Annotated in this window: 50 protein-coding genes (1 of these 50 only partly in view); 21 read left to right on the forward strand and 29 right to left on the reverse strand. The window is 70.8% G+C overall.

Translation table 11 applies throughout. The annotated features are described in order from the left end of the window. Positions 1 to 523: 523 nt before the first annotated feature. The 4 genes from rpmG to topA form a co-directional block, all read right to left on the reverse strand. On the reverse strand, positions 524 to 691 hold the full coding sequence (rpmG, locus tag ACFQUV_RS07420) for a 50S ribosomal protein L33 (RefSeq protein WP_111385023.1): 168 nt from the start codon (positions 689 to 691) through the stop codon (positions 524 to 526). A gap of 159 nt (positions 692 to 850) precedes the next feature. Further along, the gene (locus tag ACFQUV_RS07425; protein ID WP_129607625.1) at positions 851 to 1768 is read right to left on the reverse strand and encodes an NUDIX hydrolase; all 918 of its coding nucleotides are present in this window, start codon (positions 1766 to 1768) and stop codon (positions 851 to 853) included. Next, positions 1765 to 4074, reverse strand: coding sequence for a ribonuclease R (rnr, locus tag ACFQUV_RS07430; RefSeq protein WP_129607623.1), 2310 nt, complete (start codon positions 4072 to 4074; stop codon positions 1765 to 1767). The genes ACFQUV_RS07425 and rnr overlap by 4 nt, the downstream gene beginning before the upstream one ends. Positions 4075 to 4270: 196 nt before the next feature. Continuing rightward, a complete protein-coding gene (gene topA / locus ACFQUV_RS07435; RefSeq protein WP_129607226.1) occupies positions 4271 to 7018 on the reverse strand; it encodes a type I DNA topoisomerase in 2748 nt (915 codons plus the stop codon). Between the two features lie 260 nt (positions 7019 to 7278). Here topA and ACFQUV_RS07440 point away from each other — a divergent pair, with 260 nt between their 5' ends. Further along, positions 7279 to 7491 carry a hypothetical protein gene (locus ACFQUV_RS07440; RefSeq protein WP_111385020.1) on the forward strand — a complete coding sequence of 71 codons (213 nt, stop codon included), beginning with the start codon at positions 7279 to 7281 and terminating at the stop codon, positions 7489 to 7491. A 13-nt stretch (positions 7492 to 7504) separates the two neighbouring features. Here ACFQUV_RS07440 and dprA read toward each other — a convergent pair whose 3' ends face one another. The 4 genes from dprA to plsY all read right to left on the reverse strand — a co-directional run bounded on the left by dprA (position 7505) and on the right by plsY (position 11355). Then, positions 7505 to 8632, reverse strand: a complete 1128-nt coding sequence (dprA, locus tag ACFQUV_RS07445; RefSeq protein ID WP_129607227.1) for a DNA-processing protein DprA — start codon at positions 8630 to 8632, stop codon at positions 7505 to 7507. A 145-nt stretch (positions 8633 to 8777) separates the two neighbouring features. Beyond that, positions 8778 to 9575 (reverse strand): glycosyltransferase family 92 protein, encoded by a 798-nt coding sequence (locus tag ACFQUV_RS07450; RefSeq protein WP_244601413.1) that lies wholly within the window; start codon positions 9573 to 9575, stop codon positions 8778 to 8780. Positions 9576 to 9768: 193 nt separating this feature from the next. Continuing rightward, a complete protein-coding gene (locus ACFQUV_RS07455; protein WP_207211329.1) occupies positions 9769 to 10422 on the reverse strand; it encodes a class I SAM-dependent methyltransferase in 654 nt (217 codons plus the stop codon). A gap of 273 nt (positions 10423 to 10695) precedes the next feature. Next, positions 10696 to 11355, reverse strand: a complete 660-nt coding sequence (gene plsY / locus ACFQUV_RS07460) for a glycerol-3-phosphate 1-O-acyltransferase PlsY (protein WP_129607229.1) — start codon at positions 11353 to 11355, stop codon at positions 10696 to 10698. A gap of 387 nt (positions 11356 to 11742) precedes the next feature. Between plsY and ACFQUV_RS07465 the strand changes: the two genes are divergently transcribed. After that, complete coding sequence (locus tag ACFQUV_RS07465) at positions 11743 to 12909, forward strand: DUF2336 domain-containing protein (RefSeq protein ID WP_129607230.1); 1167 nt, start codon at positions 11743 to 11745, stop codon at positions 12907 to 12909. A 132-nt stretch (positions 12910 to 13041) separates the two neighbouring features. On the opposite strand, the gene ACFQUV_RS07470 is transcribed toward ACFQUV_RS07465, so the two are convergent. The 4 genes from ACFQUV_RS07470 to ACFQUV_RS07485 all read right to left on the reverse strand — a co-directional run bounded on the left by ACFQUV_RS07470 (position 13042) and on the right by ACFQUV_RS07485 (position 16748). Next, the gene (locus ACFQUV_RS07470) at positions 13042 to 13218 is read right to left on the reverse strand and encodes a CsbD family protein (protein WP_129607231.1); all 177 of its coding nucleotides are present in this window, start codon (positions 13216 to 13218) and stop codon (positions 13042 to 13044) included. A gap of 268 nt (positions 13219 to 13486) precedes the next feature. Beyond that, complete coding sequence (locus tag ACFQUV_RS07475) at positions 13487 to 14134, reverse strand: cytochrome b/b6 domain-containing protein (RefSeq protein WP_129607232.1); 648 nt, start codon at positions 14132 to 14134, stop codon at positions 13487 to 13489. After that, positions 14131 to 15669 (reverse strand): tetrathionate reductase family octaheme c-type cytochrome, encoded by a 1539-nt coding sequence (locus ACFQUV_RS07480; RefSeq protein ID WP_378394485.1) that lies wholly within the window; start codon positions 15667 to 15669, stop codon positions 14131 to 14133. The genes ACFQUV_RS07475 and ACFQUV_RS07480 overlap by 4 nt, the downstream gene beginning before the upstream one ends. A 326-nt stretch (positions 15670 to 15995) precedes the next feature. Continuing rightward, complete coding sequence (locus tag ACFQUV_RS07485) at positions 15996 to 16748, reverse strand: DUF1236 domain-containing protein (protein WP_378394487.1); 753 nt, start codon at positions 16746 to 16748, stop codon at positions 15996 to 15998. A gap of 290 nt (positions 16749 to 17038) precedes the next feature. Between ACFQUV_RS07485 and ACFQUV_RS07490 the strand changes: the two genes are divergently transcribed. Then, on the forward strand, positions 17039 to 17293 hold the full coding sequence (locus tag ACFQUV_RS07490) for a hypothetical protein (protein WP_111388466.1): 255 nt from the start codon (positions 17039 to 17041) through the stop codon (positions 17291 to 17293). Positions 17294 to 17413: 120 nt separating this feature from the next. On the opposite strand, the gene ACFQUV_RS07495 is transcribed toward ACFQUV_RS07490, so the two are convergent. Further along, positions 17414 to 18394: an NADPH:quinone reductase gene (locus ACFQUV_RS07495; RefSeq protein ID WP_129607234.1), complete on the reverse strand. Its 981-nt coding sequence runs from the start codon at positions 18392 to 18394 to the stop codon at positions 17414 to 17416. Between the two features lie 102 nt (positions 18395 to 18496). Between ACFQUV_RS07495 and ACFQUV_RS07500 the strand changes: the two genes are divergently transcribed. Further along, complete coding sequence (locus tag ACFQUV_RS07500) at positions 18497 to 18733, forward strand: DUF2171 domain-containing protein (RefSeq protein ID WP_111388465.1); 237 nt, start codon at positions 18497 to 18499, stop codon at positions 18731 to 18733. 119 nt (positions 18734 to 18852) lie between these two features. Here the strand turns inward: ACFQUV_RS07500 and ACFQUV_RS07505 are convergent, their stop codons facing one another. Continuing rightward, complete coding sequence (locus tag ACFQUV_RS07505; protein ID WP_111388463.1) at positions 18853 to 19032, reverse strand: hypothetical protein; 180 nt, start codon at positions 19030 to 19032, stop codon at positions 18853 to 18855. Positions 19033 to 19292: 260 nt separating this feature from the next. Between ACFQUV_RS07505 and ndk the strand changes: the two genes are divergently transcribed. Further along, on the forward strand, positions 19293 to 19715 hold the full coding sequence (ndk, locus tag ACFQUV_RS07510) for a nucleoside-diphosphate kinase (protein ID WP_129610684.1): 423 nt from the start codon (positions 19293 to 19295) through the stop codon (positions 19713 to 19715). A gap of 103 nt (positions 19716 to 19818) precedes the next feature. After that, positions 19819 to 20592: a TerC family protein gene (locus tag ACFQUV_RS07515; RefSeq protein ID WP_129610683.1), complete on the forward strand. Its 774-nt coding sequence runs from the start codon at positions 19819 to 19821 to the stop codon at positions 20590 to 20592. A 223-nt stretch (positions 20593 to 20815) separates the two neighbouring features. Here the strand turns inward: ACFQUV_RS07515 and ACFQUV_RS07520 are convergent, their stop codons facing one another. Both ACFQUV_RS07520 and ACFQUV_RS07525 read right to left on the reverse strand, forming a co-directional pair. After that, complete coding sequence (locus ACFQUV_RS07520) at positions 20816 to 23755, reverse strand: cation-translocating P-type ATPase (RefSeq protein WP_129610682.1); 2940 nt, start codon at positions 23753 to 23755, stop codon at positions 20816 to 20818. A 152-nt stretch (positions 23756 to 23907) separates the two neighbouring features. Beyond that, a complete protein-coding gene (locus ACFQUV_RS07525; protein ID WP_129610681.1) occupies positions 23908 to 24246 on the reverse strand; it encodes a hypothetical protein in 339 nt (112 codons plus the stop codon). Between the two features lie 583 nt (positions 24247 to 24829). On the opposite strand from ACFQUV_RS07525, the gene ACFQUV_RS07530 reads away from it, so the two are divergent. Beyond that, positions 24830 to 25033 (forward strand): cold-shock protein, encoded by a 204-nt coding sequence (locus tag ACFQUV_RS07530; RefSeq protein ID WP_008385467.1) that lies wholly within the window; start codon positions 24830 to 24832, stop codon positions 25031 to 25033. Positions 25034 to 25131: 98 nt separating this feature from the next. Here ACFQUV_RS07530 and ACFQUV_RS07535 read toward each other — a convergent pair whose 3' ends face one another. From ACFQUV_RS07535 to purM, 3 genes are all read right to left on the reverse strand, one after another. Then, positions 25132 to 25854, reverse strand: a complete 723-nt coding sequence (locus tag ACFQUV_RS07535; RefSeq protein WP_129610680.1) for a glutathione S-transferase C-terminal domain-containing protein — start codon at positions 25852 to 25854, stop codon at positions 25132 to 25134. 109 nt (positions 25855 to 25963) lie between these two features. Continuing rightward, entirely contained in the window at positions 25964 to 26653 is a 690-nt protein-coding gene (gene purN, locus ACFQUV_RS07540; RefSeq protein ID WP_129610679.1) for a phosphoribosylglycinamide formyltransferase, read from the reverse strand. A 2-nt stretch (positions 26654 to 26655) separates the two neighbouring features. After that, positions 26656 to 27729, reverse strand: coding sequence for a phosphoribosylformylglycinamidine cyclo-ligase (gene purM / locus ACFQUV_RS07545; RefSeq protein WP_129610678.1), 1074 nt, complete (start codon positions 27727 to 27729; stop codon positions 26656 to 26658). A gap of 142 nt (positions 27730 to 27871) precedes the next feature. On the opposite strand from purM, the gene ACFQUV_RS07550 reads away from it, so the two are divergent. The 4 genes from ACFQUV_RS07550 (at position 27872) to ppx (ending at position 33100) form a co-directional block, all read left to right on the forward strand. Continuing rightward, positions 27872 to 28420, forward strand: coding sequence for a CDP-alcohol phosphatidyltransferase family protein (locus ACFQUV_RS07550; RefSeq protein WP_111387297.1), 549 nt, complete (start codon positions 27872 to 27874; stop codon positions 28418 to 28420). Further along, a complete protein-coding gene (locus ACFQUV_RS07555; protein WP_244601683.1) occupies positions 28420 to 29169 on the forward strand; it encodes a chromosomal replication initiator DnaA in 750 nt (249 codons plus the stop codon). The genes ACFQUV_RS07550 and ACFQUV_RS07555 overlap by 1 nt, the downstream gene beginning before the upstream one ends. Before the next feature lie 174 nt (positions 29170 to 29343). Next, positions 29344 to 31581, forward strand: coding sequence for an RNA degradosome polyphosphate kinase (locus ACFQUV_RS07560; protein ID WP_244601682.1), 2238 nt, complete (start codon positions 29344 to 29346; stop codon positions 31579 to 31581). A gap of 13 nt (positions 31582 to 31594) precedes the next feature. After that, entirely contained in the window at positions 31595 to 33100 is a 1506-nt protein-coding gene (gene ppx / locus ACFQUV_RS07565) for an exopolyphosphatase (protein WP_244601681.1), read from the forward strand. Between the two features lie 67 nt (positions 33101 to 33167). Here ppx and ACFQUV_RS07570 read toward each other — a convergent pair whose 3' ends face one another. The 4 genes from ACFQUV_RS07570 to ACFQUV_RS07585 all read right to left on the reverse strand — a co-directional run bounded on the left by ACFQUV_RS07570 (position 33168) and on the right by ACFQUV_RS07585 (position 39257). Continuing rightward, complete coding sequence (locus tag ACFQUV_RS07570; RefSeq protein WP_129610677.1) at positions 33168 to 34670, reverse strand: PAS domain-containing methyl-accepting chemotaxis protein; 1503 nt, start codon at positions 34668 to 34670, stop codon at positions 33168 to 33170. 285 nt (positions 34671 to 34955) lie between these two features. Next, the gene (gene rnd / locus ACFQUV_RS07575; RefSeq protein ID WP_280176764.1) at positions 34956 to 36155 is read right to left on the reverse strand and encodes a ribonuclease D; all 1200 of its coding nucleotides are present in this window, start codon (positions 36153 to 36155) and stop codon (positions 34956 to 34958) included. A gap of 234 nt (positions 36156 to 36389) precedes the next feature. Next, positions 36390 to 38678, reverse strand: coding sequence for a heavy metal translocating P-type ATPase (locus tag ACFQUV_RS07580; protein ID WP_129610675.1), 2289 nt, complete (start codon positions 38676 to 38678; stop codon positions 36390 to 36392). A gap of 129 nt (positions 38679 to 38807) precedes the next feature. Beyond that, on the reverse strand, positions 38808 to 39257 hold the full coding sequence (locus ACFQUV_RS07585) for a response regulator (RefSeq protein ID WP_129610674.1): 450 nt from the start codon (positions 39255 to 39257) through the stop codon (positions 38808 to 38810). A 146-nt stretch (positions 39258 to 39403) separates the two neighbouring features. Between ACFQUV_RS07585 and ACFQUV_RS07590 the strand changes: the two genes are divergently transcribed. Continuing rightward, positions 39404 to 42235 (forward strand): PAS domain S-box protein, encoded by a 2832-nt coding sequence (locus ACFQUV_RS07590; RefSeq protein WP_129610673.1) that lies wholly within the window; start codon positions 39404 to 39406, stop codon positions 42233 to 42235. A gap of 30 nt (positions 42236 to 42265) precedes the next feature. On the opposite strand, the gene ACFQUV_RS07595 is transcribed toward ACFQUV_RS07590, so the two are convergent. Next, positions 42266 to 43903 carry a thiamine pyrophosphate-dependent enzyme gene (locus tag ACFQUV_RS07595; RefSeq protein ID WP_129610672.1) on the reverse strand — a complete coding sequence of 546 codons (1638 nt, stop codon included), beginning with the start codon at positions 43901 to 43903 and terminating at the stop codon, positions 42266 to 42268. Positions 43904 to 44140: 237 nt separating this feature from the next. Here ACFQUV_RS07595 and aspS point away from each other — a divergent pair, with 237 nt between their 5' ends. The 4 genes from aspS to ACFQUV_RS07615 all read left to right on the forward strand — a co-directional run bounded on the left by aspS (position 44141) and on the right by ACFQUV_RS07615 (position 48033). Further along, entirely contained in the window at positions 44141 to 45940 is a 1800-nt protein-coding gene (gene aspS / locus ACFQUV_RS07600) for an aspartate--tRNA ligase (RefSeq protein WP_129610671.1), read from the forward strand. A gap of 214 nt (positions 45941 to 46154) precedes the next feature. Further along, positions 46155 to 46652, forward strand: a complete 498-nt coding sequence (speD, locus tag ACFQUV_RS07605) for an adenosylmethionine decarboxylase (protein ID WP_111384269.1) — start codon at positions 46155 to 46157, stop codon at positions 46650 to 46652. 110 nt (positions 46653 to 46762) lie between these two features. Next, positions 46763 to 47632 (forward strand): polyamine aminopropyltransferase, encoded by an 870-nt coding sequence (gene speE / locus ACFQUV_RS07610; protein ID WP_129610670.1) that lies wholly within the window; start codon positions 46763 to 46765, stop codon positions 47630 to 47632. 95 nt (positions 47633 to 47727) lie between these two features. Then, positions 47728 to 48033, forward strand: a complete 306-nt coding sequence (locus ACFQUV_RS07615) for a glycine zipper domain-containing protein (RefSeq protein ID WP_158859477.1) — start codon at positions 47728 to 47730, stop codon at positions 48031 to 48033. A gap of 51 nt (positions 48034 to 48084) precedes the next feature. Here ACFQUV_RS07615 and ACFQUV_RS07620 read toward each other — a convergent pair whose 3' ends face one another. Continuing rightward, positions 48085 to 48459, reverse strand: a complete 375-nt coding sequence (locus tag ACFQUV_RS07620) for a hypothetical protein (RefSeq protein ID WP_129610669.1) — start codon at positions 48457 to 48459, stop codon at positions 48085 to 48087. 136 nt (positions 48460 to 48595) lie between these two features. On the opposite strand from ACFQUV_RS07620, the gene ACFQUV_RS07625 reads away from it, so the two are divergent. Further along, the gene (locus ACFQUV_RS07625) at positions 48596 to 48781 is read left to right on the forward strand and encodes a hypothetical protein (protein WP_129610668.1); all 186 of its coding nucleotides are present in this window, start codon (positions 48596 to 48598) and stop codon (positions 48779 to 48781) included. On the opposite strand, the gene ACFQUV_RS07630 is transcribed toward ACFQUV_RS07625, so the two are convergent. Further along, complete coding sequence (locus ACFQUV_RS07630) at positions 48763 to 48924, reverse strand: Thivi_2564 family membrane protein (RefSeq protein ID WP_111384272.1); 162 nt, start codon at positions 48922 to 48924, stop codon at positions 48763 to 48765. The genes ACFQUV_RS07625 and ACFQUV_RS07630 overlap by 19 nt on opposite strands. A 419-nt stretch (positions 48925 to 49343) precedes the next feature. On the opposite strand from ACFQUV_RS07630, the gene gatC reads away from it, so the two are divergent. Continuing rightward, entirely contained in the window at positions 49344 to 49631 is a 288-nt protein-coding gene (gene gatC / locus ACFQUV_RS07635) for an Asp-tRNA(Asn)/Glu-tRNA(Gln) amidotransferase subunit GatC (RefSeq protein WP_129610667.1), read from the forward strand. Positions 49632 to 49662: 31 nt separating this feature from the next. Next, entirely contained in the window at positions 49663 to 51153 is a 1491-nt protein-coding gene (gene gatA / locus ACFQUV_RS07640) for an Asp-tRNA(Asn)/Glu-tRNA(Gln) amidotransferase subunit GatA (protein ID WP_129610666.1), read from the forward strand. Positions 51154 to 51276: 123 nt separating this feature from the next. Here gatA and ACFQUV_RS07645 read toward each other — a convergent pair whose 3' ends face one another. From ACFQUV_RS07645 to ACFQUV_RS07655, 3 genes are all read right to left on the reverse strand, one after another. After that, positions 51277 to 52437 (reverse strand): DUF2865 domain-containing protein, encoded by a 1161-nt coding sequence (locus ACFQUV_RS07645; RefSeq protein ID WP_129610665.1) that lies wholly within the window; start codon positions 52435 to 52437, stop codon positions 51277 to 51279. Positions 52438 to 52605: 168 nt separating this feature from the next. Beyond that, entirely contained in the window at positions 52606 to 53244 is a 639-nt protein-coding gene (maiA, locus tag ACFQUV_RS07650) for a maleylacetoacetate isomerase (RefSeq protein WP_111384276.1), read from the reverse strand. Between the two features lie 263 nt (positions 53245 to 53507). Next, positions 53508 to 53816: a hypothetical protein gene (locus ACFQUV_RS07655; RefSeq protein ID WP_129609157.1), complete on the reverse strand. Its 309-nt coding sequence runs from the start codon at positions 53814 to 53816 to the stop codon at positions 53508 to 53510. 458 nt (positions 53817 to 54274) lie between these two features. Here ACFQUV_RS07655 and cysS point away from each other — a divergent pair, with 458 nt between their 5' ends. Continuing rightward, positions 54275 to 55621: a cysteine--tRNA ligase gene (gene cysS, locus ACFQUV_RS07660; protein ID WP_129609158.1), complete on the forward strand. Its 1347-nt coding sequence runs from the start codon at positions 54275 to 54277 to the stop codon at positions 55619 to 55621. Further along, positions 55618 to 55843 carry the 5' portion of an endonuclease domain-containing protein gene (locus ACFQUV_RS07665; RefSeq protein WP_129609159.1) on the forward strand. 149 nt of this gene lie beyond the right edge of the window, so the window shows 226 of its 375 coding nt (coding positions 1–226); its start codon is at positions 55618 to 55620; its stop codon lies off the right edge, out of view. The genes cysS and ACFQUV_RS07665 overlap by 4 nt, the downstream gene beginning before the upstream one ends.

Consider the following 55843-nt stretch of genomic DNA (forward strand, 5'->3'; position numbering starts at 1 on the left):
CGCGGCGCGATAGTTCGCTTGCTTCCGAGCAACGTCCAACCCTACGGAGTGCTCAGGTCCGCCGCATCTCCTGGGTCCGTGGGGTTTGGCCGGCCGGTGAGCGGTGCGAGTGGCCTCCTCATAACACTGCTCCCGGCCGGCCTCTTTCTTTTCCGGCCCGTGCTTTAGCTGCGGGCGTGTGCCGCCCATCCATCCTTCACCAAAAAGCTCTCTCTTGCGGCCAGGTTCTCTCGCAAGGAGAAAGGGGTCGACATCAGGCCAGCCGCCGGCGAAGTCGGCCATGACCGAAACGTCGTGGTGTCTCGATCCGTGCACCCGTGCCCCGAAGCGAGGCTCGGGGAGCCGAGCGACGTGAGCACGCAATTCGGCTCGCCGCTCGTCCCCGCGCTCGGGGGAACTAGGAGCCGGAACGCAACCGCGACCTTCATGAACGCCGAAGTCCCGCTTGCGCGGGACCGAGCGGACGTCACACCGCTAGACGTTCATGGCGTCCGATCGAAACCGGACCGTTCGGAACGGCGATCTACTTGATCTTGGCTTCGCGGAACTCGACGTGCTTCTTGGCGACCGGATCGTACTTCTTCTTGACGAGCTTCTCGGTCTGCGTCCGCGAGTTCTTCTTGGCGACGTAGAAATAGCCGGTGTCGGCGCTCGACACGAGCTTCACTTTGATGGTGGTGGCCTTCGCCATGGGGCGTCCTTCGCGATCGTTCGAACGGTGCGGTGAGTTGGCGGCAACCTAGTGAGAAGGCCCGAAATGTCAAGAAACGGCGGCTCGCGCGGCGCCGCGGGCCGGCATGGGTCGTGGTTTGGCCGTGTGGTGGGCGCGCCAGGGCGGCCGGGCGGCCGCCTACAGCTCGCTTCGCTGCATCCGGCCGCGGCTCCAGCGATAGAACGGCACTGGAAGATCCGGCCGGAAGCCGTTGGCGATTCGGTGATCCAGCTCGGCCAGAATCGCCAGGGTGATGGGCGCGAGATCGAGCTGCTCGGCGTCGTCGAGGGCCAGCCACACCAGCTCCACCAGCTCCGAGTCGGGACCGACCACGTCCTCGACCCGGCCCGCCACCGCGGCGGCGTCGACGGCGAAGAAGCGGGTGTCGAAGCGTCGCGGCCAGCGCGGCGGCGTGATGGCGCGGGCGATGAACTGGAGGGCGGAGAGGTCGGGCAGCAGCCCGGCGCGCGCGAACGCCGCCCAGGCGTGGGCCGCATCCGGGCCGGCTGCCGCGGCGGCTGCCGCCGCGGGGCCGTCGGGCGAGGGGAGCGGGGCCACGGAGGTGGCCCCGGCGCCGGCGCGTCCGAGCAGCAGGCCGGTCTCCTCGAAGGTCTCGCGCACCGCCGCCATCGCGAAGGCCCGCGCCTTGGTCGGGCTCGGATGCCGGACCGCACGCATCAGCCGGGTGGCAGCGCCCGGGTCCAGCTCGGTCGCCGCCGGCGCGGCGCGGTCGCCCGGCTCGATGCCGCCGCCCGGGAAGACGAACTTGCCCGGCATGAACTTGTGGGCGGCGTGGCGGCGCCCGACCAGCACCTTGGGTTCCGGGCCGGTGCGGTCGATCAGGATCAGGGTGGCCGCATCTTTCGGCACCACCTGGGTGTAGGCCATCGGCAGGCCCTCCCGCATCAGACGCTCGGTGATGAGCCGGGCGAGCCGGTGCGGCGGGGCGCCGGCGAGGACCTCGGTCTCGCCGGCCGCCGGAGTCGAGCCGACGCCGGGGCGGTCGTCGGCCGTCGTTTCGGCGCTGGTCGCGTCGGCCCTGGTCGTCTCGGTCATCCCCGGCTCCGTCTGGTCGATCGCTTGGCGGCCGGTCGCGGCGTCTCGCGCCGCGGTCCCGTGCGCCGCTTGTCGGTCCCTTTGGGCTCCCGCCGCGGTCCGCGCGTCCGCCCGCGCGGCTCGATCCGGCCGTCGGAGACGATCTCGAAGCGCAGCGCTCCGGCGACCGGGGCGGCCTCGACGAGCTTGACGGTGACGGAATCGCCGAGCCGCCAGCTCTCGCCGGTGGCCTCGCCGACCATCGCATGGCGCTTCTCGTCGTAGCGGTAGTAGTCGCGCCCCAGCGTGGCGGCCGGCACGAAGCCGTCGGCGCCGGTCTCGTCGAGCTTGACGAACAGGCCGGCTCGCGTCGCCCCGGCGACGCGGCCCGAAAAGGTGGCGCCGATGCGGTCGGCGAGGTGGTGGGCGATCAGCCGGTCGACGGTCTCGCGCTCGGCCGCCATGGCGCGCCGCTCGGCTGCCGAGATCTTGGCGGCGATCTCGGCCAGTGCGGCGGTGTCGGTGCTCTCCGACAGGCCGTCGCGACCGAGCTTCCGGGCCCGGATCAGCGCCCGGTGGACGACGAGGTCGGCATAGCGCCGGATCGGCGAGGTGAAGTGGGCGTAGCGGCGCAGGTTGAGACCGAAATGACCGTAGTTCTCGGCCGCGTACTCGGCCTGCGCCTGGCTGCGCAGCACCACCTCGTTGACCAGCGCCTCGACGTCGCGGCCCTTCACCCGGGCGAGGATGCGGTTGAACTGGGCGGGCCGCAGCGCGCCGGATTTCGGCAGCGCGATATCGATGGTGGCCAGGAAGTCGCGCAGGGCCGACAGCTTGTCGAGGGTCGGCTCGTCGTGCACCCGGTAGATCAGCGGCGTCCGCGCCCGCTCCAGCGTCTCGGCCGCCGCCACATTGGCGAGGATCATGAACTCCTCGATCAGCCGGTGGGCGTCGAGGCGTTGCGGCACGATCACCCGCTCGACCGTATAGTCGGGCTTGAGCAGGATCTTGCGCTCGGGCAATTCGAGGTCGAGCGGGCTGCGCTCCTGGCGGGCGCGCTTGAGCGCCGCATAGGCAGCCCACAGCGGCTCCAGCACCAGCCCCATCAGGGGCGCCGTCACCGTGTCGGGATGCCCGTCGATCGCCGCCTGGGCCTGGCCGTAGTGCAGCCGCGCCACAGAGCGCATCAGCACCCGGTGGAACGTATGGCTGCGCTTCACCCCGTCGGCGTCGATCACCATGCGGGCGACCAGCGCCGGGCGGTCCTCCAGCGGACGCAGCGAGCACAGGTCGTTGGAGATGCGCTCGGGCAGCATCGGCACCACGCGGTCCGGGAAATAGACCGAATTGCCGCGTTCGAGCGCCGCGCGGTCGAGCGCCGAGCCCGGCCGGACATAGGCGGCGACGTCGGCGATGGCGACGTCGATGACGAAGCCGCCACGGTTGTCCGGGCTGGTGTCGGCACGGGCGAAGACGGCGTCGTCGTGGTCCTTGGCGTCGACCGGGTCGATGGTGACGAACGGCACCTCGCGCCAGTCTTCGCGGCCTTCGAGGGTGGCGGGGCGGGCCGTCTCGGCCTCCTCCAGCACCTCGCGCGGGAAGACGTGCGGGATGCCGTGGGCATGGATGGCGATCAGGCTGACGGCGCGCTCGCTCGCCAGCGAGCCGAGCCGCTCCTTCACCTTGGCGTTGGGCTGGCCGAAGCGGCCGAAGCGCTTCACCTCGACGGCGACGAGGTCGCCCTCGCGGGCCTCGCCGGTATCGTCGGCCCGGATGGTCAGCTCGCGGCCGAGGCTCTTCTTGTCCACCGGCACCAGCCGGCCGCCGCCGTCGGGAAGGGCGCGGAACACGCCGAGCACGCGGTGGCGGGCGCGATCGATCACCTTGATGGGCCGGCCGCGGTGGCGGAGGCCGTCCTCGGCCTCGATCTCCTCGGTGCGCAGCAGGGCGCGGTCGCCGACGCCGGGAATCTCGGCCGGCCGGGCGCGGCGAGGCACGTGGACGCGGATCTGCGGCGGCGGGCCGTGCTCCTCCTCGTCCCAGTCGGTCGGGGTGGCGATCAGCTCGCCGTCGGCGTCGCGGCCGGTGATGTCGGCCAGCACCACCTCGGGCAGCGCGCCGGTGCGCCGCATCTTCTTGCGGTACTTCTCGATGCGGCCTTCGTGCGCGAGCTCGCGCAACATCGTCTTGAGGGCCGCCCGGTCGGCATTCTTCAGGCCGTAGGCGCGGGCGATCTCGCGGGTGCCGGCATTGCCGCCGTGCTGCTCGACGAAGGCGACGAGCTCGTCCTTGGACGGCAGGGCGGGGCCGGGCTTCTTGGACGTCACCGGACGGTCCGCGGGCGGCTGGTCGGGGCGGGGAGCGGGCAGGGATGCGAGCAGGGGTTCGAGGTCATGGCCTCAAGTTAAGCGGCGCCGGCGGATTCCGCCAGCCGTCAGCGAGGGCCGTGCGCGAGGCGAGGCACACGGCTCGTGCCCTGGACGCGGCGCGTCGCGCCGCGCCCAGACACGAGGTCGATCGCGATCACTCCGCCTGGGCCGGCTCCTTCTTGGCCCTCGGCTTGGTGGCGGCCGGTTTCTTCGCGGTGCCTTTGGCGGCCGTCTTCTTGGCCGGGGTCTTCTTGGCCGGGGTCTTCTTCGCTGCGGCCTTCTTGGCCGGCTTCGCCGTGTCCTCGGCCTCGGCGTTCTTCGCCTTCGCCGCCTTGGGAGCCGCCGCCTTCTTGGCCGGCGCCTTGCGCTTGGGGGCGCCGCCGGTCTTCTCGGCGCGGGCCGCCAGCAGGTCGACCGCCTCGGCGAGCGTGATGGTCTCCGGCGTTTTGTCCTTCGGCAGCGTGGCGTTGACGCCGTCGTGGCTGACATAGGGGCCGTAGCGGCCCGCCTTCACGACGATCGTCCCACCGAGCGTCGGGTGGTCGCCGAGCGGCCGTCCCGGATCACCGCCGAACCGTTTTCCGCGCGGCCCCTTGGCCAGCTTCTCGGCCAGCAGCGTGACGGCGCGGTTGAGCCCGATGGTCAGCACCTCGTCGCCCGCCTCCAGGTTGGCGTAGGTCTTGCCGTGCTGCACATAGGCGCCGAAGCGGCCGATGCCGGCGAGAATCGGCTCGCCGTCCTCCGGGTGCTTGCCCACCTCGCGCGGCAGCGACAACAGCCCGAGCGCCATGTCGAGGTCGACGGCCGCCGGGTCGGTGCCGCGCGGCAGGCCGGCGCGCTTGGGCTTGTCGCCGCCGTTCGCCTCGCCGAGCTGGATGTAGGGACCGAAGCGGCCGACCCTCAGGGTGACGTCCAGCCCGGTCTCCGGGTCCTGGCCCAGGACCCGGTTCTCGGCCTCGGCGGCGCCGTCGGCGCCCGGCACCGAGAACGGCCTTGTGTAGCGGCATTCCGGATAGTTGGAGCAGCCCAGGAAGGCGCCGTAGCGGCCGAGCTTGAGCGACAGCCGGCCGGTGCCGCAGGTGGTGCACTGACGCGGATCGGTGCCGTCCGGCCGCGGCGGGAAGAGATGCGGGGCGAGCATCGCGTCGAGCGCGTCGATCACCTCGCTGATCTTGAGGTCCTTGATGCTGTCGACCGCGCCGGTGAAGTCGGTCCAGAATCGGCGCAGCAGCTCGTGCCACACGATCTCGTTGTTGGAGACGCGGTCGAGCTGCTCCTCCAGATCGGCGGTGAAGTCGTACTCCACGTAGCGCGAGAAGAAGCTCTCCAGGAACGCCACCACGATGCGGCCGCGGTCCTCGGGCACCAGCCGGCGCTTGTCGAGGCGCACATAGTTGCGGTCCTTGAGCACCTGGAGGATCGATGCATAGGTCGACGGCCGGCCGATGCCGAGCTCCTCCATGCGCTTGACCAGCGACGCCTCGGAGTAGCGTGGCGGCGGCTCGGTGAAGTGCTGGGTGGCGTCGAGCGCCAGCTTCTTCAGCGCCTCGCCGGCGCTCATCTGCGGCAGGCGGCGGCTCTCCTCGTCGTCCGGGTCCTCGTCGCGGCCCTCCTGATAGACGGCCAGGAAGCCGTCGAAGGTGACGACGCTGCCGGTGGCGCGCAGCTCCAGCGCCCGACCGCCGGCCTGCGCCGCGATGTCGACGGTGGTGCGCTCCAGCTCGGCCGATTCCATCTGGCTCGACAGGGCGCGCAGATAGATCAGCTCGTAGAGGCGCGCCTGGTCGGCATCGAGATAGCGCGCGATCTCGCGCGGGCGCCGCGTCATGTCGGTCGGGCGGATCGCCTCGTGGGCCTCCTGGGCGTTCTTGGCCTTGGTCTGGTACTGGCGCGGCGCCGACGGCAGATAACGGTCGCCGTAATCGGACTTCACCACGCTGCGGATCGACGCGATGCCCTCGGGGGCGATCTGCACACCGTCGGTTCGCATGTAGGTGATCAGGCCGACGGTGTCGCCGCCGATGTCGATGCCCTCGTAGAGGCGCTGCGCCACCCGCATGGTGTGGGCGGGCGCGAAGCCGAGCTTGCGGCTCGCCTCCTGCTGGAGCGTCGAGGTGGTGAAGGGCGGCTGCGGGTGGCGCTTGGTCGGCCGCGCATCGACGGTCGCGACCGTGTAGCGCGCCTGCTCCAGCGCCTGCTTGAACGCCTCCGCCTCGGCCCCCGAGCCGATGTCGAGCCGGGTGATGCGCTTGCCGTCGGCGCCGACCAGCCTGGCCTGGAAGCTGTCGCCGCGCGGGGTCGCCAGCGTCGCCACCAGCGACCAGTACTCCTGGGTGACGAACTTCTCGATCTCCAGCTCGCGGTCGCAGACGAGCCGCAGCGCCACCGACTGGACGCGGCCAGCCGAGCGGGCACCGGGCAGCTTGCGCCACAGCACCGGCGAGAGCGTGAAGCCGACGAGGTAGTCGAGGGCACGCCGCGCCAGATAGGCGTCGACCAGTGCCTGGTCGATGCGGCGCGGGTTCTTCATCGCCTCGGTGACGGCCTGCTTGGTGATGGCGTTGAACACCACCCGCTCGATCGGCTGGCCGTCGCTCAGCGCGCGCTTCTGCTTGAGCACCTCGAGGAGATGCCACGAGATGGCCTCGCCCTCGCGGTCCGGGTCGGTGGCGAGGATCAGCTTGTCGGCCCCCTTCACGGCGCGGGCGATGTCGGCGAGGCGCTTCTGCGCCTTGCCGTCGATCTCCCAAACCATCTGGAAGTCGGCGTTCGGATCGACGGAGCCGTCCTTGGGGGGCAGGTCACGGACATGCCCGAAGGAGGCCAGCACCTCGTAGCCGCGGCCCAGATACTTGTTCAGGGTCTTCGCCTTGGCCGGAGATTCGACGACAACGACGTTCATGAAAAGCCTTGCGCTGGGGCGAAATCCTGGTTCCGCGGTCCGGTGGGCCGGCCGCCGCGAGCCCGGGGAACATGGTAAAGCGGGGACCGGGTGTCAAATCGGGGCTGCGGCGCGGCCGCCGCACACCCGGTATACGCATTAAAAGTTGTGTTTATCTGCGAACGCCATTTGAGATAGTATTCCTCTTAGACACCGTACGTCGACTCGCATCTGCAGCCTCGCTCCGGTTCCGCCGGATCGGGCCTGCGGCAGGATGGTTCATGGCCGATTTTTCGTCCCACGACGAGACCCACACGCCGCAAATGACGGCGGGCTATATCGCCGACATGACGCGGGATCTCGCCCGCATGGCGCGGGCCAGCGGGCTCCAGACGCTCGGCTACATTCTCGACATGGCGCGGATCGAGGCGGAGGCGTCGCGCGGCGGGGAGACGCAGGGCTGCGGCCGGGCCAATGGGGCGCCGCCGCGCTGACGCTCGGGCCGGCTCACATCAGGGCGACGCGGGCGCCGCGCTGGCGATCGAGCCGGCCGGCCAGCTCCAGCTCTAGCAGGGTGGTCAGCACGGTGGCGGGGGGCGCTCCCGACCAGCGGATCAGGTCGTCGAGCGCCACCGGGGTCGGCCCCAGCAGGGCGGCGATGCGGTCGCGGACCGCGCCGTCTGGCTCGGGGTCGAGGTCGAAGGGCAGCGGCAGGGTCGCCGGCCGCGGCTCGTCCAGGGGTCGCTCGAAGCGGCGGCCCAGCATCGGCTCCAGCGCCGCCACCACGTCGGCCGCCGCGGTCACCAGGGTGGCGCCCTGCTTGAGCAGGTCGTTGGTGCCCTCGCTGCGCGGGTCGATCGGCGAGCCCGGCACCGCGAACACCTCGCGGCCGTGATCGAGCGCCCGCCGCGCGGTGATCAGCGAGCCGGAGCGGCGCGCCGCCTCGACCACCACCACGCCCAGCACCAGCCCCGAGATGATGCGGTTGCGGCGCGGGAAGTCGCGGCCGCGCGGCACCCAGCCCATGGGCATCTCGGAGACGGCGGCGCCGCGCGCCGCGACGGCCTCCAACAGCTCGACATGCTCGGGCGGGTAGGGCCGGTCCTGTCCGCCGGCCAGCACCGCCACGGTGCCGAGCGCCAGGCTGCCGCGATGGGCGGCGCCGTCGATGCCGCGGGCGAGGCCGGACACGATGGCGAAGCCGGCCTCGGCGAGCTCGCGGGCGATCCTCTCGGCGAAGGTCAGCCCGGCCGCCGAGGCGTTACGGGCGCCGACGATGCCGACCGCCGGCTGCTGGAGCAGATCGAGGCGGCCGCGCACGGCGAGCAGCGGCGGCGCGTCGTCGATGCCCTGGAGCGCAGGCGGATAGTCGGGCTCGCCGAGGGCGACGAAGCGGACGCCCCACCGCCGCGCCGCCACCAGCTCGCGCTCCGCGTCGGCGATGCTCGGGACATGGAGCGGGCGCAGCGCCCCGCCGCGGCGGGCCAGCTCGGGGAGCGCGGCGAGCGCCGCCCGGGCGCCGCCATAGCGGTTGAGGAGGGCCCGGAAGGTGCGCGGCCCGACATTCTCGCTGCGGATCAGCCGCAGCCAGTCGAGCCGCTGCTCGTCGGTCAGCCGCACCCCGGACGATGACACGCGGACGCTCCCCCTCGGGGGGCGGCGGCGGGTCGGCCGGCCGCCGCCGCTGCTCCCCGGCGGTATCGTGGCACGACGACGCGCGCGCTGCGAGTGGAAGATGCGGCCTGCGACCGGAGGGTCTGCGAACCCGCTAGCACCCGGTTCAGCGGCTCGCGGCCCGGCCGGACCCAACCTCCGGCACCGCGCCGAGAAGCCGCCGCCAAGCGTCGCGTCCGGACAGATCCTCCTCGGCGTTCAGCCCCGCCTCGAAGGAGAGATGCCAGTCGAGATTGCGCGGCGACCGGGTCGAGGCGTCGCCGCGCGCGACCTTGGCGTGCAGCTCGGCGAGCGAACGCGACCAGTAGTGGTTGAGGCGCAGCACGTCGAGCGGTGGCACCCGGTCCGGCCCGGCCAGCGGCCTTCGGTCGGTGCCGAGCGCGTCACCCTGCCAGTACTTGAAGGTGTGGACGTTGCGGATGGCGCGAACATGCCTCGGATTGGCGATGGTCTTGGCCGAGATCCGAGTCAGCGGAGCCCGCCGCGTATACGCCTCCGGCACCGCGGCCGCAGGGCGCTCGGCATGCCCGGACGAGCCGAAGAACGGCGAGGCGACGATCACCCCGGGCAGGTCCTCGTATGGCCGGAGCGCCTGCGGGAGGTCGGTACCCTGCGGCGAGAACAGGAACTCGTCGATGTCGATGAAGGCGATCCAGCGCGCCTCGTCGGCGAACGTCCGGATGCAGTGGCGATAGGCGGGAAGCTGCGGCGGCGGCGGGTGGGACCAATCGATGAGGCGGACGAGACCGCTGTCCACATGGGGCCGCAGCACCGCGTCAGGCTTATCGGTGCTGCCGTTGTCATAGAGATAGAAGCGGCCGACACCGGCGGCGTGGTGGAAGGCCACCCAGTCACCGAGATAGGGGGCCTCGTCCTTGAAGATCGCGCAGATAGCCAGCGGCACATGAGGCACCGTAGCGAGGCGGCGGTCCCGCGCTCGTGCACGCAGGACCCAGGGGCTTCGCAACACGGATTTGAGCCTGCTCATCAGCGATCCATAGGCACACGAAATGCGTGCCTATGTCATTGCATGCCTGCGCGGCGGACGGCAATGAAGTAGGGCCGATCGGGTGAGCCCGGCGGCGCGCCGACGGGCGTCAGCCGGCCCGCTTGGTGCCGCGGCAGACGTAGTAGGAGCCGAACAGGAACTCCTCCATCTCGAAGCCGTCGACCAGCGGCGCGAGATGCTCCCACGGGCGGATGTGAGGATTGCCGAGCACGGTGTGCTTCATCAGCCAGATGCTGAACGGCAGCACCAGCTTGCCGCCGATTCCGGGGGGCAGCTTGGCGTCCATGATGACCAGGCTGCCGCCGGGCCGCAGCATGTCGAGTGCCCGCGCCAGCACCGCGCGGTGATGCGGCATGGTATTGTAGGAGAGACCGAACATCACCGCATCGAGCGGCTCCGGGGCACGATAGTCGGCGGCGTCCGCCTGGGTCAGCTCGACATTGCTCCAGTCGTTCCGCCGAACCAGCTCGCCGGCACGCGCCAGCATGCCGGACGAGAAATCGACCCCGTAGACGCGCCCCGCGGCGCCGACCGCGTCGCGCAGGAACGGCAGGTTACGGCCGGTGCCGCAGCCGATCTCGAGCACCCGGTCACCCGGCCGCAGCCCGATGCGCGCCACCGCGGTACGGCGGAAGGCCGTCGGCATGAACAGCAGCCACTCGAACGGAACGATCAGGCCGGCGATCCGGTCGTACCGGCGCCGGATGTAATCGAGATCGTAATCGGCCCACTGAATTGCCACTTGACCCCCCGGACGTCGTGCGCCCCCCGGCGCCGTGTTCTGGTTCTGCCGGCCGCCGTCGCGTTCGGACGAACACGGCGGCCCGGCGCCGGGCGGCGCCGTCGCGGCAGTCTGCTCCCCGCCGGGCGATACGCCATTCGCGACCGAAGTGCAAAGACGGTGGCCGCGCCGCCGGCCCATGCGTGCGACAGTGTTGCGCCGGCACCACGCCGTCCCGCAGATTGATATAGCCCGCGTCCGGTTTAGCCCGCCGAGTCGAGCGGCAGCGGCCCGTCAGGCGGGGCCGTCGGCTCCGGGGGCGGCGGCCTTGTGGCCGATCTTCGACTCGGTGCCCGCCATCAGCCGCTTCAGGTTGGCGGCATGCTTGGTCCACAGGAGCAGGGCGAGCACCGCGAACAGCACCGCGTCGGGCGTCAGCCCGGCGGCCCACAGCAGCAGCGGCGTCGCCGCGCTGGCGCTGAGCCCGCCGACCGAGGAGTAGCGAGTCGTATAGGCGGCGGCGAGCCACACCAGCCCGAAGCCGACCGCCACCAGCGGCGACACCCCGATCAGCACGCCGATGAAGGTGGCGACGCCCTTGCCGCCGCGGAAGCGCAGCCACACCGGAAAGACGTGGCCCAGAAACGCCCCGAGACCGGCCAGGAGCGCGAGCAGGTGACCGCCCGGGCCGCCGCCGACGATCACGGGCGCGATCAGCACCGCGGCCGTGCCCTTGAACGCATCGAGCAGCAGGGTGGCGGCCGCCAGGCCCTTGCGGCCGGTGCGCAGCACGTTGGTGGCGCCGATATTGCCGGAGCCGATGGTCCGAATGTCGCCGGCGCCGGCCAGCCGGGTCAGCAGCAGCCCGAACGGGATGGAGCCGAGCAGATAACCGAGGACGAGCGCGGCCGCGGCGGCCGGCAGGGCGAGCGCCCAGGAGGCGGTGTCGAGCATGCCTTCAGACCCGGGGGGTGTTCCGTGGCCCGGCGTCGGCCGGGCGTCGCGGCGGACCCTAGAGCATTTGCCGGCGCACTGGAAAGCGGTTGCGGCGCCGCGCCGGCGTGCCCCACCGGGCGGACCGTGGCGGCGGCCGAGAGCGGTCCCGCCCGGGTCCGCGCATGTTAACGTTTCGGCAACGATCCCAAATATTTATGGTGAACCCTTTGTTAAGGGGCGCGACGCTAGTCTGGATCGCGAGGTGAAAGTGCCTGTCCGGGGCTCTGCGCCTCCGTCCGGCACGGCGCGGAAATCGGTCCGTGCCTTGCCGTCCGGCGCTGCCGCGGGCCTATCTCGGGTCCCGTCGGCGCCGCGAGATGTCCTCGGTCGCGTCGGGTGTTCAGCATGATCGTCCGTCAGTTCTTGCAGTGGGTTCGCACCGCGCCCGCCGGCGAGCGGGCGGAGGCGACCAGCGCGCTCGCCCGCGCCTATCTGTGGTCGAACCTCTCGGACGAGGAGCGCACCGCCATCGAGGGCGTGATGGTGATGCTGGCCGACGACGTCTCGCCGCTGGTGCGGGCCGCGCTCGCCGAGGCGCTGGCGCCGAGCCCGGAAGCGCCGGCCACCGTGGTCCACATCCTGGCCGACGACCGCCCCGACATCGCCGCCGTGGTGCTGGCCCGCTCGCCGCTGTTCATCGATGCCGAGCTGGTGGATCGCGTCGCGACCGGCGGCCCGATGATCGAGGCTGCGATCGCACGCCGCGTGCCGCTGCCGCGCGCCGTCGCGGCGGCGCTGGCCGAGGTGGCGTCCGCCGAAGCGTGCCTGGAGATGATCGAGAACCCGACCGCCGAGATCGCGCCGCTGTCGTTCGCCCGTCTGGCCGAGCGGTTCGGGGATCTCGCGGCGATGCGCGAGGCGCTGCTGGCGCGCCGCGATCTGCCGATCGAGTGTCGCCAGACGCTGATCGCGCGGCTGTCGGCGACGCTCGCCCGCTTCGTCGCCGATCGCGCCTGGATGAGCGGGGAGCACGCCCGCATGGTGACGCGCGAAGCCTGCGAGAAGGCCACCGTCGCGCTGGCGGTGCGGGCCGGCGACGCCGACGCCGAGCCCCTCGTGCGCCATCTGCGCCGCAGCGGGCAGCTCACCGCCGGCCTCATCCTGCGCGCGTTGCTGTCCGGCCACGCGACGCTGTTCGAGGAGGCGCTGGCCGAGCTGTCGGGCCTGCCGCTGCGGCGGGTGCGGCTCTTGATCTACGACAAGACCGGGGTGGGCTTCCGCGTCGTGTTCGCGCGCGCCGGCCTGCCGGTCTCGACCTTCCCGGCCTTCCGCTTCGCGCTCGAAGCCTGGCGCGAGGGACCCGATCTCGACGGAGCCGGGCGGCTGCACCGCCGCATGGTCGAGCGGGTGCTGACCGCCTGCGGCCAGGCCGACATCGGCGAGGTGGAGCCGCTGCTGGCGCTGCTGCGCCGCTTCGCCGCCGAGGCGGCGCGCGAAGAGGCGCTCACGGCGTGCGAGAAGCTGGAGCAGGAGGTGGTGGCGGAGCTGATGCGGGCGCGGCTGGCCGCCTGACCGAGATCACACGGAAGCGTCACCACCAGCGCGTCATCAGAAGAGTGTCACCGCAGATGCAGAGAGCCCGGCGGGGGCCGGGCTCTCCACTGGGTCGCCGCTGTGCATCGACGACCAGCCGTCGCGGCACGGCTACTTGTCGCCGCGCAGCGTGTCCTTCAGACCACCCACGGCGTTCTGGAGCTTGCCGGACGCCTTGTCGGCCTTGCCCTCGGCTTCGAGCTTCTTGTCGCCGGTGAGCTTGCCGGCGCCTTCCTTCACCTTGCCCTTGGCCTGCTCCATCGCGCCTTCGATCCGGTCCTTGTCCATTCGGTCCTCCTGTGTTGCAAGGAGAACGGTTCGCCGGCGGCGAGGTTCCCGATCGATCGAGACACCGTCGGGCGGCGGCATTGTTCGATACCGCCACCGACATCCGCGCGGGTGATACAAGATCCGGCTGATCCATTCGGCGGTCATTCCGGAAGCCGCGGAGCGGCTGTCCGGAATCCAGCCGAGAGCTCCGAGTTCGCCGCTGGTTCCGGGCTCGCCGCGGCGCGGCGCCCCGGAATGACGGCGCACCGATCACCCGGAAACAGTATCAGCCGAGGGCACCATCGCGCTTCAGGACCTCCGCCTCGGCCGGGTCGATCTCCATCCGGTCGTAACCTGTCACCATCGTCTCGATTTGCTCGCTAAAAGTCTCGCCGGTGGTGATCACGTAGACGTGCATGATCAGGAACGCGACCATCAGGAAGGCGGCTGCGGTGTGGGCGGTGGCGACGGCTTCGAGACCGCCGGCCGCCCACGGCTCCTTGCGCCACAGATCGTAGAGCAGGAGCGCGAGGCCGCTCGCCCAGATCAGCGGATTGAGCACCAGCTTGAGCATCAGATAGGTCAGGGCCTGGAGCGGATTGTGCTTGCGCCGCCAGGTCTTCCGGAACGGATGCGGATCGCCGCGGAAGATCCCGATGCTGTAGAAGCGGATGATCTGTCCGAGCCCCTCGGTGGTCGGCCGGTAGTGCCGCCACTGGCCGGTGGTGAGATGCCAGAAGATCGCGAAGATCCACAGGAGCATCAGGGCGAGCGCCGCGGCGACGTGGATGGTCAGCATGTCGCCGAACTTCAGCACGCGGTGGAACCCGTGCAGCCCCGCGCCGGTGAAGATCAGGGCGAGGATCAGCGCCGCCTGGCTCCAGTGCCAGAACCGCTCGAAGCGGGTGAACACCCGCACGCGCATCAGGGTCATGAGTGCGTCTCCTTGCGGCGGCCGAACAGCAGCCGCATCGTCGCGTGACCGACGGCGCCCGCCAGCGCGAGGCCGATCAGCGACAGGCCGATCAGGTCCACCCAGCGGGCGGAGTCGCGTCCCGGCATGTAGAAGCCGGCCAGGGTGGTGAGGCGGCCGTCGGTGCGGTGGCATTCGCCGCACTTCACCGCCTGCTCCTTGGGCGCCACCATGTGGGTCTGCGGCCAGAACATCTTGGTCTCGATGAAGTCGAACTTGCCGGACCACGGCAGGCCCATCGCGGCCATGCCGGCCGAGATCGACTTGTCCCAGTTGAAGCCGCGCCAGTAGGCGGCATCGGTCGGCCCGAACACATGCAGGTATACAAAGTGGTTCTGCACGCTGTCGTAGGGCTGCTTGCCGGTCATCACCTTGAAGGGCCAGATGCGCGCCTTCGGATCGTCCGGCGAGCCGGAGATCGGGTTGATCGGGATCGGCGCCTTGGCGGGATCGAACACCCGCTCGGCATTGGCGTAGATGATCTCGCCGTTGAACCAGTGATATTCGGGCATCACGTTCTCGGCGAGCAGGTAGTCGCCTTTGATCGACTCGTAGATCGGGCGGCCCTTGTCGTCTCGGATCTGGAACGGCTTGCCGTCGCGCAGACGGCCCGAGGTGGACCAATCCCAGCGCATCTTGGTCGGCACGCCGCCGCGCGCGAAGCTCGGGACGTGACAGGTCTGGCAGGCGATCTTGTCGATATGGGCGTTGAGCCGCAGGTCGGTCACCGACCAGCTCTTGTGCGGCTTGAGGCCGTGGCACGACTCGCAGGTGGCGACGTCGCGGCGCTGGCCGGGCTTGGGCTGTCCCTTGTCGTCGCGGGCGTGCACGTCGTAGCGGCTGCCGTCCCACTGGTGCTTCTGGGTGACGTGGCAGGCCGTGCAGGCGAAGTTGAGCCCCTTGGCGTCCATGTGGACGTCGAGTTGCTTGCCGGGCGCCAGCAGCGAGGAGTCGAGCGAGCCGTGCTTCACGCCGTCGCCGCCGCCACCGTAGAAGTGACAGGCGCCGCAGTTCTCGCGGCCCGGCAGACCGACCGACTGCGCCGCCTTGGCGAGATCGGGAGCCGGCGTCACCACCTGGCCGTCGCGCATGATCGGCGTGTACAGCGGATGGCCGGCGCCGGTCGGGTTCTTCCAGTAGGTGGCCGAGCGATCGTGACAGATCAGGCAGTCGACGTTCTCGGGCTTACCGAAGTCGAACGTCGCGTCCTTCCAGCCGTAGCCGGCATGACAGCTCGTGCAGCGCGGCTCGTTGGAGGTGACGCTGGCGCAGAAGTCGTTGATGACGTTCTTCTTGCCGAGCCGCTGGCCGGTGCGCTGGTTGGTGTAGTCCCAATTCCAGTGCAGCGTCTTCATCACCTGATGGGACGCCTCCGTGTGGCAGCCGAGGCACGCCTTGGTCACCTCGGGGCCGGACTTGAAGTCCTGCTTGAGCGCTTCGAACTTGCCGTGGTCGGCGGTGCCGCCGGGCGGCTTCGATCCGACCTGGCCGGGCACGTGGGGGCCTTTCGGCGGAACTTGAGCGACGGCCGGTACGACGGCCGGGATAAAGAGGAGCAGGACGGGGATGAGCAGACGTCGCAGGAGGATGACGGGCGACACGGTGGTCTCCCTCGGAGGGAGGGGGTGCGGTTACCACCGTGCCGTGGACTTCACATATCGTAATTGATGAATATCAAAAGGCGCTGCGGCATTTGGTGTGCGGGGAGGCTGGTCGCCGATGGGCCTCCCACAGGCCGGCGGTTCGCCCGACCCGCGTCGCCTCATATGAAAACGGGGCCGGCACACGGCCGGCCCCTTGGCGATCCGAACGACGTCTCGGATCAGGCCGCGATGACAGCGACGATGTGCATGTTGCCCGGATCGACGATGACGATCTGGTCGCCGACCACGAAGTACTCGTAGGACCGCCACGCCGGATAGATCTCGATCACGCTCGCCGGGACGCGGGCGAGGCGCACCGAGCGCGGCACGGTGGTGCCCACCGACAGCGAGAAGTCGACGCTGTTGACCCGCGGCACATTGCTTTCGCGGATGATGGTCTGGTGAATGCGGGTGCGCTGCTCGCTGCTCAGGTTCACCGACGTGTTGGTCGAGGAGCCGGAGCGCTGCTCGGTCGTCGTCGTGGTGCTGCCGCCGCGCTGCTGATCCTGCCCGGTGCGGGTGCGGTCCTGGGTGCGGTCCGTCTCGGTGGTCCGGCCGCGATCCTGGCCGCTCTGGCTCCGCTCGGTCTCGGAGGTCCGGCCACGCTGCTGATCGCCGGAGCCGGAGCGATCCTGCCCGGTGCGCTGCTGGTCGCGCTGCTCGCCGGCCCGGTCGGAGCCGGTGCGCTGCTGCTCGCCGGCACCCGAGCGTTGGCCCGCCGAGCCGCCGTCACGCGCACCCGGCGTCTGGGTGCCGGAGCCCGCACCCGAGCCGGCTCCCGAACCCTGCCCGCTGGTCTCGCGGCCACCCGACGCGCCCGTACCGCCCGACGCACCCGCGCCTCCACTGCCACCACTCTGCGCGACCGCGAGGGTCGTGCCCGCCACCAGGGCGGAGATCGCAGTCGCGATCAACAAGCGATTCTTCGTCATAGGCTGTCCTCCTGGTCGGTCTGTTCGACCCTTGATGCCGGGGTTTGCCGACGAGGATCGAACGTTCCGCCCGGAAGCAGGTTCCTGAGAACTTGCGGACCGCGCCACGTCACCACAGGAATGCCGCATTGGCCGGGTCCCTGGCGGGGCAGGGGGAGCTGCGCCGGATCGCAATCCGGCGATGCATTCCGATCCCAGACGCGCCAAGGTATCGGACCCGCGACGTGATTCGCGGGGGCTGCGACGTGGTTCAGACGGCCGTGACGGCGTCACGGTTCACAGGAGGTTCGATGGTCCGCTTGCTTGCCGTTCTGCTGATCGCCCCCGCGCTACTCGCCTCGTCGGCCGCGGTCGCACAGTCGGGATTTCCGCTGCCGCTGAACACCCGCGGCACCGACGAGGATCAGAAGGCGTGTCACAACGACGCCGTGAAGCTCTGCAAGAGCGTCCTCGGTGACGACATGGCGGTATTGAGCTGCTTTCAGAGCCAGCGGGCCCGCCTGAGCGTGCCGTGCCGGCGCGTGCTCGAGAAGTACGGGCAGTAGCCGGTCTGCACAGACGGGTTCGTCCCGAACCGATCCGCGGCGCCGGCTGGTCTGGCGCCGCTTTTTCTTTGGGCGTCTGATGGGCGCGCCTTTGGCCGAAGGCGGGAGCCGGATCTCGTATCAGCCGATCCGCAACACCACGTTCCCCACCACCCGGCCGCTCTCCACCATCTCGTGCGCCGCCGCGGCCGCCTCGAGCGGCAGCACCTCGGCGATGTTGTGGGCGAGGCGATTGGCCGCCAGCGCATCGCCGATGGTGGTGAGCGCCACGGCGCGCTCCTGGTCCGACAGCTCGTACACGAAGACGAAGCGCAGCGTGATCGCGTTGCTGAGACAGAAGTAGAGCGGCACCGGCCCCTCCATGGCGCCGGTACCGTAGATCACCGCGGTGCCCTTGGGCCGCAGCACGGTCGGCAGCAGGCCCGCATTGGCCGCGATGTCGAGCTCGATCACCGCGTCGACGCCGGCTCCGCCGGTCAGCTCGGCGACGGCGGCGCCGACATCCTCACGGCGGTAATTCACCACATGATCGGCGCCGGCCGCGCGCGCCATCTCGGCCTTGGCGGGCGACGACACCGTCGTGATGACGACGGCGCCGCGCGCCTTGGCGAACTGGATGGCATAGTGCGACACCGCGCCGGCGCCGCCGCTGATCAGCAATGTCGAGCCGGCCCACGTCTCGGCGGTGGCCACCACATGGGCCGCGGTCATTGCCGGAATGCCCAGGCAGGCGCCGGCCTCGAAGCTCACCGCGTCCGGCAGCGACACCGCGCAGGCGGCCGGCACCGTGACGAACTCGGCTGCGGTTCCGAAGGCGCGCTTCCATTGGGCGTTCCACACCCACACGCGCTCGCCGATTCGGCTGGCCGGCACGCCCTGGCCGACCGCGTCGACCACGCCGGCACCGTCGCTGTGGGGGATCACCCGCGGCCAGGCGATCTTGCGGGTGCGGCCGGCGCGCGCCTTCACGTCGGACGGATTGACCCCGGAGGTGGCGAGCCGGACCCGCACCTCGCCGGGCTGCGGCTCCGGCACCGGCATGTCGCCGAAGGTGAGCACGTCGCGTGCCTCGCCGTTCCTCTCGTACCAGACGGTCCGCATGATGGCGCCTCTCTCTTGCGTGCCGCGCCGGCCGGACGCCGAAAGGCCCGGAACCCCGATCGCGGCGACCGGCTTGATCCGGCACATCATAGGGAGGACCCCATGCCGCACAACGATATCCGGGAGCATATGGACGTCGTCGGAGCCGACGATCTGCCGATCGGCACCGTCGACCGGGTCGACGGCGACCACATCAAGCTCGCCCGCACCGACCCCGAGGCCGGTGGCGAGCATCACCTGATTCCGATCGCCTGGGTCGAGGAGGTCGACGCCGACACGGTCCGCCTCAGCCTGGTGGCCGAGGACGTCATGGAGCAGTGGGAGCCGACTGGGCTCTAGCAGGCTAATTCTGCTTTCGATGGTTCCGAGCCGTGCGAAGGCGCGGAGCGCGCAACCATGGCCCCCGAGTTCCGTGACGCCTCGGACCGGGGCACGGAACCCGGGCAGCCGCGTCGGCTTCAGCGACTGGTCAGGCGATTCCACTGCTCGCGCACCTGGCCGACGGTGCGGTCGACCGATTCCTTGACCACCTCCCAGTTCACGAACGGACGGTCGGCCGGCGCGGCGACGCTGTCGCGCAGGAAGGCGCCGCCCACCGTGACGGCGATCCCGAGCAAGAAGGCCAGAAAGACACGCATGCGATGGTCTCCATTGAGGCGATCGCACCCACGGTAGCGCCGCAATGCAACCGAACCGGGGCGGGGCGGGGGCAGACGTCTAGGGCGCGTGGCGGCGGCGGGCGCGGCCGATCTGCCCACAGGCTTTGCACGTGCGAGAGCAAAAATGTTTCGCCGCGGCAGCGCGGGCATTATAGCTGCTCTGCGTGGCACCTCGCTTGCTGCCGGTGCATACGATGAGTATAAGCCGCGGCACGCTGGGCCGATGTAGGGGAGTTGACATGGCCGTCGAGCGCACTTTTTCCATTATCAAGCCGGATGCCACCGCCCGCAATCTGACGGGCGCGATCAATGCCATGATCGAGCAGTCCGGTCTTCGGATCGTCGCCCAGAAGCGCGTCCGCATCACCCGCGAGCAGGCGGAAACCTTCTATGCGGTGCACCGCCAGCGGCCGTTTTTCGGCGAGCTGGTCGATTTCATGATCTCCGGTCCCGTGGTGGTCCAGGTGCTCGAGGGCGAGGGCGCGATTGCGCGCTATCGTGACCTGATGGGTGCCACCGATCCGGCCAAGGCGGCCGAGGGGACGATCCGCAAGGCCCACGCCAAATCGATTGGTGAGAATTCGGTGCACGGCTCCGATGCCCCCGAGACTGCGGCAGTCGAGATCGCACAGTTCTTCTCCGGCAACGAGATCGTCGGCTGACGCTCGGGCTGAGATCGGTCCGGGTCGCGCGCTGGTTGTGGTTCGTTCCCTGAGGTAGTGTGGAGCGCGGCCGGGCCCAGGCCCGCCGCGGACGAGGCGAATCATGATCGCGGCCGACTATCTGAATCCTGCCTATTGGAGCGCACTGCTGCACAGCGGCCTGGCCGACATGGCCCAGCCCACGTTCTGGGTCGCGGTGGGCAAGATCATCTGGATCAACATCCTGCTCTCCGGCGACAATGCCGTGGTGATCGCCATGGCGTGCCGCGGCCTGCCCTCGCGGCAACGCTTCTGGGGCATGATTCTCGGTGCCGGCGTGGCGGTCGGGCTGCGCATCGTCTTCACCGTCATCATCGCGTCGCTGATGACGATGCCGTATCTCAAGCTCGTCGGCGGCATCGCGCTGTTCTACATCGCCTGCAAGCTCCTGGTGCCCGACGAAGCGCACGGCGAGATGGAGGCGGCCGATCATCTCTGGCGCGCCGTCCGCCTGGTGGCCGTCGCCGACATCGTCATGAGCCTCGACAACGTCATCGCCATCGCGGCGGCGGCGGGCGGTAGCATGCTGCTGCTGGTCTTCGGTCTCGCCGTCAGCATCCCGCTGATCATCGCGGGGGCCGCACTGATCATGGGTCTGCTCGATCGCTTCCCGATCCTGATCTGGGCCGGTGCGGCGCTGCTCGGCTGGATCACCGGCGAGGTGATCGCCACCGATCCGGCGATCGAGCCGCTGGTGGTGGCGCGCCTGGGTCCGGAAGGCGCCCATCAGTTCGAGCTGGCGCTCGCGGCGGTGTTCGCCGTGCTGGTGCTGGTGGTGGGCGGCCTGTGGCGTCGCTCCAAGCAGCAGCGGGCCGCAGTCGCCAAGCACGAGGCGTGAGGCGACCGGCCCGGCCGGCCGGGCTCGGGACAGACAAACGCGGGACAGAGAAAAATAAAGGCGGCTCCGGAGACCGGCGCCGCCTTTTTTGTTGCCGATGGACCGCCGGGTGGCGTCCGGCCGCGCACCCGTCCGGAGCTTATCGGCCCGCGGGCGGAGCCGCCCAGCTTGAAACCGCCCTGCACCGGCCGGCGTGAACCGGCCGGCGCGACCGCGGTGGCCGTCAGTCCGCTTCGCCGCCACGCAGCCGCAGGGCGAGCTTGACGATCTCCATCACCACCAGCAGCGAGGCGCCCACCAGGGTCGCCACCATCCAGTCGCCGAAGCCGAGCGGCACGGTCTGGAAGGCGGCCTGCATGAACGGCGCGTAGATCACCAGGAACTGCGCCGCGAGCGACAGGGCGACGGCCCCCAAGAGCCACGGATTGTCGAAGAAGCCCGCGAATGCGCTGCGGTGGGTCGAGCGGCTGTTGAAGACGTTGAAGAGCTGGAACATCATCAGCGTGGTGAACGCCATGGTGCGGGCCATCGCCTCGTCGGCCGGATTGGGCGCGGTGCCCGTGGCGTAGAGGGTGATCAGCCCGCCCGGATAATAGGCGTCGAGCACCGCCAGCGTTCCCACCATCATGACCGAGCCGACCCCGGCGATGCGCACCCAGTCGGCGCCGCCGATGACACCGGCGCCGCGCCGGCGCGGCCGCCGGTGCATCACGTCGGCGTCCTTGGGATCGATGCCGAGCGCCAGCGCGGGCGGGCCGTCGGTGATCAGGTTGATCCACAGGAGCTGGGCGGCGAGCAGCGGCAGGAACAGCCCGTGATTGGTCGAGGCGAGGCCGAGCAGGCCGGCGAACATCACGCCCGCGAACATGGTGAGCAGCTCGCCGGCGTTCGACGACAGCAGGTAGACCAGATACTTGCGGATGTTGTCGAAGATCCCGCGGCCTTCCTCGATGGCCTTGACGATGCTGGCGAAGTTGTCGTCGGTGAGGACCATGTCGGCGGCCTCCTTGGAGACGTCGGTGCCGGTGATCCCCATGGCGACGCCGATATTGGCGGTCTTCAGCGCCGGCGCGTCGTTGATGCCGTCGCCCGTCATGGCGACGATGTGGCCGCGGCGCTGGAGCGCCTCGACGATGCGCAGCTTGTGGTCGGGGTCGACGCGGGCGAACACCCGCACGTCCTCCACGATGGCGTCGAGATCGGCCTCGTTCATGGTCCGCAGCTCGGCCCCGGTGACGACGCGGGTGCCGGGCTCGACGATCGCCAGCTCGCGGGCGATCGCCTCGGCGGTCGCCGGATGGTCGCCGGTGATCATCACGGTGCGGATGTGGGCGGTGCGGGCCGTCGCCACCGCGGTGGCTGCCTCGGTGCGCGGCGGGTCGATCATGCCGACGAGGCCGAGCAGCACCAGCTCGTCCTCGATGTCCTCGGGCAGCTCGATGTCCCCGGTACGGCCGGCGGCCGCGGCGGCCGGATCGATCCCGAGGGTCGCGGCCTGCACGGTGCGCGTCGCGACCGCGAGGGTGCGCAGCGCCTGGCTGGCGAGCCCGTCGTTCTGCGCCGTGACGGCGGCACGGCCGGCGTCGTCGAGCGGCACCAGTCGGCTGCCGTCGAACATCTGCCGGCAGCGCGGCAGCAGCACCTCGGGGGCGCCCTTGACGCACAGCGTGAGGGTGCCGGGCGCGTCGCGATCGGCGTGCAGGGTGGCGTGGCGCTTGCGCTCCGAGGTGAACGGGATCTCGGCGATGCGCGGCAGGCGGGCGAGCGCCGCCTCGTCGAGACCGGCCTTGCGGGCCGCCACCACCAGGGCGCCCTCGGTCGGATCGCCCTGCACCAGCCAGCGGCCATCGCGGCAGACCAGCGCCGCGTCGTTGACGAGGGCGGCGGCGCGCAGCGTCCGCTCCACCGCCTCGGTCAGATCCGGGCGGCCGGCGAGCGGCTGGCCGTCGACCGTGAAGTCGCCTTCCGGCACGTAGCCGCTGCCGCCGACATCGACCGCGGTGCCGCCGGCCAGCACGGTGCGCACCGTCATCTCGTTGCGGGTGAGGGTGCCGGTCTTGTCGCTACAGATCACCGTGGCGGCGCCGAGCGTCTCCACCGCCGGTAGCTTACGCACGATGGCGTTGCTGGCCGCCATGCGGCGGACGCCGAGGCTCAGCCCGACCGTGACGATGGCCGGCAGCGCCTCCGGGATCGCCGCCACCGCGAGCGCGACGGCGAACAGGAACAGGCTCAGGATGGCGTCGAGATCGGTCACCGGGTTCTTCATCAGGCCGGTGGCGAAGACGACGGCGCAGATCGCCAGCATGATGATGCTCAGCCGCTTGCCGGTGCGGTCGAGCTCCTTCTGGAGCGGCGTCGCCTCCTTCTTGGCGCCTTCGAGCAGCTCGGCGATCTTGCCGACCTCGGTGCCCATGGCGGTGGCGACCACCACGGCGCGGCCGCGGCCATAGGTGGCGGTGGTGCCGGCGAACAGCATGTTCTTGCGGTCGCCGAGGCCGACATCGGCGTCGATGGCGGCGGCGTCCTTGCCGACCGGCACGCTCTCGCCCGTGAGGGCCGCCTCGTCGGTGCGCAGATTGGCGTCCTCGATCACCCTTGCGTCGGCCGGGATGCGGTCGCCGGCCTCCACCAGCAGCACGTCGCCGGGCACGATCAGGTGCGCCGGAATGCGCTGGCGCTCGCCGTCGCGCACCACCGTCGATTCGGGCGCCGCCAATGCCATCAGGGCGCGCACCGACTTCTCGGCCCGTGCCTCCTGGATGAAGCCGAGCAGCGCGTTGAGCAGCACGATCGCCATGATGACGATCGCCTCGTAGGGCAGGGCGCTCTCGCGCGGCTCCTCCAGAATCCACTCGACCGCCGAGATCACCGTGGCGACCAGCAGGATGATCACCAGGAAGTCCTGGAACTGCTCCAGCAGCCGGCGCCACCACGGCGTCTCGGGCGCGCTCTTGAGCTGGTTGGGCCCGTACTCGGCCAGGCGGCGCTCCGCCTCGGCGGAGGTCAGGCCGCGGGCGGCGTCGGAGCCGAGACCGGCCACCACCACGTCGACCGGCAGACGGTGGGGTGGCGCCGCGGTCGCCGCCAGCTCGGGCGGAGGCGCACGGCCCGGCTCTTGTGCGTGAAGGGGAGCGACGGGCGCGGCGTAGGGCTGGTTCATCGTGCTGGACTTTCGCAGGCCCAGGGCCGGCGTCGGGCCGGAGCCGGACGCCGGAAGCGGTGGGCGACGGTGGTGAGGCGAGCTTTCACGGCGGTCTCGCTCGGCCGTGCGGGGGATCGGGTGCGGGCGACCGCCGGGGCGGCCGCCGGAGGTCAGGGCCCGAGCCAGCGGGCCGCGTGATCGAGGTCCGCGAAGATCGCGGCCGCGGCGCCGACCAGCGCGAAGGCGCCGGCGACATCGCGAAGCGTCGGGCTCGTGGGCCGGGAGACCGCGGACGCCGAGAGCAGCCGGGTCGTGACCGTGAGCGTCAGGGACAGCACGAAGGCCGACAGGGCGAAGGCGGGCAGCACCAGGGCCGGGGGCATCAGCCAGGCCGAGAGGGCCAGCGGCAGCGCCAAGGCGAGCGAGGCCAGGGCGAGCAGCCGCGCCGGTCGCGGCATCCGCAGGCTTGGCCTGTCGGGCCAGCGCGACGCCGTCTTCACAGGGGACATCGGAGTCTCCAGGGGCCCGGCCATCGGGTCTCGACCGTCCAGGTCGTTGCGAGGGCGCCCGGATACCCGGATCGGCAACTCAGGTATCGATAAGGACGCGAACGATAGCGACGCGAACACTATGGCGGGGCGAGTTGCAGTGGAACGAGCATTTCAACTCGGGCGCCCAATATTTTAGCGCCGGGCTGCGACATCCTGTAAGGGTGGGTTCCGGGGGGTATTTCTACAGGGGTGACGGCAACCCCATGGTTCGCTGTAAAGCATGCTTTACGCTCCGGTTTCCGTCGCGGCGCGTCGCAGTCGCAGAGCATGGTGCGGTGCGGTACAGTGGCGTTACTTTAGATCGTCAGATGGGACGCTGTTTCGCAAAAGAACATCCGGTCCAAAGTCGGCGCTTTCAACTTGCGTCCCTCGCGGTTCTGGCGTTTAGTGCGTCGGCAATCGGTTTTTGGCCGCTCCGGCCCGAAGTGCGTCCGCAGGCGCCGACGTATCGGAACTCCCCAAAAATCCGGGTTGTCACGCGATATGCAAGAGATTGCATGTCGTGATCATCGCGACGTCAGACTTGATCAGGAGACCGACGATGCAAAAAGGCACCGTCAAATGGTTCAACCCCACCAAGGGCTATGGGTTCATCCGGCCGTCGACCGGGGATAAGGATGTCTTCGTCCACATCTCCGCGGTCGAGCGCGCCGGCCTCAGCACCCTGAACGAGGGTCAGGTGGTCGAGTACGAACTCGTCACCAACCGCGGCAAGACCTCCGCGGAGAACCTCAAGGTCGCGTAAGCGACAGGGCCGGCTCGTCCGGCTTGCGGGTGTGTCCCGTAGCCCCCGGTTCGCCGGGGGTTTTTTTATGGCCCGGCGGCTGCTCCGGGCGCCGTGGATCAGGCGGCGGCGACGAGCTCGCCGTAGTCGGGAAAGTAGCGCTCCGCCATGCGCCCGACATAGCGGCGCAGAGGGCCGTGGCGCTCGGCCGCGGTGCGCAGCGGGGTGACGAATTGCGGGCACAGCGCATGGGCCGCGAAGGCGAACATCGTGGCGTCGACCGTGGTGGGCGCGTCGCCCATGAAATACGGCTTGTCGCCCAGATACTCGGCGATGGCGTCGATGGAGCGGGTGGCGAGGCGCAGCAGGTCCTCGGGGGCATGCCGGGCGAGCCCCTGACCGTGCAGATCGCGGCGCACGCCACGGCGAACCATGGCGATCACCACGGGCCGCAGCGGCGCCGGCAGCGAGGCGAAGAACTGCCGCGGGCCGCGATCGAAATTGGCGTCGTCGACCCAGCGGGCATGGACCAGCGCCCAGTACAGATGCTCCTCGGCCATGCGTTCGAACGCCCAGGCGACGGCGCGCTCCCGGTCGCTCAAGCCGCGGTCGAGGGCGAGGCCGTACTTCTTCTCCAGATGCCAGCGGATCAGAGTCGAATCGGCGATCACGGCCCCGTCGTCGTCGATATAAGGCAGCTTGCCCTTGGGCGCCTTGCGCAGGTTGCCGAGGGCAACCCGGTAAGGCACGCCGGCCATCTTCAGCAGCGTCTCCGCCTTCATCACGAAGGCGCTGGGATCGGGCAGGCCGAAGGCCGGGCCGAAGCCGTACAGCGTGATCATCGGGGTCCTCGGGACGGGGGGCGTCGAGGGGCGCGACTGTCGGGGCGCCGCGTGGCGACTTCGTGGCGGGTGCCGCCGGACGACAGCCGGCCGGTCCGGACGGCGATCATCAGCCGCCGGGGGCGACCAGCACCCGGTCGGGTGTCGGGACGCCGGCGATCCGGCAGCGGTCGGCCGTCACCGTGATGCGGCCCTCGGCCAGCCAGCGCAGCGCCAGCGGATAGATGCGGTGCTCCACCGCCAGCACCCGGGTCGCCAGGGTGTCGGGGGTGTCGTCGTCGCCGACCGCGACGGCGCCTTGAACGATGATCGGGCCGGAGTCCATCTCAGGGACCACGAGGTGCACGGTGGCGCCGTGCAGCCGCACCCCGGCGGCGAGGGCGCGGGCGTGGGTGTCGAGCCCCTTGAAGGCCGGCAGCAGGGCGGGGTGGACGTTGATCATCCGCCCCTCCCAGCGCCCGACGAACCACGGGGTGAGCAGCCGCATGAAGCCGGCGAGGCACACACAGGCGATGTCGTGGGCTTCGAGCGTCGCGTGAAGGACCTGCTCGAACGCCTCGCGATTCTTACCGAAATCCTTGTGATCGATCACCTTGGTGGCGATCCCGGCAGCGGCCGCGCGGGCAAGCCCCGCGGCATCCGGCCGGTTCGACAGCACCAGCGCGATCTCGGCCGGGAAGGCCGGATCGGCGGCTGCCTCGATCAGCGCCACCATGTTGGAGCCGCGGCCCGAGATCAGGATCGCCACCCGCATGCGGGCGCGCTGCGCGCTCTCGATATCCACCGCGCTGGCCGCCATGGTCACGCCTCCAGGGCGAGCCGGCCCGTGTAGGTCACCCGCTCGTCGCCCGTGGCCGCACCCACCGTGCCGATCCGCGTCACCCGCTCGCCGGCCCGGGTCAGCGCCGCCGCCACCGCGTCGGCATCCTCGGGGGCCGTCACGGCGATCATGCCGATGCCGCAGTTGAAGGTGCGCAGCATCTCGGCCGGCGCCACCTCACCGGCGGCGGCGAGCCAGCGGAACACCGGCGGCACCGGGATGGCGTCGAGATCGATGCGCACGCCCTGGCCCTTGCCCAGCACCCGCGGAATGTTATCGGGGAAGCCGCCGCCGGTGATGTGGGCGAACGCCTTGACGGCCCGGGTCTCGCGCAGCGCCGTCAGGCAGCCGGCCACATAGATGCGGGTCGGCGTCAGCAGCGCCTCGCCGAGCGAGCGGGCCGGATCGAACGGAGCCGGCGCCTCCCAGGCGAGGCCGGAGCGCGCCACGATGCGGCGCACCAGCGAGTAGCCGTTGGAGTGGACCCCGGAGGAGGCCAGCCCGAGCACCACGTCGCCGGCGGCGACCGGGCGCGGCAGCAGGCCGCCGCGCTCGGCGGCGCCGACCGCGAAGCCGGCGAGGTCGTAGTCGTCGCCCTGGTAGACCCCCGGCATCTCGGCGGTCTCGCCGCCGATCAGGGCGCAGCCGGCTTGCCGGCAACCCTCGGCGATGCCCGACACGATGCGGGCGGCGCGCTCCGGATCGAGCCGGCCGCAGGCGAAATAATCGAGGAAGAAGAGCGGTTCGGCGCCCTGCACCACGAGATCGTTGACCGACATGGCGACGAGGTCGATGCCGATGGTGTCGTGGTGGCCGGTGTCCACCGCGATCTTGACCTTGGTGCCGACCCCGTCGGTGGCGGCGACCAGCACCGGATCGGTGAAACCGGCCGGCTTGAGGTCGAAGACGGCGCCGAATCCGCCGATCTCGGCGTCGGCGCCCGGCCGGCGGGTGGCCCGCACCAGCGGCTTGATCAGGTCGACCAGCCGGTTGCCGGCATCGATGTCGACACCCGCGTCGGCGTAGGTCAGGCCCGGACGGCGGCTCTCACTCATGGACGATCTCACGCAGCCCGTGACGATTGGATGCGGGGTGGTACGTGGGAATCGGGCCTAGCGCAATGTTGCCGATCACAATATGAAGCCCGAGGGCTCGCGCCCGGGAGGGTTGCCGGAAGCTGCGAGCCGGGGTGTGATCGTGAATCTCCCGAATGTCGTAACTATTGCGCGTATCCTGCTGGTTCCCGTGCTGGTCTGGGCCATCGCGGCGAACGAGATGCGGCTCGCCTTTCTGCTGTTCCTGGCCGCTGGCCTGAGCGACGCCATCGACGGCTTCCTGGCCAAGCGGTTCGGCATGACCACCGAGTTCGGGGCGCATCTCGACCCCCTGGCCGACAAGGCGCTGATCATCGCCATCTTCGTCGGGCTCGGCATGGTCGGCGCCATCCCGCTGTGGCTGGTGATCCTGGTGGTCTCCCGCGATGTCCTGATCGTCGCGGCCGTCATGTTCACGCTGCTGCTCGGTCGGCCCATCAAGGTGCGGCCGCTGTGGGTGTCGAAGCTGAACACGGTGGTGCAGATCGTCTTCGCCTCGGTGGTGCTGGCGGCGCTGGGCTTCGGCTTCGACGCGCAGCCGGTGCAGGCCGTGCTGATGTACCTGGTGGCGGCGCTGACGCTGGTGTCGATCGGCTTCTACACCCGGGAGTGGGTGCACCACATGAACGCCACGGAAGGCGAGCCCGGCTGATGGCGGACCGCGGGGCCGAGCCGGAGCAGCTCGCCTTCGGCTTCGACCATCCGGAGAGCCTGGCCCGCGACGACTTCCTGCGCGGGCCGTCGAACGCCGCCGCCCTCGACGCCGTCGACCGCTGGCCCGACTGGCCGGCGCGCGCGCTGGTGCTGGCCGGGCCGGACGGTGCCGGCAAGACCCATCTGGCGGCGATCTGGGCGGCCCGGGCGGACGCCCGCATCGTTCCGGCCGCGGCGCTCGACGCGGCCGGGGTGCCGGCGGCGCTCGCCACCGGCGCCCTGGTGATCGAGGATGCCGGCCCCGGGCTCGACGAGGTGGCGCTGTTCCATCTGCTCAATCTGGCCCGCGAGGCCGGGGCCTTCCTGCTGCTGACGACACGGACGCCGCCGGCCGCCTGGCCGCTGCGCCTGCCCGATCTGCGGTCGCGGCTGCGCGCCCTGCCGGTGCTGTCGCTGGCCGCGCCCGACGACGCGCTCCTGCGGGCCGTGCTGGTGAAGCTGTTCGCCGATCGCCAGCTCGCCGTCGACGACGGCCTCCTGACCTATCTGGAGCGGCGGATCGAGCGCTCGTTCACGGCCGCCCGGGCCGTGGTGGCGCGCCTCGACGACGAGGGCCTGCGGCGGCAGCGGCCGGTGACCCGGGCGCTCGCCGTGGAGCTGCTGGGGAATGGCGAGCCGGACGAGGACGACGACCCGGAGCCGGAGGGCGGGGCGGCGGCGGATGCCGACCGGCGCCCGGGAGCGTAGCGGCCGCCGGCGGGCCGGCAGCCGCGACTAGCCGCCGCCGGATCGGCCGCCGCGGTCGGCGGGCGCGACTTCCCGTCCGCGTCATCCTTCGGTCCAGGACTGGCCTTAGGTCTCGTCCAACCCCATAGTCGGAGGTCTGGCGGTATGGCACGGCGACTCGCGGAGCGGCCGAGCATGGGCAGGACGAGCATGGTCGATCAGCAGAGTCTCGAACAGACGGCAGCGTGGCCCGGCGAGCAGGGCCTGGCGCCCGTCGCCCGCGACGCCGCGCGGCCCGGGACGACGCTCGACCCCGACCGCTTCATCAACCGGGAGCTGTCGTGGCTCCAGTTCAATCGGCGGGTCCTGGAGGAGTCGGCCAATCGGCACCATCCCCTGCTGGAGCGGGTCCGGTTCCTGTCGATCTCGGCCAACAATCTGGACGAGTTCTTCATGGTCCGGGTCGCCGGCCTCAAGGGGCAGGTGCGCGAAGGCATCGTGACCAAGAGCCCCGACGGACTCACCCCGGGCGAGCAGCTCGCGCGCATCAACGAGAGCGTCAAGGTGCTGGGCGAGGAGCAGCAGCGCCTGTGGCGCGAGCTGAAGGAGGAGCTGGCGGCCCAGCGGATCGACTTCGTCGAGGCGCCGGATCTCAAGAAGGCCGAGCGGGCCTGGCTCGAGGATTATTTTCTCCACCACATCTTTCCGGTGCTGACGCCGCTCGCCATCGACCCGGCGCACCCGTTCCCGTTCATCCCCAATTTCGGCTTTTCGCTCGCCCTCCAGCTCGCCCGCGGCCGCGACGGCCGGGCCATGAACGCGCTGATCCGCATGCCGTCCAAGATCGAGCGCTTCATCCGGCTCGCCGGCGGCGACGAGGCGTCCGGGCAGGTGCGCCTGATCACGCTGGAGCACACCATCGCGCTGTTCACGCCGCGGCTGTTCCCCGGCTACGTGCTCAAGGGGCAGGCCGGATTCCGGGTGCTGCGCGACTCCGAGGTGGAGATCGAGGAGGAGGCGGAGGACCTCGTTCTCCTCTACGAGACGGCGCTCAAGCGCCGCCGCCGCGGCTCGGTGATCCGGCTCGAGCTCGACGCCGCCATGCCGGCCGACCTGCAACGGTTCGTCCAGCGCGAGCTGGCGGTCGCCGACGACGAGGTGTTCCTGGTCGACGGGGTGCTGGCGCTCTCCGAGCTGTCGCAGCTCTCCGCTCTTGATCGCCCCGACCTCGAATTCGTCCCCTACAATCCGCGCTTTCCAGAGCGCATCCGCGACCATGCGGGCGATTGCTTTGCGGCGATCCGGCAGAAGGACCTGATCGTCCATCACCCCTACGAGTCGTTCGACGTCGTCGTCCAGTTTCTCCAGCAGGCGGCCCGCGACCCCGACGTGGTGGCGATCAAGCAGACGCTCTACCGCACCTCCAAGGACTCGCCGATCGTCAAGGCGCTGGCCGAGGCGGCCGAGGCCGGCAAGTCGGTCACTGCCGTGGTCGAGCTGAAGGCGCGCTTCGACGAGGAGGCCAACATTCGTTGGGCCAAGGACCTGGAGCGCGCCGGCGCTCAGGTGGTCTACGGCTTCATCGAGCTGAAGACCCACGCCAAGCTGTCGCTGGTGGTCCGCCGCGAGAGCGGCAAGCCGCTCTCCTATGTGCACACCGGCACCGGCAACTATCACCCGCAGACCGCGCGGGTCTACACGGACCTGTCGTTCTTCACGGCCGATCCGGCGATCGCCCGCGATGTCGCCCGCGTGTTCAACTTCATCACCGGCTATGCCGAGCCGGCCGGGCTGGAGCGGCTCGCGGTGTCGCCGCTCGACCTGCGCACCCGCATGCTCACCCACATCGCCGAGGAGACCGCCCATGCCCGGGCCGGACGGCCGGCCGCGATCTGGATGAAGATGAACTCGCTGGTCGACCCCGGCATCATCGATGCCCTCTACGAGGCGTCGCAGGCCGGCGTGCCGATCGATCTCGTGGTGCGCGGCATCTGCTGCCTGCGGCCGGGCGTGCCGGGGCTCTCCGACAACATCCGGGTCAAGTCGATCATCGGCCGTTTCCTGGAGCACGGCCGCATCTACTGCTTCGGCAACGGCCACGGCCTGCCGCACGCCAAGGCCCATGTCTACATCTCGTCGGCCGACATGATGCCCCGCAACCTGGACCGCCGGGTCGAGGTGCTGTGCCCGATCCTCAATCCGACCGTGCACGAGCAGGTGCTCGACCAGATCATGATGGCCAACTTCAAGGACAACGAGCAGAGCTGGACGCTCTTGCCGGACGGCGGCTCGACCCGTATGAAGGCGGCCTCGGGCGAGGAGCCCTTCAACGCGCACAAGTACTTCATGACCAACCCCAGCCTGTCCGGACGCGGCAAGTCGGTGAAGGACTCGTCGCCGCGCAGCTTCACCCGGCGGGGAGACCGTGCCTAGGCGCGCCCCCGCCGTGAAGGAACCGGCCCCGGGACGGCTCGACACCGGGCCGCCGGTGGGCGTCATCGACATCGGATCGAACTCGATCCGGCTCGTGGTCTACGAGGGGCTCACCCGCAGCCCCACCCCGATCTTCAACGAGAAGGTGCTGGCCGGGCTCGGCCGCGAGGTGCTGTCCACCGGGCTGCTCGCCGCCGATGCGGTGGAGCGCGCCTATCAGTCGCTGCGGCGCTTCCGGGTGCTGTGCGACACCATCGGGGTCAAGCGGCTGTGGGTGGTCGCCACCGCGGCCTGCCGCGACGCCGAGAACGGCCCCGAGTTCATCCGCCAGGCCCAGAGGATCTGCCGGGCCAAGATCGACGTGCTGTCCGGCAAGCGCGAGGCGATGCTGTCGGCGCTCGGCATCGTGTCGGGCATTCACGAGCCGGACGGCATCGTCGGCGACCTCGGCGGCGGCTCGCTGGAGCTGGTCGACGCCCGCGGCACCCGCCTCAAGGGCGGCATCACGCTGCCGCTCGGCGGCCTCGCCCTGCAAGACATCTCGGCGCGCTCGCTCAAGAAGGCCGAGAGGATCGTCGACACGGCGCTGCGCGACGTGCGCCTGCTCAAGGGCGGTGCCGGCCGCGCCTTCTACGCGGTCGGCGGCACCTGGCGGGCGCTGACCCGCCTGCACATGCGGCAGACCGGATATCCGCTGCACGTGATGCACAACTACATCGTGCCGGCCAAGGAGGCGCTGGAGTTCGTGCGCCTGGTGCGGCGGGTGAATCCCGAGATCCTGTCGCAGATCGACTCCATCAGCGAGACACGGCGGCCGCTGCTCGCCTATGCGGCGATCGTGCTCGAGCACATCATCCGCTATGGCAAGCCGCGCGAGATCGTGGTGTCGGCGACCGGCGTGCGCGAGGGCCTACTGTACGAGGCGCTGGGGGAACGCGAGCGCCGGCGCGACCCGCTGGTCGCCGCCTCGATGGAGCTGAATCAGCTACGCTCGCGCTCGCCGGCCCACGGGCTCGAGCTGGTCGACTGGACCGACGCCTTCATGGCCTCGACCGGCATCGAGGAGACCGACGCCGAGACCCGCCTGCGCCACGCCGCCTGCCTGCTCGGCGACATCGCCTGGCGGGCGCATCCCGACTATCGCGGCGAGCAGTCGTTCAACGTCATCTCGCACGCCAACTTCCTCGGCGTCGACCATCCGGGCCGCGCCTTCCTGGCGCTCGCCGTGTACTTCCGCCATGTCGGCCTGTTCGAGGGCGAATTGGCGCCCGGCATGCGCGAGCTCGCCACCGCCCGCATGATCGATCGGGCCCGCGTGCTCGGCGGTGCCATGCGGGTCGCCTATCTGATCTCCTCCGCCATGCCGGGGGTGCTGCCCGAGACCCCGCTGGTGGTGCGGCAAGGCCAGCTCCAGCTGTCGCTCACCGGCCGCTACACGGCGCTCGCCGGCGAGCGCGTGGCCAACCGGCTGCGCCAGCTCGCCCGGCTGATCGGCCGCGAGGCCGTGCTGGTGACCTGAGAGCCGTTCGAACCCACCGGACGGCGGCTGCGGTTGGGGTCGCTCCGGCATCAGGCCGGACCCGACCTCACATCGCTCGCACGCGCCGGAGGAAGGCGTCGACGCGGTCTTCAAGATCGCTGGCGCGCGTCTGCAAGACCTGTGCGCCTGCGAGCATCTCGGCGGACGAGCGGCCGGTGTCGGCGGCCGCGTGCGTCACGCCGGCGATCGTGGTCGACACATCGCGGGTCGCCGCCGACTGGCGTTCGATCGCGCCGGAGATCGAGGCGTTCACGGCGCTGATGCGGCCGATGACGCGATTGAACTCCTGGATGGCGGCCGCCGTGATCTTGCTGGAATCCTGGATGCCGCGCATCTGCTGATCGATCTGCTTGGTCGCGTCGGCGGTCTGGTTGGCGAGCGTCTTCACCTCCGAGGCGACGACCGCGAAGCCTTTGCCCGCCTCGCCGGCCCGCGCCGCCTCGATCGTCGCATTGAGCGCCAGCAGATTGGTCTGCGCGGCGATCTGGGCGATGATCTTGGTCACCTCGCTGACCGTGTCGGCGGCGTCGACGAGCTCGCTCACCATCTTGTCCGACTTGGTGGCCTCGTCGACCGCGAGGGCGATCACGCTGCTGGCCTCGGCCAGCTCGCGAGCGATCTCGTCGACCGATCCGGCCAGCGCCTCGGAGGCGGTCGCCATGGTGGCGGACTGGCTGCTGGTCTGCTCGGCCGCCAGGGCGAGCGCCTGCGCGGTGTGCTGCATCTGGCCGGCCGATGTCGCGACGGTGCCGACCAGCCCCTTGACGTTCGACTCGAACGTGGCGGCCAGCGCGGCGTTCTCGGCCTTGCGCTCGGACAGGTCTGTGGCGAATTTCACGACCTTGTACATCCGCCCGTTCATGTCGAAGATCGGATTGTAGGACGCCTCGATCCAGACCTCCCGGCCACCCTTGCCGAGGCGACGGAACTGACCGCTGCGGAATTCACCGCGGTTGAGGGCGACCCAGAACTCCCGATACTCGGCACTCGCCCGATAGGCCGGATCGACGAACATGCTGTGGTGCCGCCCCTGGATCTCGGGGAGCGTATGGCCGATCACGGCGAGGAAGTTCTGGTTGGCCGTGATGATCGTTCCGTCCAGCTCGAACTCGATCACCGCCTGGGAGCGGTCGATGGCGTTCACCTTGCCGCACAGCTCGGCGTGCTCGAGCTTGGCCTTGGTGATGTCGGTGGCGAACTTCACCACACGGAAGACACGACCGCGGGCGTTCAGCAGCGGATTGTAGGAGGCTTCGATCCACACCTCGCGGCCGCCGCTGCCCATGCGCTTGAACTGCGCCTGCATGAACTCGCCCTGGTTCAGCTTCGCCCAGAAATCATGGTACGCGGAGCTGGCGGCGTAAGCCGGATCGACGAACATGCGGTGGTGCTTCCCGCGCACATCGTCGAGCTTGTAGCCCATCGCGGCGAGGAAGTTCTCGTTCGCCGTGATGATGGTCCCGTCCGTCTCGAACTCGATGATGGCCTGGGATCGGTTCAGGGCCTCGAACGTGGCCCGGAGCGAGGGGACGCGGAGAAGGCTGCGCATGTGAAAGTCCGGCAGGTCGGCGAGTGGTCAGATGCCAGTTCGCCATAGAAGCCTAAAAACTTTCGAAAACTGATCAGCTAATCTTGCTGCGATGTCGGAACGATATCGCCGGGTTGGGCAGGAAACGGACTAATGCTGAGGGCGACTTGTCATGCCGGCCTCGTGCCCGGCATCCACGACTTCAGGCCGAGCAGCAACACAGACGGGGATGGCCGGGCAGGCCTGGCCATGACGGAGGATGCAGTCGGAGAGGACTGCCGTGCGGCCGCGCCCGTCGCGGCGCGATCAGCTTCGCTCGACCAGGATCACCCGGCCGCGCTCCACCGCCAGCGCGAGCTGCCCGTGCTTGAGGGCGAGCGCCTTCTCGCCGAACAGCTCGCGGCGCCAGCCCTTGAGGGCACGCACGTCCGCCTCGTCGTCGGCCGCAATGTGCTCGAGGTCGTCGACGGTGGCGATCACCTTGGCGGCGACGCCGTCGCGCTCGGCCGTCATCCGCAGCAGCACCTTGAGCAGCTCGACGGTGGCGCTGCCGTTGGCGAGCGGGCGATGCCGCTCGATCGGCGGCAGCGTCTTCGGATCGCGGGCGAGGCCGGCCTGGATGGCGTCGAGAATATCCTGGCCCCAGCGCGACCGCTCGAAGCCCTTGGGCAGCGAGCGCAGGCTCGCCAGCCGCTCCGGCGTGGTCGGCGCCTGCACGGCGATCTCGCCGATGACGTCGTCCTTGAGCACGCGGCCGCGCGGCACGTCGCGGGTCTGCGCCTCGCGCTCCCGCCAGGCCGCGACCTCGATCAGCACCGCCAGCTCCTTGGGCTTGCGCACCCGGCTCTTCAGCCGCTCCCAGGCGGTGTCGGGGTCGGCCCGGTAGGTGTCGGGCGAGGTGAGGATCTCCATCTCCTCGTCGACCCAGTTGGTGCGGCCGCGGCGGGCGAGATCGGCCGCCAGCGCCTGGTAGACGTCGCGCAGATGGGTGACGTCCGAGATCGCGTAGGTGATCTGGGCCGGCGTCAGCGGTCGCCGCGACCAGTCGGTGAAGCGGTTCGACTTGTCGAGAGCGTCGCCGGTGATGCGGTGGACGAGCTGGTCGTACGAGATGGCGTCGCCGTAGCCAAGCACCATGGCGGCGACCTGGGTGTCGAAGATCGGATGCGGGATCAGCGACGCCTGGTGCCAGACGATCTCGATGTCCTGGCGGGCGGCGTGGAAGACCTTGAGGACGCGCTCGTTGGCCATCAGGGCGTAGAACGGCGCGAGATCGATGCCCTCGGCCAGCGCGTCGACCACCACGGCCTCGTCCGGGGTCGCCATCTGGGCGACGCACAGCAGCGGGTAGTAGGTCGACTCGCGCAGGAACTCGGTGTCGACGGTGATGAACGGATGCGCCGCCATGCGCTCGCAGGTGGCGGCCAGCGCTTCGGTGGTGGTGATGGGTTCGACGGCCTCGGACGGGGTGGGGAGACCGGAGACGCGGACGGATCGCGAACGCAACGGACCCTCTGTCGGCATGAAACGGAGCGGAACGGAGCGGGCCGGGGACGCCCGCCGAATGCAGGGGGAAGAAACCGATAGGTCGATTATTTATCGATCATCCCGACGAATCTTAGCGCGCCGCCGCCCCGAGGTCGAGCAGCACGGCCCGATATTCGCGGAAATCCAACGGATTCTCGAGTTCGGGCGTACCGCCCGAGGGCGCGCCGGCATGTCGTTACTGGCCCCGGGTTCTCAGGCGGCGACCGCGTGCTCGTAGATGTCCTCCTCCTGGGCGTTGTGGATGCGCACCAGCGCCTCGATCGCTTCGATCACCCGCTGGGCGTCGCGGATCAGGTAGCGGTCGACATCCTCGGGCCGCAGGCCGTCGGCGAGGCGGCCGAGCAGGCGGGCTAGGTGCTGAATCTCCCGGTGCGCCCGGCTCATGGCGGCGAGGCCGTGGTTGTCGGCGAGGAAGCGGGTGAGGCGGGGATAGACCGAGACTTCGTCGTCGCGCTCGTGGGCCACCACATGCTCGGTCACCAGCCGGTGGGCTTCGCCGATCAGCGCCACGGCGCGGGCCGGGTCGGCGTCGTCGAGGGCATCGGCGATGGTGCGCAGACCGTCGAGGTCGCGCTCCAGGCGGGCGTGGTCCTCGCGCAGGTCGCGCGCTGCGGCCGAGGGCATCGGGCGTCGGAAGCCGGCAGCCCGGCCGGGTGTCAGCGCCCGCAGGGCGTTGAGGATGACGGCGACGTCGATCGCCTCCTGGACCAGGGCGCCGGCCACCGGGGTGAGCCAGCCGAAGGCGGCCGCCAGCATGGCGACGGCCGACAGCGCCATGCCGACCACGATGCTCTGCACCGCGATGCCGCGCGCCCGCCGGGCGACCGCGACGGCTTGCGAGACGCGGTCGAGCCGGTCCACCAGGATCACCACGTCGGCGGCTTGCGAGGAGGCGGAGGCGCCGCGCGCCCCCATGGCGATGCCGACCCCGGCGGCCGCCAGCGCCGGGGCGTCGTTGATGCCGTCGCCGACCATCAGGGTGGGGGCGAGGCGCTGCTCGGTGACGACGGCATCGACCTTGTCGGATGGGCTGCGGTCGGCCAGCACGCCGTCGAGATCGAGCGCCGCCCCGATGGTCTCGGCCGCGTCGGCGCGGTCGCCGGTCACCATCATGATGCGGGCGATGCCGGTCGAGCGCAGCATCTGGATCGCCCGCGGCGTCTCCTTGCGCAGCTCGTCGGCGAGCAGCAGCGCCCCGGCCGGGCGCCCGTCGACGAGCACGAACACGGCGAGCGCCGACCGCCACGACGCCCGGCGCAGCGCCCGCACCGCCCAGTCGGGCGGCCGGACGGTGCCGAACACCATGGCGGGCGAGCCGACCCGCAGGAGGTGGGGGCCGACCCGGCCCTCCAGGCCGGAGCCGAGGTTCTCGCGCACCTCGGAGGGGAGCGTCAGGGCGAGGCCGCGCTCGGCCGCCGCCGCCATGATGGCGCTGGCGACCACATGGTGCGACGCCTGCTCCAGCGAGGCGGCCAGCCGCAGCACGTCGTCGGCGCTCTCGCCCGGTGCGGTCTCGATCGCCACCAGCCGGGCGCCGCCGACCGTCAGGGTGCCGGTCTTGTCGAACATCACCGTGGCGGTGCGGGCGAGCGCCTCCAGGGCGCCGCCGCCCTTGACCAGGATGCCGTGGCGGGCCGCCTGCGACACCCCGGCGATGAAGGCGACCGGGGCGGCGAGGATCAGCGGGCAGGGGGTCGAGGCGACCAGCACGGCGAGCGCCCGGATCGGATCGCCCGACCACGCCCAGGCGGCGCCCGCCAGCACCAGGGTGACGGGCAGCAGCAGCAGCGCCCAGCGGTCGGCGATACGGATGAACGGGGCCTTGGCGGTCTGCGCCGCCGTGACCAGCCGGATGATCCCCGCATAGGTGCTCTCGCCGGCGGTCGCGGTCGCCCGCATCTCGAAGGTGCCGCCGACATTGACGGTGCCGCTGCGCACGTCCTCGCCGGGCCGGCGGGTCACCGGCAGCGCCTCGCCGGTGAGGGCCGACTCGTCGATCAGCGCGCCGGTGTCGACGACGGCGCCGTCCACCGGCACCACCTCGCCGGCCCGCACCAGCACGCGATCGCCGACCGCGATCGCCTCGATGGGCACATCCTCGACGGCGTCGCCGGTGCGGCGATGGGCGATCCGCGGGGCCCGGTCGACCAGGGCGCGCAGGTCGCGCTCGGCCCGCGCCACCGCGATGTCCTCCAGCACATTGCCGCCCGTGTACATGATGGCGACGACCACCCCGGCGAGCGGCTCGCCGAACGCGAGCGCGGCGCTCATCGACACGAAAGCGACGGCGTCGACCCCCATGCGGCCGGCGAGCAGCGCCTGGGCGATCGAGATGGCGAGCGCCACCACCACCGGGGCGGTGCCGGCCGCCCAAGCCCAATGGGCGAGGTTCGGGGCGCCGAGCCCCCAGGCGACGAGGCCGACCACCAGGCCGACCACCGCGGTGGTCACCAGCCCGTACCGCTTCAGAAGCTCGCCCATGGTGCCTCGCCGCCGGCTCGAACCAGACGCGAGAGGATCGTTAGCATTGCGGCGAAGTGCCTGAAAGTAAGGGATAATCCTGGGCTTTGACGCGACTGCGAGGCGTTCGCGAAGGGCGCCCTCGGCGGCTCATGCGGCGGGGGAGTCCGGGCCGGACCCGGGTGGCGGATGGGCCGGCGGCTGCTCCAGGAGCTCGGGGCAGGGCGGCAGGCAGCGCCACACCACCGCCAGCACCTCGGCCGGATCGAGCGGCTTGCTCAGGCTCGCCGCCGCGCCGAGGTCGACCGCCATGCGGAGAAAGTCGGGCCCCTTGCGGTTGCGCTGAAAGCGGGTGTGGCCCGACATCATCACCACCGGCAGGCCGGGACATAGCCGGCGCACCGCCCGCAGCGTCTCGAAGCCGTCCATCTCGGGCATGAAGATGTCACAGAGGACGAGATCGAAACGCCCGGCCTCCAGCGTCGCCACGCCGCTGCGGCCATCCGGCGCGGCCTCGACCTGGTACCCCTCGGCGGCCAGCAGAACCGCGAGTGCGGTGCGGACCAGTTCGTCGTCGTCGATCAAGAGAAGACGCGCCATCGCGGTGCGACCGGACTGCCACACCGGACTTGCGGCGGGTGGTGCTTCTCTCGTACACGGACGAGTGTATACAGTGCGCAAGGAATGTTCATCGATTTCTCCGACCGGAGTCGCACAAATCCTCCTGGTCGCGATAAACAAGCGTCATGACTTCGCTCGACCTTTCTCTCCCTGGTCCCAGCAACGGCGCCGCGGCGGCCGAGCCCGTGGCCGCGCCTGCACATGCCCGGGACGAGCTGCTCCGGCTGTGCATCGAGGCAGCGCCGGTCGGTATCGCCATGTTCGACCGCGAGATGCGCTATCTCGCGGCGAGCCGGCGCTACCAGCAGGACCACGGGGTCGCCGACCAGAACCTGGTCGGCCGCAGCCATGACGACGTGTTCCCGGGGCTGCCGCAGCGGTGGCGCGACATGCATGCGCGTTGCCTCGCCGGAGCCAGCGAGCGCTGCGACACCGACGTGTTCGAGGCTCCGGGTGCCGGCCCGGGCTGGTTCCGCTGGGAGATGCGGCCGTGGCTCGATCCGGCCGGCGAGATCGGCGGCGTCGTGCTGTTCACCGAGAACATCACCGAGCACGTCGCCCGGGAGGCCGAGCTGCGCCGCTGGGCCGACGCCTTCGAGAACGCCGCCATCGGCATGGTGGTCAGCGATGCGGCGAGCAACACCATCACGTTCGCCAATCCGGCCCGCGCCGCGATGACCGGCCGGACGGTCGCCGAGGTGTGTGGGGCCGATGTGCTCGACACCTATCCGGAGGCCGAGCGGCCGCGGGTGGCGGCGGCGGTCGCCGAGGCCGACCGCGCCGGGCGGATCACCTACGAGTCGGAGTTCCTGCACCGGGACGGCTCGACCGTGCCGGTCGAGGTGACCGTCACCAGCATCCGCAACCCCGACGGCAGCGTCCGCTACCGCATCTCCACCGCGCTCGACATCGCCGACCGCCAGCAGGCCGAGCGCGCCCGCCGGGAGAGCGAGGCGGAGGCCCGCCGCTACTCCGATCTGCTGCGGACCATCATCGACACCATGGCCGAGGCGGTGCTGATGGTCGACGCCGACGGCCACACGCTGTTCGCCAACGCGACCTGCAAGGCGATGTTCGGGGACGGTCTCGACATCGGCTCGGAGGCGTGGCAGCGCATCTACCGGCGCTATCGCGCCGACGGGGTGACGCCCTATCCGCCCGGCGAGACGCCGATCGGCCGCGCCCTTCAGGGCGAGAGCTTCGACAACCTGTACGTGATCTGCCGGCGCGACGGCGTGCCCGATCTCCACATCGTGGCGAGCGGCCGCTCGATCCGCAACGACGCCGGCCAGCACGAGGCCGCCGTGGTGGTCTACCGCGACGTCTCCGAGCTGACCGAGAAGACGCTGGCGGCCGCGCGCAGCGCCGAGCTGCTCGACAAGACCATCGCCAGCATCCCGGACGCCTTCCTGGTCACCGACGAGAACCGAAACTTCCTGCACGTCAACCCGGCCTGCAAGACGCTGCTCGGCATCGACGCCAGCGTGTCGCTGGACGAGTGGGAGAAGTCCTATCTGCTGCTCGACGCCGACGGCCGCACGGCGATCGTGGGAGACGATCGGCCGCTCGCCCGGGTGCTGCGGGGCGAGCCGATCGACGGCGCCGAGCTGGTGCTGCGCGATCAGGCCTCGGGGCGCGAGCTGGCGCTGTCGCTGACGGCGCGGCCGATCTACGATGGCGACGGCACGGTGCGCGGCGCCGTGCTGCTGTATCACGACCTGACCAAGTCGAAGCATATCGAGCGCCAGCTTCGCCAGGGCCAGAAGATGGACGCCATCGGCCAGCTCACCGGCGGTGTGGCCCACGACTTCAACAATATCCTCACGGCGATCACCTGCACGATCGAGATCCTCACCAAGGGGGTCGCCGACCGTCCGCATCTCGCCACCATCGCGCGGGTGATCGATCAGGCGGCGCGGCGCGGCGCCGATCTCACCCGCCAGCTTCTGGCCTTCGCGCGCCGGCAGCCGCTGGAGCCGCGGCCGACCGACATCAACGGCCTGGTCACCGACACGGCGCGGCTGCTGCGCCCGACGCTGGGCGAGCACATCGAGCTCGCCGCCATGATGGGCGAGGGGCTGTGGCGCGCCATGGTGGACGCCTCGCAGCTCTCCACCGCGCTGATCAACCTGGCGGTCAACGCCCGCGACGCCATGCCGAACGGCGGCAAGCTCGTCGTCGAGACCGCCAATGTGACGCTCGACGGCACCTATGCGGAGAGCAATCCGGACGCCCGCCCCGGCGATTACGTTATGATCGCGGTGAGCGACGACGGCACCGGCATTCCGGCGACGCTGCGCGAGAAGGTGTTCGAGCCGTTCTTCACCACCAAGGAGGTGGGGCGGGGCACCGGGCTCGGCCTCAGCATGGTGTACGGCTTCATCCGCCAGTCGGGCGGCCATGTGAAGCTGTACAGCGAGGAGGGGCAGGGCACCTCGGTCAAGCTCTACCTGCCGCGCATCAGCGAGGCCGAGGAGGGCGCCGAGGAGACGTCGTCCGCCGTCGTGATGACGGGCGGCCACGAGACCATCCTGGTGGTGGAGGACGACGACCTGGTGCGGCGCAACGTGATCACGCTGCTTCAGGATCTCGGCTACCGGACGTTCTCGGCGAATGGCGGGCCGCAGGCGCTCGACCTGATCGAGCAGGGCGCGCTGTTCGATCTCCTGTTCACCGACGTGATCATGCCGGGCGGCATGAACGGCCGCGATCTCGCCGCCGAGGTGGTGCGCCGGCGGCCGGGCGTGAAGGTGCTGTACACCTCGGGCTATGCCGAGGATGCCATCGTCCACCACGGCCGCCTCGATCCCGACGTCACCCTGCTCAACAAGCCGTACCGCAAGGCCGATCTCGCCGCCAAGGTGCGCGAGGCGCTGGGCGGCCCGACGGCGCCGGACGCGACCGGCCGCAAGCGGCGGCGGCGGACGAGCGAGCCGCCGGCCGGGGGGGCCGAGTAGGGCGCTGGCTGCGGGTAGAGGAGCCCGGCGTCAGCCGCCCCGCACCCGCGGCAGATGGATGAATCGCCACGGCGACGGCATCGGCCCAACCGGCACGGTGATGAGGGTCGGCCCGTCGCGGCGGGCGAAGCCGCGCGCCAGCGCCGCGCCCAGCTCCTCCGGCGTCCGGGCGCGCTCGGCCACCGCCCCGAAGCTCTCGGCGAACTTGACGAAGTCCGGGTTGGCGAGGTCGCAGGCGATCAGCCGGTTCCCGAACTGCTCCTCCTGGATGCGGCGGACATTGCCGAAGGCGCCGTCGTCGAACACGATCGCAACGAGCGGAATGCGATGGCGCACCGCGGTGGCCAGCTCGTTCGCCGTGTACATGAAGCCGCCGTCGCCGTTGATCGACAGCACCGGCACGTCGCGCCGGGCGTCCTGCACGCCGAGCGCCGTCGCGTAGCCCCAGCCGAGATTGTCCTGATAGCCCGGCGACAGGAAGGTGCGTGGCCCGTAGACCGGGAAGGCGAGACGGGCCGCGAAGCCGATCTGGGTGACCTCGTCGACCACCACGCCGTCGTCGGGCAGCGCCGCGCGGATCGCGTCCAGGAAGGCGAGCTGCGGCCCGAGCGCCGCCGCGAGGCGCGCCCGCAGCGCCGCCTGGCGATCCGCCATCTCGGCCCGGCGCGACGGCCGGGCGCGGTTCTCGGCCGGCACCAGGTCGAGCAGGCGGCGCAGGATCGGCGCGGCGTCGCCCACCAGCGCCACCGCCGGCGTGCCGTGGCGGGCCGGCTCCTCCGGATCGGCGTTGACGTGGACGATGGCGAGGTCGTCGTCGGTGCCCCAGTCGCGGCACTGGAAGAACAGGCGGGTGCCGACCGCCAGCACCACATCGGCCTCGCCCCACAGCTCATGGGCGAGCGGATGGGTGGCGCTCAGCGGATCGCGGCTGGTGAGAACGCCGCGGCCGCGGCGGAACCCGGAGGCGACCGGCGCCTGGAGCATCGCCGACAGCGCCGCCACCTCGGCGGCCGCGTCCATGGCGCCGCCGCCGACGAAGATCACCGGGTTGCGGGCGCGGCCGAGCAGGCGGGCGGCGGCCCGCACCGCGTCCTCGTCGATCGCCGGGGCGGCCGGCTGCTCCGGCTGCGGCAGCGCCGGCAGATCGGCGGTGCGCCCCCACACGTCCATGGCGCATTCGAGCACGGCGGGGCCGGGCCGCCCGGTGCGCATGGCCGCGACGGCGCGATGGACGAACGGCGCCGCCTCCTCGGGCTTGCGGATGCGGGCCGTGTGGTCGACGAGCCGCGCGATGATGCCGGTCTGATCACGGATCTCGTGCAGATGGCCGCGGCCGAGGCCGATCTCGGCCTCCGGGATCTGGCCGACGAGGCCGAGCACCGGAGCGTTCATCGAATAGGCGGTGAGCAGCGCCGCCGTCGTGTTGAGGAAGCCCGGGCCCGGCACCACCGCGAAGGACGACGGACGGCCGGTGGCGAGCGCGGCGCCCAGCGCCATGTAGGCGGCGCCCTGCTCGTGACGCGCATGCACGGTGCGGATGCGGTCGGCGGCACCGTAGAGGGCATCGAGCAGCGGGTCGTTGTGGACGCCCGGCACCGTGTAGAGCGTGTCGATGCCGTGCATCGTCAGCGCCGCGACGGCTGCCGCGGCCGTGGTGGTCGAAGTCATCTCGTCCTCGCCGGTCCTTTCGGGGGGTGCGCCGTATAGACCATATTTCGACGGCGCGATCACCCGCCGCGCGGGCGACCGGGGCCGCTGGCCCGGATGGGGCGAAGTGCCGGGTGCCGCCGACGCGGCCGCCACCCGGGGCCGCGGCTTGACAAGGCCGACGCCCCCATGCGCTTGTGCGGCCGAAACAACCGGGTCCGGCGCCGGGCGCCGCCCGCCTTTTCTCGATGGACCGCCATGCATCGCTATCGCACCCACACCTGCGGCGCGCTCCGGGAGAGCGACGTCGGCGCGACCGCCCGCCTGTCGGGCTGGTGCCACCGCATCCGCGACCACGGCGGCGTTCTCTTCATCGATCTGCGCGACCACTACGGTCTCACCCAGGTGGTGGTCGATCCCGACTCGGCCGCCTTTCCGATCGCCGAGAAGGTGCGTTCCGAGTGGGTGATCCGGGTCGACGGCCGGGTGCGCAACCGCCCCGCCGGCACCGAGAATCCCGATCTGCCGACCGGCGCCGTCGAGGTCTACGCCACCGACATCGAGGTGCTCGGCCCGGCCGCCGAGCTGCCGATGCCGGTGTTCGGCGATCAGGAGTATCCGGAGGACATCCGGCTACGCTACCGCTTCCTCGATCTGCGCCGCGAGCGGCTGCACCGGAACATCATGCTGCGCGGCCAGATCATCGATAGTCTGCGCCGGCGCATGAAGGAGCAGGGCTTCTTCGAGTTCCAGACGCCGATCCTGACCGCGTCGAGCCCGGAGGGCGCGCGCGACTTCCTGGTGCCGTCGCGGCTGCACCCCGGCAAGTTCTACGCGCTGCCGCAGGCGCCGCAGCAGTTCAAGCAGCTCATCATGGTGTCGGGCTTCGATCGCTACTTCCAGATCGCGCCCTGCTTCCGCGACGAGGACGCCCGCGCCGACCGCTCGCCCGGCGAGTTCTACCAGCTCGACCTGGAGATGAGCTTCGTCACCCAGCAGGACGTGTTCGACGCCGTCGAGCCGGTGCTGCGCGGCGTGTTCGAGGAGTTCGGCGGCGGCAAGCGGGTGACGCAGAAGTTCCCGCTGATCCCGTTCGCCGAGGCGATGCGAAAGTACGGTTCCGACAAGCCGGACCTGCGCAACCCGATCGAGATGGCCGACGTCTCGGAGCACTTCCGCGGCTCCGGCTTCAAGGTGTTCGCCAACATCCTGGCGAACGACAAGGCCGCGCAGGTGTGGGCCATCCCGGCCAAGGGCGGCGGCAACCGCGCCTTCTGCGACCGCATGAACGACTGGGCCAAGGGCGAGGGCCAGCCCGGCCTCGGCTACATCTTCTGGCGCGAGAACGAGGAGGGCGGCGCTGGTCCGCTCGCCAAGAACATCGGGCCGGAGCGCACCGGCGCGATCCGCGACCAACTCGGCCTTTCGGTCGGCGACGCCTGCTTCTTCGTCGCCGGCAAGCCGAAGGATTTCGCCAAGTTCGCCGGAGCCGCCCGCACCAAGGTCGGCGAGGATCTCGGGCTGATCGACAAGGACCAGTTCGCGCTGTGCTGGATCGTCGATTTTCCGATGTACGAGTGGAACGAGGAGGAGAAGAAGATCGACTTTTCCCACAACCCGTTCTCGATGCCGAACATGGCGGTGGACGAGTTCCTGGCGCTCGATCCGGCCGACAGCGACCGCATCCTCGGCATGAAGGCGATCCAGTACGACATCGTCTGCAACGGCATCGAGCTGTCGTCGGGCGCGATCCGCAACCATCGCCCCGACGTGATGAAGAAGGCGTTCGCCATCGCGGGCTACGGCGAGGACGTGCTGGAGCAGAAGTTCGGCGGCATGCTGCGGGCGCTGTCGCTGGGGGCGCCGCCGCACGGCGGCATCGCGCCGGGCGTCGACCGCATCGTCATGCTGCTGGCCGGCGAGGAGAACCTGCGCGAGGTCGTGCTGTTCCCGATGAACCAGCGGGCCGAGGATCTGCTGATGGGTGCGCCCTCCGAGGTGACGCCGAAGCAGCTTCGCGAGCTGCACATCCGGCTGAACCTGCCGCAGAAGGGCTGAGACGCGCGGCCCGATTGCAGCTTGCAGCGGCGCGGTGCGGCGCTTTCCGCCGCGCCGCGTGTGCGGTCGCGAAAAAATACCTTGAACGGGGGGGCCGGGGAGCTTATGTCACCCCCGCCGCCGTGATCTGCCCGGTTCGGGCCGATCGGCGGCATTCGCTTGTTTAGAGCCGGTTTTCGGCACTCTGGTTCGATCTCTGGTCAAGGAGGACGACATGCGCCAAGGCGCCCTCTTGCGATCGGGGAAGGGCTTGGGGCTCCCAGGTACCGCCCGAAATATCGTCAACGACATCGCGGCCCCCGGGCCGGCTTCGGCGGTCGACCGGCGACTCGACGACGAGCGGTACGATCACTTCATCGTCCGCAACGGTGTCCACTGCGCAGGTGCTCACCTCATCATCGACGTCCATGGCGGCGATCGGCTCGACGACATCGAGCACATCGAGCGCACGCTGCGCGAATGCGTCGATGCCGCCGGGGCGACGCTGCTGCACATCCACCTGCACCACTTCCAGCCGACCGGCGTGTCGGGCGTGGCGGTGCTGGCCGAGAGCCACATCTCCATCCATACGTGGCCGGAGGTGGGGTACGCGGCGCTGGACGTGTTCATGTGCGGCAAGGCCGAGCCCGACGCCTGCGTGCCGATCCTGCGCGAGGCGTTCTCGGCCAAGCGCGTCGTGGTCAGCGAGATCCTGCGCGGGCAGGGCGCCTGAGCGCCCGCTGCGGAAGCCCGGCGCGGCCGGGCTCCGCGCTCCACACCACCGGACTGACACACGACGGCCGGGAGCCTCCCGGCCGTCGTGGCCTTTTGCGCGAGGTCGCGATGTCGCAGACACGCTGGATTCCCGAGACTCTCTACGACGCCATCGGCATGCGCATGAGCTTCGCGGCCGACCGGGTGCTGTTCGAGGACCGCACCGACCACCAGCACCTGGTGCTGTTCGAGAACGCCGGCTTCGGCAAGATCCTGGTGCTCGACGGCGCCATCCAGGTCACCAGCCGGGACGAGTTCATCTATCACGAGATGATGACCCATGTGCCGATCCTGGCGCACGGCGCGGCACGCGCGGTGCTGATCGTCGGCGGCGGCGACTGCGGCATGGCCGAGGAGGTGCTCAAGCATCGCGGCGTCGAGCGGGTCGTCCAGGTCGAGATCGACGCCTCGGTGGTCGAGTTCGCCAAGGCGCATTTCCCCGAGTTCACCGGCCCGGTGCTGTCCGATCCGCGCTTCGCGCTGGTGATCGCCGACGGCATGGACTTCGTCGCCCGCACGGCGGAGCGCTTCGACGTGGTGATCGTCGATTCCACCGATCCGCAGGGGCCGGGCGCGGTGCTGTTCACGCGGGAGTTCTACGCCGGCTGCAAGCGGGTGCTGCGGCCCGGCGGCGTGCTCGTCACCCAGAACGGCGTGCCGTTCCTGCAACCCGACGAGCTGGTCGCCTCGGTCCGCCACTTCCGGTCGCTGTTCGCCGAGGGCGGCTGCTATCTCGCCGCCATCCCGACCTATGTGGGCGGCCACATGGCAATGGGCTTCGCCACCGACGACCTTGCCCTGCGTCGGACGGATGCGGCGACCCTCGCGGCCCGGTGGGAGGCGGCCGGACGCTTCGAGACGCGCTACTGGACCCCGGAGGTGCAGGTGGCCGCGTTCGCGCTGCCCCGCTTCATCGCCGACGCCATCGCGGCCGCCTGAAGCGCAATCATCTTTCGCGTACGTCGCCGCGAGACGAAAAAAGCCATAAAGATGGCTTCCGAAAGAGACACGGGAACCCGTCAGGAGGAATGGCGATGATTCGTGCTCTGGGTGCCGTCGCTCTCGTGTCCCTCGCCACGTTCGGACCGCCGGCCCCGGCGGTGGCGCAGGATGCCCTGACGGGCGGCCTGCTGGGCGGCGCCGCGGGCGCCATCATCGGCGGGGCGGCGACCGGCCGAGCCGGCGGCGCCATCGCGGGCGGCATCATCGGTGGCGCCACCGGCGCCATCATCGGGGCCGAGGCCGAGCGTCGCCGCGGCGGCTTCTACTGGTACGAGGGCCGCTGCTACCAGGCGGTGCCGGGCGGCTACCAGCGCGTGCAGCGCAACTACTGCTACTGATCCCGATCGACGCCGATCCGCTGACCACATGGAGCCGGGCGGGGCGGGCCATCACCACGGCCCGCGTCGCGGTCGCTCGGTCGGCGGCGGCGTGAGCACCGCCCCGGCGCGGCTCTGCACCTCGGCCGGCACCCCGTAATCGCGCATCAGGGCGCGCGCGTCGCGCAGTCCGCAGGATTCGCGCTGCACCATCAGCAGCCACAGGGCGTGGGCGGCGGCATCGATCAGCCTGCGCCGCTCGCGTCGTTGGGCGTCGACGCCCGCCGGATCGCCGGTCGCCACCGGCGCCGCCGCATCGTGCGCCTTCAGATCCGCCAGCGCTTGCTCCAGCCCGCGGCCGAGCCGGCCGAGGGCCGAGGCGCGCTCGGCCATCAGCTCGTCGCCGAGCAGGTCCGCCGGTGTCCGGTCTCGCGGGCTCTTCGGCATGCCGCCCGTTCTGCTCCTCTGATCCATGCTCCGTCTGACGCCGCGATGGATCGCCGGCGCGCCGGGCACGTTAGCACCACGGAGACGACGGACACGCAAGCGGAGGACCGGCCGGCCGGTTCCGAGGGAGTCGAGAATGGACGATCAGGGTGGAATGCTGTGGTTTCTGATCAACGTGGTGTTCGTGGTGGTGCTCGGCGCCGCGATCGCCTGGGGCACGATGCGCTGGCGCCGCCGCCGCACCGATGCCGCCGCCCGGGCGGAGCGCGACCGGGCGACGGTTCAGTCCTATCGCGACAGCGATCAGAACACGGCCAGATAGCGCAGCAGCGACAGCACGCCGATGATTATGACGACGATGCGGGCGATCTGCTTGGCGCGTCCGTCGATCGGCAGCATGCCGATCAGGTAGAGCACCAGGACGACGACCAGGAACGTGATGAGAATGCTGATGAGAAGTCCCATGGGTGGGGCGGCTCTCGCACAAGAGGAATGAACGGGGCCGGACCGGGCAGGTCGCGTCCCTCGGCGACGGGTCGGCCGTGATCGGCCGGGCGGTGGCGTGTCGGCGCGCAGACACTCGCTCGGCCGACACGGAGTGCAACCGGCGCCACGCGGGTAGGTTCCCACCACAGTCGCGAAATCGCTGTCGTCCGTCCGAGCGCGAACGGTCCGCCGGCACCGGGACGAGGACGGCTCGCGGCCGATTGCTCTGCCGGCTGCCGCGGGTGGCCCGATGGCCGGGGCGGCCGCGGGTTGCCCGTGCGAAATACCGTCTGCTATAGCGACGGCGCACGACCGGACACGACTCGCGCGGCCGGTCGCTGGCCCGTCCCGGGCCACGGCCGCCGGCCGTCGGTCCCGACGGTTCCCGAGGAGCTTCCATGTCGGTCGACGCCGCGACGGTCCGTCGCATCGCTCACCTCGCCCGCATCGCCGTCCAGGACGACGAGATCGAGCATCTGCGCGGCGAGCTCAACGCCATGCTGGCCTTTGTCGAGCAGCTCTCCGAGGTCGACGTGAGCGGCGTCGAGCCGATGACCTCGGTGACCCCGATGGTCATGAAGCAGCGTGACGACGTGGTGACGGACGGCGGCATTCCCGATCTGGTGGTCGCCAATGCGCCGGCCCGGGAAGACCACTTCTTCCTGGTGCCGAAGGTCGTCGAGTGACGCGGCCGCGCCCGCAGCAAGGATGTCCGCCATGAGCCGCGAGCCCGCGACGAGCCTCACCGCCCTCACTCTCGCCGAAGCCCGCGACGGCCTGCGCCGGCGGGACTTCTCGTCCCGCGAGCTGACCGAGGCGCATCTCGCCGCCATGGAGGCGGCGCGCGTCCTCAACGCCTATGTGCTGGAGACGCCCGACAAGGCGCTCGCCATGGCGGACGCCTCCGACGCCCGGCTGGCGGCGGGCGAGGGTGGTCCGCTGGAGGGGCTGCCGCTCGGCATCAAGGACATGTTCGCCACCGCGGGCGTGCGCACCACGGCGTGCTCGAAGATCCTCGAGACCTTCGTGCCGGTCTACGAGTCGACCGTGTCGTCGCAGCTCTGGCGCGACGGCGCCGTGATGCTCGGCAAGCTCAACAACGACGAGTTCGCCATGGGCTCGTCCAACGAGACGTCGCGCTTCGGCCCGGTGATCTCGCCGTGGCGGCGCACCGGCGACACTGCCGCGATCGTGCCGGGCGGCTCGTCGGGCGGCTCCGCCGCGGCGGTCGCGGCCGGGCTCTGTCTCGGCGCCACCGGCACCGACACCGGCGGCTCGATCCGCCAGCCGGCCGCCTTCGCCGGCATCGTCGGGGTGAAGCCGACCTATGGGCGCTGCTCGCGCTGGGGCATCGTGGCGTTCGCCTCGTCGCTCGACCAGGCCGGTCCGTTCGCCCGCTCGGTGCGCGACGGCGCCATCCTGCTGTGCTCCATGGCGGGCCACGATCCCAAGGACACCACCTCGGTGGACCGCCCGGTGCCCGACTACGAGGCGGCGATCGGCCGCTCGGTCAAAGGCATGCGTATCGGCATCCCGAAGGAGTACCGGGTCGACGGCATGCCGGAGGAGATCGAGGCGCTGTGGGCACGCGGCGCCGCGTGGCTGAAGGCGGCCGGCGCCGAGATGGTCGAGGTGTCGCTGCCGCACACCAAGTACGCGCTGCCCGCCTACTACATCGTGGCGCCGGCGGAAGCGTCGTCGAACCTCGCCCGCTACGACGGCGTGCGCTTCGGCGTGCGGGTGCCCGGCGACGACATCGTCGAGATGTACGAGAGGACGCGCGCCGCCGGCTTCGGCCCCGAGGTGCGCCGGCGCGTGATGATCGGCACCTACGTGCTCTCGGCCGGCTATTACGACGCCTATTACCTGCGCGCCCAGCAGGTGCGCACGCTGATCAAGCGCGACTTCGAGGACTGCTTCGCGGCCGGCGTCGACGCCATCCTCACCCCGGCGACCCCCTCGGCGGCGTTCGGGGTCGGCGAGAAGGTCCATGGTGACCCGGTCGAGATGTACCTGAACGACATCTTCACGGTGACGGTGAACATGGCCGGGCTGCCGGGCATCGCGGTGCCGGGCGGGCTCGATGCTCAGGGGCTGCCGCTCGGGCTCCAGCTCATCGGCCGACCGTTCGACGAGGAGACGCTGTTCTCGCTCGCCGCCGTGGTGGAGCAGGAGGCCGGCCGGCTGACCCCGGCGCGCTGGTGGTGAGGCGGGCGCGGCGCCTGTCGAGCCATCCCGCCGGTTGACGCTCCGTCACGGCCGGGCCGGCCGTAGGCCGTGGCCCAGCCACCCATCTCACGACGATGATTGATGCGTCGGAGGCGTCGCGGCTCAGCGGGCCGGAGCGGCAGGAGTCAAGTTGGTCGGCGCCGGCGTGGTCGGCGGCGGCACGAAGGTCGGCCCGACGGTGCGAACCGGGCCGCGCGCGGCGTCGGCAGCCGGCGGAGCCTCGCCGGTCTGGCCGGCTGGGGTGCCCGGACCGGCGGGCCGGCGATCGGCCCGGATCGGCCGGCCCTGCGCGTCGGTGCGCGGCTGCGACATCGCCTTGGAGCGCTCCTCGGTGACGACGATGTCGCCGCGCTCGATGGTGGTGTCGCGGGTCACGCCGAGCGCCTCGGCCCAGCTCTGCCCCGGCTTGCGGCACGAGCAGGCCTGATCGAGCGATTGGCGATAGCGGAACGCGGTCGGCAGATCCCGGTAGGAGCGGCCCGCCAGCGACACCGCCTGGCCGACCTCCTCGCCCGGGTTCCGATGCGTGAAGAGCTGCACCTCGGCGGCCGGGCACAGCTTCTGACACGCCTGCTCGTCGTCGGCGAAGCGGGCCGGCGTCGCCTGGAACGAGATCGGGAAATAGTAACCGTCGCAGGTGCGCACGCACAGCGTCCGGTAGGTGGACGACTGCATGCCATCCGGCACCGGCAGGGCCGGGTTGCTGCCGAACAGGTCACCGAACAGGCCACGGTTCTGGGTCGCCGCCGCCTGGTACTGCGGGCCGCAATTGTTCTGGGCGAGCGCCGCGATCAGCGCCTGCTTCTGGCCTTCGAGATCGCCACCGCCTTGCACCCGCTGCAACTCGGCCTGGGTGCGGCTGAGGCGGTCGCGGGTCTCCTGGATCTGGGCGTTGAGCGGCCGGCACTCGGCCGGCTGATTGCTGAACAGCGAGAACAGCGGGTTGCTCTCGCAGCCGAGCCGGCGCGCCTGGGCGATCATCCGGTCGAGGTCGTTGGTCTGGCGGCCGACCGCGTCCTCGTAGCGGCGGGCCTGGTCGTTGCGGGTCGGGTCGCCGCCGCGGTTGATCATGCCGAGCTGGTTCTCCAGCCGCGCGCAGACCGGGTTCTGCCCGTAGGACCCGCCGCCTTGCTGCTGGGGATAGCCTTGCTGCGGGTATCCTTGCTGCGGGTAGCCTTGTGCGGCGGCGAGGCCGGTGCCGGCCGCCAGCAGCATCACGGCGGCCGCGAGCCGACCGCGCCGGCCCGCTCTCCAGCTCGCCATCCAGCTTGCCCCACCGCTCGCCCCAGAGACCATCCCGCCCTCGTGCGCAGGGCCGTCCCGCGGCCCGGAATATCCCCCGGAGACAAGCGCCGGAATGGTGTCCAAAGTGTGGATTTCCAGTCGTTTTCGGCCGTTCGGACGGCGTCTCGCGGGGTCCGCGGGCGGCCGTTAGGGGGCGTCCGGCTGCACCTCCGGGCGGGCCTGCGCGAAGGCCGGCAGGGCCAGGCAGGCGGCCTCGGCCGCGAGGATCTTCGGGAAGCGGTCGAGCGCCATGTCGATCCGCCGGGCGTTGGCGAGCTGCGGGACGAGGCAGACGTCGGCGAGCGTGACGGCATCGCCGAACGCATAGGGGCCGGGCGTGATCAGCCGCTCGATAGCCTCGAAGCCCGCGCCGATCCAGTTCGCCACCCAGGCGTCGATGGCGGCCTGGTCATGCCCCAACGTGCGGGCGAGATAGCGTTGCGGCCCGGTGTTGTTGAGCGGGTGAATGTCGGTGGCGATGATCAGGGCGACGGCCCGCACCCGGGCGCGGGTGAGCGGATCGGCCGGCTGAAGCGGCGGCTCCGGCCATGTCTCGTCGAGATAGTCGATGATGGCGAGGGACTGGAGCAGCACGTCGCCGCTGTCGAGCTCCAGCACCGGCACCCGCATCTGTGGATTGACGGCCCGGAACGCCTCGCCGAACTGCTCGCCGCCGCCCTTGGCGCGCAGGTCGATGGGGACGGTCTCGTAGGCGAGCCCCTTGAGGTTCAGGGCGATGCGGACCCGGAAGGCGGCGGACGAGCGATAATAGGAATACAGCTTCACGGTGGCTCCGGCGGGCTGGCACGAGGGCGGGGCTGGGCGAGGCGGGGCGACCCGGACGCCCGGGCCGGGAGATGCCGGGCGCCGCGATTCGCCGGCGGCGGCCTGCCGGCGAGGATTGCTCGCCGGCCTCGGGCCGGCAAGCCGGACGCGCGCCCCTCGGTCATTGTCATGGCTGGGCCGGCCGAATGGCGCGGATCTTCGCCTGCGTGAGGCGGGACGAAGGTGCGGAGGGACGTGCGGCGATAGCGGGAGGGCGCCTCGGCTCAGCGGCTGCACTCGATGGCGACGAAGTCGTCGCAGGCGGCGCCGCGGCAGCCGCTGGCCCGGACCGGGACGGTGCCGGTGATCTCGTCGCGGTCGACCTTGCGGAACGACACGGCGTGCTTGAAATCGTGCTGCCGGCACAGCGCGGTCGCCATGGCGGTGCCGCAGCGGTCGCCGCTGGCGAGGCAGCGGTCGATGCCATAGGCGTCGGCGTTGCTGTTCAGGATGAACACCCGCTTCTCGGCCTGGGCCGGGGCGAGGCCGGCGACCAGGGTCGCCAGGAACGTGACCAGGGCGAGGGCGCGCATCGGCGTGCTCGATCGGTGAGAGGGCGACGGCACTGCGGCCGGGCGCCAGCGGCGCCGCGAGCCAATTCCGACAATGCGGCCACATCCGTTAAGGCGGCGTTAACTGCCCGATTCGGTGGCTCCGTGCACGGGAACTCTTGACGGGCCGCCGCGGCTCGACCATGGTGCGCGCCCATGAACGGCCACCACGCCCAGATCGGCATTTGCCGGGGGATTATTCGCTAGCGGCTCCCGCTGGCTACGGCCGTCTTGTCTTCATTTGTCGACAAACAGACGCCGGGCCAGCAGGCCGCGGGCATGATTCGGCTCGTGACGAGCAGCCGCTGCGGCGCCGGCTCGTCCCGGACCGGGTGTTCGGCCGGACTCGCATGACGCGGGCCCGCCTCGGCGGACGCGCGACCCGATGTCGACGGCGAACCCTCGCGCCGCCGGAGAACGCACGAAGGGGACGGCACGGCATGGACCTCAGGCTCTACGATACGCTCGCGCGCGACAAGCGCCCGTTCGTCCCGCTCGATCCGCGCCGCGTGCGCATGTATGTGTGCGGGCCGACCGTCTACGACTTCGCCCATATCGGCAATGCCCGGCCCGTCATCGTGTTCGACGTGCTGTTTCGCCTGCTGCGACACGTCTACGGGGCCGAGCACGTCACCTATGTGCGCAACATCACCGACGTCGACGACAAGATCAACGCGCGGGCGGCGGAGCGCGGCGTCTCGATCCGCGACCTGACGGAGCAGACTTACGCCGAGTTCAAGGCCGACGTGGAGGCGCTGGGCTGCCTGCCGCCGACCGTCGAGCCGCGGGCGACCGAGCACATCGCCGAGATGCGCGCGCTGATCGAGCGGCTGGTCGCCGCCGGCCACGCCTATGTGGCGGAGGACCATGTTCTGTTCAGCGTTCCGTCGATGCCGGAGTATGGCCGCCTGTCGAAGCGGCCGCTCGACGAGATGATCGCCGGCGCCCGCGTCGACGTCGCCCCCTACAAGCGCGACGCCATGGACTTCGTGCTGTGGAAGCCGTCGAAGCCCGGCGAGCCGGCGTGGCCGTCGCCGGCCGGCATCGCGGTCGAGGGGCGGCCGGGCTGGCACATCGAGTGCTCGGCGATGTCGTGGAAGCATCTCGGCGAGACCTTCGACATCCACGGCGGCGGCATCGACCTCGTGTTTCCGCACCACGAGAACGAGATCGCGCAATCGTGCTGCGCCTTCGGCACGCCCGTGATGGCGGCCACCTGGATGCACAACGGCTTCCTCCAGGTCGAGGGCGAGAAGATGTCGAAGTCGCTCGGCAACTTCGTCACCATCCGCGAGGTGCTGAAGGACTGGCCGGGCGACGTCGCGCGGCTCGCCATGCTGTCGACCCACTACCGCCAGCCGATCAACTGGACCCTGAAGGGGTTGGAGGAGGCCCACAAGGCGCTCGCCTCGTTCTTCGACGCGGCCTCCGCCGAGGCCGAGCCGCGGCCCGCACCCGCCGTGCTGGAGGCGCTCGCCGACGATCTCAACACCCCGATGGCGATCGCCGCCATGCACGGGCTGAAGAACGCCGCCGGCCGCAAGGCGCTCGCCGGCACGCTCGCCTTCCTCGGCTTCCGGGCCGAGGCGCTCGCCGCCTGGCAGGCTGCGCACGCGCCGGCGCCGCCGATCCCGGCCGCCGAGATCGACGCCAAGGTGGCGGCCCGTGTGGCCGCCCGCCAGGCCAAGAACTGGGCCGAGTCCGATCGCATCCGCGACGAGCTTCTGGCGCTCGGGATCGTGCTGAAGGATTCCAAGGACGGCACCACCTGGGAGGTGGCTCGATGAGCGACGCGCAAGAGCAGGGCATGAGCGAAGGCGCGCGCCGCCTGTGGCGGGCGTTGCGCAGCAAGAAGGTCGGCGGCGCCAAGTTCCGCCGCGACGTGCCGGTCGGGCCGTACCGGGCCGGCTTCCTGTGCGAGGACGTGCGCCTCGTCGTCGAGGTCGACGACGCGGAGGCGGGCGGCGCGCCGCGCGATCCCGCCCGCGACCAGTGGTTCTTCGCCAATG

It is taken from the genome of Rhodoplanes sp. P11 (assembly GCF_964266735.1).
Taxonomy (GTDB): Bacteria; Pseudomonadota; Alphaproteobacteria; order Rhizobiales; family Xanthobacteraceae; genus Rhodoplanes; species Rhodoplanes serenus.

Bases quoted from the DNA above. Each gene is read 5' to 3' on its own strand.
- rpmG (WP_111385023.1), bottom strand. From the start codon at position 691: ATGGCGAAGGCCACCACCATCAAAGTGAAGCTCGTGTCGAGCGCCGAC.
- ACFQUV_RS07425 (WP_129607625.1), bottom strand. From the start codon at position 1,768: ATGACCGAGACGACCAGGGCCGACGCGACCAGCGCCGAAACGACGGCC.
- topA (WP_129607226.1), bottom strand. From the start codon at position 7,018: ATGAACGTCGTTGTCGTCGAATCTCCGGCCAAGGCGAAGACCCTGAAC.
- ACFQUV_RS07440 (WP_111385020.1), top strand. From the start codon at position 7,279: ATGGCCGATTTTTCGTCCCACGACGAGACCCACACGCCGCAAATGACG.
- plsY (WP_129607229.1), bottom strand. From the start codon at position 11,355: ATGCTCGACACCGCCTCCTGGGCGCTCGCCCTGCCGGCCGCCGCGGCC.
- ACFQUV_RS07465 (WP_129607230.1), top strand. From the start codon at position 11,743: ATGATCGTCCGTCAGTTCTTGCAGTGGGTTCGCACCGCGCCCGCCGGC.
- ACFQUV_RS07470 (WP_129607231.1), bottom strand. From the start codon at position 13,218: ATGGACAAGGACCGGATCGAAGGCGCGATGGAGCAGGCCAAGGGCAAG.
- ACFQUV_RS07475 (WP_129607232.1), bottom strand. From the start codon at position 14,134: ATGACCCTGATGCGCGTGCGGGTGTTCACCCGCTTCGAGCGGTTCTGG.
- ACFQUV_RS07485 (WP_378394487.1), bottom strand. From the start codon at position 16,748: ATGACGAAGAATCGCTTGTTGATCGCGACTGCGATCTCCGCCCTGGTG.
- ACFQUV_RS07490 (WP_111388466.1), top strand. From the start codon at position 17,039: ATGGTCCGCTTGCTTGCCGTTCTGCTGATCGCCCCCGCGCTACTCGCC.
- ACFQUV_RS07495 (WP_129607234.1), bottom strand. From the start codon at position 18,394: ATGCGGACCGTCTGGTACGAGAGGAACGGCGAGGCACGCGACGTGCTC.
- ACFQUV_RS07500 (WP_111388465.1), top strand. From the start codon at position 18,497: ATGCCGCACAACGATATCCGGGAGCATATGGACGTCGTCGGAGCCGAC.
- ACFQUV_RS07505 (WP_111388463.1), bottom strand. From the start codon at position 19,032: ATGCGTGTCTTTCTGGCCTTCTTGCTCGGGATCGCCGTCACGGTGGGC.
- ndk (WP_129610684.1), top strand. From the start codon at position 19,293: ATGGCCGTCGAGCGCACTTTTTCCATTATCAAGCCGGATGCCACCGCC.
- ACFQUV_RS07515 (WP_129610683.1), top strand. From the start codon at position 19,819: ATGATCGCGGCCGACTATCTGAATCCTGCCTATTGGAGCGCACTGCTG.
- ACFQUV_RS07520 (WP_129610682.1), bottom strand. From the start codon at position 23,755: ATGAACCAGCCCTACGCCGCGCCCGTCGCTCCCCTTCACGCACAAGAG.
- ACFQUV_RS07525 (WP_129610681.1), bottom strand. From the start codon at position 24,246: ATGTCCCCTGTGAAGACGGCGTCGCGCTGGCCCGACAGGCCAAGCCTG.
- ACFQUV_RS07530 (WP_008385467.1), top strand. From the start codon at position 24,830: ATGCAAAAAGGCACCGTCAAATGGTTCAACCCCACCAAGGGCTATGGG.
- ACFQUV_RS07535 (WP_129610680.1), bottom strand. From the start codon at position 25,854: ATGATCACGCTGTACGGCTTCGGCCCGGCCTTCGGCCTGCCCGATCCC.
- purN (WP_129610679.1), bottom strand. From the start codon at position 26,653: ATGGCGGCCAGCGCGGTGGATATCGAGAGCGCGCAGCGCGCCCGCATG.
- purM (WP_129610678.1), bottom strand. From the start codon at position 27,729: ATGAGTGAGAGCCGCCGTCCGGGCCTGACCTACGCCGACGCGGGTGTC.
- ACFQUV_RS07555 (WP_244601683.1), top strand. From the start codon at position 28,420: ATGGCGGACCGCGGGGCCGAGCCGGAGCAGCTCGCCTTCGGCTTCGAC.
- ACFQUV_RS07560 (WP_244601682.1), top strand. From the start codon at position 29,344: ATGGGCAGGACGAGCATGGTCGATCAGCAGAGTCTCGAACAGACGGCA.
- ACFQUV_RS07570 (WP_129610677.1), bottom strand. From the start codon at position 34,670: ATGCGCAGCCTTCTCCGCGTCCCCTCGCTCCGGGCCACGTTCGAGGCC.
- ACFQUV_RS07580 (WP_129610675.1), bottom strand. From the start codon at position 38,678: ATGGGCGAGCTTCTGAAGCGGTACGGGCTGGTGACCACCGCGGTGGTC.
- ACFQUV_RS07585 (WP_129610674.1), bottom strand. From the start codon at position 39,257: ATGGCGCGTCTTCTCTTGATCGACGACGACGAACTGGTCCGCACCGCA.
- ACFQUV_RS07590 (WP_129610673.1), top strand. From the start codon at position 39,404: ATGACTTCGCTCGACCTTTCTCTCCCTGGTCCCAGCAACGGCGCCGCG.
- ACFQUV_RS07595 (WP_129610672.1), bottom strand. From the start codon at position 43,903: ATGACTTCGACCACCACGGCCGCGGCAGCCGTCGCGGCGCTGACGATG.
- aspS (WP_129610671.1), top strand. From the start codon at position 44,141: ATGCATCGCTATCGCACCCACACCTGCGGCGCGCTCCGGGAGAGCGAC.
- speD (WP_111384269.1), top strand. From the start codon at position 46,155: ATGCGCCAAGGCGCCCTCTTGCGATCGGGGAAGGGCTTGGGGCTCCCA.
- speE (WP_129610670.1), top strand. From the start codon at position 46,763: ATGTCGCAGACACGCTGGATTCCCGAGACTCTCTACGACGCCATCGGC.
- ACFQUV_RS07615 (WP_158859477.1), top strand. From the start codon at position 47,728: ATGATTCGTGCTCTGGGTGCCGTCGCTCTCGTGTCCCTCGCCACGTTC.
- ACFQUV_RS07620 (WP_129610669.1), bottom strand. From the start codon at position 48,459: ATGCCGAAGAGCCCGCGAGACCGGACACCGGCGGACCTGCTCGGCGAC.
- ACFQUV_RS07625 (WP_129610668.1), top strand. From the start codon at position 48,596: ATGGACGATCAGGGTGGAATGCTGTGGTTTCTGATCAACGTGGTGTTC.
- ACFQUV_RS07630 (WP_111384272.1), bottom strand. From the start codon at position 48,924: ATGGGACTTCTCATCAGCATTCTCATCACGTTCCTGGTCGTCGTCCTG.
- gatC (WP_129610667.1), top strand. From the start codon at position 49,344: ATGTCGGTCGACGCCGCGACGGTCCGTCGCATCGCTCACCTCGCCCGC.
- gatA (WP_129610666.1), top strand. From the start codon at position 49,663: ATGAGCCGCGAGCCCGCGACGAGCCTCACCGCCCTCACTCTCGCCGAA.
- ACFQUV_RS07645 (WP_129610665.1), bottom strand. From the start codon at position 52,437: ATGGCGAGCTGGAGAGCGGGCCGGCGCGGTCGGCTCGCGGCCGCCGTG.
- ACFQUV_RS07655 (WP_129609157.1), bottom strand. From the start codon at position 53,816: ATGCGCGCCCTCGCCCTGGTCACGTTCCTGGCGACCCTGGTCGCCGGC.
- cysS (WP_129609158.1), top strand. From the start codon at position 54,275: ATGGACCTCAGGCTCTACGATACGCTCGCGCGCGACAAGCGCCCGTTC.